Annotated in this window: 45 protein-coding genes, 4 tRNA genes and 1 pseudogene; 25 read left to right on the top strand and 25 right to left on the bottom strand. The window is 54.2% G+C overall.

Annotated features, from left to right (window positions below; translation table 11 throughout):
• Positions 1 to 118: 118 nt before the first annotated feature.
• A complete protein-coding gene (gtdA, locus tag J2T37_RS08640; protein ID WP_253355193.1) occupies positions 119 to 1,162 on the bottom strand; it encodes a gentisate 1,2-dioxygenase in 1,044 nt (347 codons plus the stop codon).
• A 128-nt stretch (positions 1,163 to 1,290) separates the two neighbouring features.
• Here gtdA and J2T37_RS08635 point away from each other — a divergent pair, with 128 nt between their 5' ends.
• Complete coding sequence (locus J2T37_RS08635) at positions 1,291 to 2,055, top strand: LysR family transcriptional regulator (RefSeq protein WP_253355192.1); 765 nt, start codon at positions 1,291 to 1,293, stop codon at positions 2,053 to 2,055.
• A gap of 339 nt (positions 2,056 to 2,394) precedes the next feature.
• Here J2T37_RS08635 and J2T37_RS08630 read toward each other — a convergent pair whose 3' ends face one another.
• From J2T37_RS08630 to tsaB, 3 genes are all read right to left on the bottom strand, one after another.
• Positions 2,395 to 3,201, bottom strand: a complete 807-nt coding sequence (locus tag J2T37_RS08630) for a uracil-DNA glycosylase family protein (RefSeq protein ID WP_253355191.1) — start codon at positions 3,199 to 3,201, stop codon at positions 2,395 to 2,397.
• A gap of 89 nt (positions 3,202 to 3,290) precedes the next feature.
• Entirely contained in the window at positions 3,291 to 3,734 is a 444-nt protein-coding gene (rimI, locus tag J2T37_RS08625; protein ID WP_253355190.1) for a ribosomal protein S18-alanine N-acetyltransferase, read from the bottom strand.
• Positions 3,731 to 4,408, bottom strand: a complete 678-nt coding sequence (tsaB, locus tag J2T37_RS08620; RefSeq protein ID WP_253355189.1) for a tRNA (adenosine(37)-N6)-threonylcarbamoyltransferase complex dimerization subunit type 1 TsaB — start codon at positions 4,406 to 4,408, stop codon at positions 3,731 to 3,733. Before tsaB ends, rimI begins: the two co-directional genes overlap by 4 nt.
• A gap of 109 nt (positions 4,409 to 4,517) precedes the next feature.
• On the opposite strand from tsaB, the gene gluQRS reads away from it, so the two are divergent.
• From gluQRS to J2T37_RS08595, 5 genes are all read left to right on the top strand, one after another.
• Positions 4,518 to 5,411 carry a tRNA glutamyl-Q(34) synthetase GluQRS gene (gene gluQRS / locus J2T37_RS08615; RefSeq protein WP_253355188.1) on the top strand — a complete coding sequence of 298 codons (894 nt, stop codon included), beginning with the start codon at positions 4,518 to 4,520 and terminating at the stop codon, positions 5,409 to 5,411.
• Positions 5,412 to 5,713: 302 nt separating this feature from the next.
• Positions 5,714 to 6,445 carry a LytR/AlgR family response regulator transcription factor gene (locus tag J2T37_RS08610; protein ID WP_253355187.1) on the top strand — a complete coding sequence of 244 codons (732 nt, stop codon included), beginning with the start codon at positions 5,714 to 5,716 and terminating at the stop codon, positions 6,443 to 6,445.
• 112 nt (positions 6,446 to 6,557) lie between these two features.
• The gene (locus tag J2T37_RS08605; protein WP_253355186.1) at positions 6,558 to 7,223 is read left to right on the top strand and encodes a histidine phosphatase family protein; all 666 of its coding nucleotides are present in this window, start codon (positions 6,558 to 6,560) and stop codon (positions 7,221 to 7,223) included.
• Positions 7,224 to 7,300: 77 nt separating this feature from the next.
• Positions 7,301 to 7,966: a histidine phosphatase family protein gene (locus J2T37_RS08600; RefSeq protein WP_253355185.1), complete on the top strand. Its 666-nt coding sequence runs from the start codon at positions 7,301 to 7,303 to the stop codon at positions 7,964 to 7,966.
• A gap of 109 nt (positions 7,967 to 8,075) precedes the next feature.
• Positions 8,076 to 8,151, top strand: a tRNA-Lys gene (locus tag J2T37_RS08595).
• A gap of 157 nt (positions 8,152 to 8,308) precedes the next feature.
• On the opposite strand, the gene apbC is transcribed toward J2T37_RS08595, so the two are convergent.
• Positions 8,309 to 9,388: an iron-sulfur cluster carrier protein ApbC gene (gene apbC / locus J2T37_RS08590; RefSeq protein WP_253355184.1), complete on the bottom strand. Its 1,080-nt coding sequence runs from the start codon at positions 9,386 to 9,388 to the stop codon at positions 8,309 to 8,311.
• Between the two features lie 442 nt (positions 9,389 to 9,830).
• Here apbC and J2T37_RS08585 point away from each other — a divergent pair, with 442 nt between their 5' ends.
• Positions 9,831 to 10,796 carry an L-lactate dehydrogenase gene (locus J2T37_RS08585; protein ID WP_253355183.1) on the top strand — a complete coding sequence of 322 codons (966 nt, stop codon included), beginning with the start codon at positions 9,831 to 9,833 and terminating at the stop codon, positions 10,794 to 10,796.
• 78 nt (positions 10,797 to 10,874) lie between these two features.
• On the opposite strand, the gene hpf is transcribed toward J2T37_RS08585, so the two are convergent.
• From hpf to J2T37_RS08550, 7 genes are all read right to left on the bottom strand, one after another.
• On the bottom strand, positions 10,875 to 11,192 hold the full coding sequence (gene hpf, locus J2T37_RS08580) for a ribosome hibernation-promoting factor, HPF/YfiA family (RefSeq protein WP_253355182.1): 318 nt from the start codon (positions 11,190 to 11,192) through the stop codon (positions 10,875 to 10,877).
• 155 nt (positions 11,193 to 11,347) lie between these two features.
• Positions 11,348 to 12,709 carry an RNA polymerase factor sigma-54 gene (gene rpoN / locus J2T37_RS08575; protein ID WP_253355181.1) on the bottom strand — a complete coding sequence of 454 codons (1,362 nt, stop codon included), beginning with the start codon at positions 12,707 to 12,709 and terminating at the stop codon, positions 11,348 to 11,350.
• 130 nt (positions 12,710 to 12,839) lie between these two features.
• Entirely contained in the window at positions 12,840 to 13,574 is a 735-nt protein-coding gene (lptB, locus tag J2T37_RS08570) for an LPS export ABC transporter ATP-binding protein (protein WP_253355180.1), read from the bottom strand.
• A 26-nt stretch (positions 13,575 to 13,600) separates the two neighbouring features.
• Positions 13,601 to 14,143: a lipopolysaccharide transport periplasmic protein LptA gene (lptA, locus tag J2T37_RS08565; RefSeq protein ID WP_253355179.1), complete on the bottom strand. Its 543-nt coding sequence runs from the start codon at positions 14,141 to 14,143 to the stop codon at positions 13,601 to 13,603.
• Positions 14,124 to 14,705, bottom strand: a complete 582-nt coding sequence (lptC, locus tag J2T37_RS08560) for an LPS export ABC transporter periplasmic protein LptC (protein ID WP_253355195.1) — start codon at positions 14,703 to 14,705, stop codon at positions 14,124 to 14,126. The genes lptA and lptC overlap by 20 nt, the downstream gene beginning before the upstream one ends.
• Before the next feature lie 2 nt (positions 14,706 to 14,707).
• Entirely contained in the window at positions 14,708 to 15,244 is a 537-nt protein-coding gene (locus J2T37_RS08555; RefSeq protein WP_253355178.1) for a KdsC family phosphatase, read from the bottom strand.
• A gap of 102 nt (positions 15,245 to 15,346) precedes the next feature.
• Positions 15,347 to 16,321 (bottom strand): KpsF/GutQ family sugar-phosphate isomerase, encoded by a 975-nt coding sequence (locus J2T37_RS08550; protein WP_253355177.1) that lies wholly within the window; start codon positions 16,319 to 16,321, stop codon positions 15,347 to 15,349.
• A gap of 109 nt (positions 16,322 to 16,430) precedes the next feature.
• On the opposite strand from J2T37_RS08550, the gene tal reads away from it, so the two are divergent.
• Positions 16,431 to 17,486 carry a transaldolase gene (gene tal, locus J2T37_RS08545; protein WP_253355176.1) on the top strand — a complete coding sequence of 352 codons (1,056 nt, stop codon included), beginning with the start codon at positions 16,431 to 16,433 and terminating at the stop codon, positions 17,484 to 17,486.
• 79 nt (positions 17,487 to 17,565) lie between these two features.
• Here tal and carB read toward each other — a convergent pair whose 3' ends face one another.
• The 6 genes from carB to carA all read right to left on the bottom strand — a co-directional run bounded on the left by carB (position 17,566) and on the right by carA (position 24,184).
• A complete protein-coding gene (carB, locus tag J2T37_RS08540; RefSeq protein ID WP_253355175.1) occupies positions 17,566 to 20,775 on the bottom strand; it encodes a carbamoyl-phosphate synthase large subunit in 3,210 nt (1,069 codons plus the stop codon).
• A gap of 315 nt (positions 20,776 to 21,090) precedes the next feature.
• Entirely contained in the window at positions 21,091 to 21,471 is a 381-nt protein-coding gene (locus J2T37_RS08535) for an endonuclease domain-containing protein (RefSeq protein ID WP_253355174.1), read from the bottom strand.
• Positions 21,472 to 21,483: 12 nt separating this feature from the next.
• The gene (locus tag J2T37_RS08530) at positions 21,484 to 21,750 is read right to left on the bottom strand and encodes an SWEET family sugar transporter (protein WP_253355173.1); all 267 of its coding nucleotides are present in this window, start codon (positions 21,748 to 21,750) and stop codon (positions 21,484 to 21,486) included.
• Positions 21,751 to 21,754: 4 nt separating this feature from the next.
• Positions 21,755 to 22,051 carry a DUF3861 domain-containing protein gene (locus J2T37_RS08525; RefSeq protein WP_253355172.1) on the bottom strand — a complete coding sequence of 99 codons (297 nt, stop codon included), beginning with the start codon at positions 22,049 to 22,051 and terminating at the stop codon, positions 21,755 to 21,757.
• A 69-nt stretch (positions 22,052 to 22,120) separates the two neighbouring features.
• Entirely contained in the window at positions 22,121 to 22,897 is a 777-nt protein-coding gene (locus tag J2T37_RS08520; protein ID WP_253355171.1) for an acetoin reductase, read from the bottom strand.
• A gap of 150 nt (positions 22,898 to 23,047) precedes the next feature.
• Entirely contained in the window at positions 23,048 to 24,184 is a 1,137-nt protein-coding gene (gene carA, locus J2T37_RS08515) for a glutamine-hydrolyzing carbamoyl-phosphate synthase small subunit (protein WP_253355170.1), read from the bottom strand.
• A gap of 383 nt (positions 24,185 to 24,567) precedes the next feature.
• On the opposite strand from carA, the gene pilC reads away from it, so the two are divergent.
• Positions 24,568 to 27,699, top strand: coding sequence for a PilC family type IV pilus tip adhesin (gene pilC, locus J2T37_RS08510; protein ID WP_253355169.1), 3,132 nt, complete (start codon positions 24,568 to 24,570; stop codon positions 27,697 to 27,699).
• Positions 27,700 to 27,911: 212 nt separating this feature from the next.
• Here the strand turns inward: pilC and folD are convergent, their stop codons facing one another.
• Positions 27,912 to 28,763, bottom strand: a complete 852-nt coding sequence (folD, locus tag J2T37_RS08505; protein WP_253355168.1) for a bifunctional methylenetetrahydrofolate dehydrogenase/methenyltetrahydrofolate cyclohydrolase FolD — start codon at positions 28,761 to 28,763, stop codon at positions 27,912 to 27,914.
• 336 nt (positions 28,764 to 29,099) lie between these two features.
• Here folD and J2T37_RS08500 point away from each other — a divergent pair.
• The 7 genes from J2T37_RS08500 (at position 29,100) to tldD (ending at position 34,709) form a co-directional block, all read left to right on the top strand.
• A tRNA-Pro gene (locus J2T37_RS08500) sits at positions 29,100 to 29,177 on the top strand.
• 31 nt (positions 29,178 to 29,208) lie between these two features.
• Positions 29,209 to 29,285 (top strand) — tRNA-Arg (locus J2T37_RS08495).
• 10 nt (positions 29,286 to 29,295) lie between these two features.
• A tRNA-His gene (locus J2T37_RS08490) sits at positions 29,296 to 29,371 on the top strand.
• A gap of 181 nt (positions 29,372 to 29,552) precedes the next feature.
• On the top strand, positions 29,553 to 30,056 hold the full coding sequence (locus J2T37_RS08485; RefSeq protein ID WP_253355167.1) for an adenylyltransferase/cytidyltransferase family protein: 504 nt from the start codon (positions 29,553 to 29,555) through the stop codon (positions 30,054 to 30,056).
• Positions 30,053 to 31,837 (top strand): bifunctional biotin--[acetyl-CoA-carboxylase] ligase/type III pantothenate kinase, encoded by a 1,785-nt coding sequence (locus tag J2T37_RS08480; RefSeq protein WP_253355166.1) that lies wholly within the window; start codon positions 30,053 to 30,055, stop codon positions 31,835 to 31,837. Before J2T37_RS08485 ends, J2T37_RS08480 begins: the two co-directional genes overlap by 4 nt.
• Positions 31,838 to 31,857: 20 nt before the next feature.
• Positions 31,858 to 32,772: a cell division protein gene (locus J2T37_RS08475; protein ID WP_253355165.1), complete on the top strand. Its 915-nt coding sequence runs from the start codon at positions 31,858 to 31,860 to the stop codon at positions 32,770 to 32,772.
• 497 nt (positions 32,773 to 33,269) lie between these two features.
• Positions 33,270 to 34,709: a metalloprotease TldD gene (gene tldD, locus J2T37_RS08470; protein ID WP_253355164.1), complete on the top strand. Its 1,440-nt coding sequence runs from the start codon at positions 33,270 to 33,272 to the stop codon at positions 34,707 to 34,709.
• Positions 34,710 to 34,830: 121 nt separating this feature from the next.
• Here tldD and J2T37_RS08465 read toward each other — a convergent pair whose 3' ends face one another.
• On the bottom strand, positions 34,831 to 35,874 hold the full coding sequence (locus J2T37_RS08465; protein WP_253355163.1) for a hypothetical protein: 1,044 nt from the start codon (positions 35,872 to 35,874) through the stop codon (positions 34,831 to 34,833).
• A 552-nt stretch (positions 35,875 to 36,426) separates the two neighbouring features.
• Here J2T37_RS08465 and prmC point away from each other — a divergent pair.
• The 4 genes from prmC to J2T37_RS08445 all read left to right on the top strand — a co-directional run bounded on the left by prmC (position 36,427) and on the right by J2T37_RS08445 (position 39,879).
• Positions 36,427 to 37,251 (top strand): peptide chain release factor N(5)-glutamine methyltransferase, encoded by an 825-nt coding sequence (prmC, locus tag J2T37_RS08460; RefSeq protein ID WP_253355162.1) that lies wholly within the window; start codon positions 36,427 to 36,429, stop codon positions 37,249 to 37,251.
• Between the two features lie 174 nt (positions 37,252 to 37,425).
• Complete coding sequence (locus J2T37_RS08455) at positions 37,426 to 37,962, top strand: phenolic acid decarboxylase (protein ID WP_253355161.1); 537 nt, start codon at positions 37,426 to 37,428, stop codon at positions 37,960 to 37,962.
• Between the two features lie 325 nt (positions 37,963 to 38,287).
• The gene (locus tag J2T37_RS08450) at positions 38,288 to 39,661 is read left to right on the top strand and encodes a Na+/H+ antiporter family protein (RefSeq protein ID WP_253355160.1); all 1,374 of its coding nucleotides are present in this window, start codon (positions 38,288 to 38,290) and stop codon (positions 39,659 to 39,661) included.
• The gene (locus tag J2T37_RS08445; RefSeq protein WP_253355159.1) at positions 39,661 to 39,879 is read left to right on the top strand and encodes a SlyX family protein; all 219 of its coding nucleotides are present in this window, start codon (positions 39,661 to 39,663) and stop codon (positions 39,877 to 39,879) included. The genes J2T37_RS08450 and J2T37_RS08445 overlap by 1 nt, the downstream gene beginning before the upstream one ends.
• Positions 39,880 to 40,148: 269 nt before the next feature.
• On the opposite strand, the pseudogene J2T37_RS08440 reads toward J2T37_RS08445, so the two are convergent.
• The 3 genes and pseudogenes from J2T37_RS08440 to lptM form a co-directional block, all read right to left on the bottom strand.
• A pseudogene (locus J2T37_RS08440) lies at positions 40,149 to 41,435 on the bottom strand (MFS transporter).
• Positions 41,436 to 41,687: 252 nt separating this feature from the next.
• Positions 41,688 to 42,908, bottom strand: coding sequence for a diaminopimelate decarboxylase (lysA, locus tag J2T37_RS08435; RefSeq protein WP_253355158.1), 1,221 nt, complete (start codon positions 42,906 to 42,908; stop codon positions 41,688 to 41,690).
• A 5-nt stretch (positions 42,909 to 42,913) separates the two neighbouring features.
• A complete protein-coding gene (gene lptM, locus J2T37_RS08430) occupies positions 42,914 to 43,084 on the bottom strand; it encodes an LPS translocon maturation chaperone LptM (RefSeq protein ID WP_253355157.1) in 171 nt (56 codons plus the stop codon).
• A 70-nt stretch (positions 43,085 to 43,154) separates the two neighbouring features.
• Here lptM and cyaY point away from each other — a divergent pair, with 70 nt between their 5' ends.
• From cyaY to J2T37_RS08415, 3 genes are all read left to right on the top strand, one after another.
• Positions 43,155 to 43,478 carry an iron donor protein CyaY gene (gene cyaY, locus J2T37_RS08425; RefSeq protein WP_253355156.1) on the top strand — a complete coding sequence of 108 codons (324 nt, stop codon included), beginning with the start codon at positions 43,155 to 43,157 and terminating at the stop codon, positions 43,476 to 43,478.
• Between the two features lie 282 nt (positions 43,479 to 43,760).
• Positions 43,761 to 44,267 carry an S-ribosylhomocysteine lyase gene (gene luxS / locus J2T37_RS08420; protein ID WP_253355155.1) on the top strand — a complete coding sequence of 169 codons (507 nt, stop codon included), beginning with the start codon at positions 43,761 to 43,763 and terminating at the stop codon, positions 44,265 to 44,267.
• A gap of 372 nt (positions 44,268 to 44,639) precedes the next feature.
• Positions 44,640 to 45,719, top strand: coding sequence for a YkvI family membrane protein (locus J2T37_RS08415; RefSeq protein WP_253355154.1), 1,080 nt, complete (start codon positions 44,640 to 44,642; stop codon positions 45,717 to 45,719).
• A gap of 102 nt (positions 45,720 to 45,821) precedes the next feature.
• On the opposite strand, the gene J2T37_RS08410 is transcribed toward J2T37_RS08415, so the two are convergent.
• Both J2T37_RS08410 and J2T37_RS08405 read right to left on the bottom strand, forming a co-directional pair.
• Entirely contained in the window at positions 45,822 to 46,568 is a 747-nt protein-coding gene (locus J2T37_RS08410) for an MFS transporter (RefSeq protein ID WP_253355194.1), read from the bottom strand.
• The gene (locus J2T37_RS08405) at positions 46,483 to 47,100 is read right to left on the bottom strand and encodes an MFS transporter (protein WP_253355153.1); all 618 of its coding nucleotides are present in this window, start codon (positions 47,098 to 47,100) and stop codon (positions 46,483 to 46,485) included. Before J2T37_RS08405 ends, J2T37_RS08410 begins: the two co-directional genes overlap by 86 nt.
• A gap of 202 nt (positions 47,101 to 47,302) precedes the next feature.
• Between J2T37_RS08405 and J2T37_RS08400 the strand changes: the two genes are divergently transcribed.
• Positions 47,303 to 47,539 (top strand): AbrB/MazE/SpoVT family DNA-binding domain-containing protein, encoded by a 237-nt coding sequence (locus tag J2T37_RS08400; protein ID WP_253355152.1) that lies wholly within the window; start codon positions 47,303 to 47,305, stop codon positions 47,537 to 47,539.
• A complete protein-coding gene (locus J2T37_RS08395) occupies positions 47,527 to 47,850 on the top strand; it encodes a type II toxin-antitoxin system PemK/MazF family toxin (protein ID WP_253355151.1) in 324 nt (107 codons plus the stop codon). Before J2T37_RS08400 ends, J2T37_RS08395 begins: the two co-directional genes overlap by 13 nt.
• The last annotated feature ends 499 nt before the right edge of the window (positions 47,851 to 48,349 follow it).

The raw sequence follows: 48,349 nt of genomic DNA, 5'->3' as shown, positions 1-48,349 counted from the left end.
TAAGGGATTACCTGAAGTCAGACGGCCTGCAATGTGCATAATTAACCGTGTTTGATGTTACTGACCGACGGGTTGGCAACACAGTTGCTACATTAAAATAAAATTTTTCAGACGGCCTTTATTCGCGTGATTCGCGCAGCAGCCCCAGCGCTTCCAATACAGGACGGTCAGAGTAGCTGAACAGCACCACGTCTTCGCCGTTGTCCGCTTCCAAACGTACCGGATACCAAGACGGGGCGACGAAGATGTCGCGTGGTGAGAATTTGAACACCGAATCGCCGATATAGGCGGTGCCGTGGCCTTCGACGGCGGTGTAAACGGTGGAGTCGGAGCTGCGGTAGGTTTTGCCCTTGAAACCGGCTGGCAGGTATTGCAGGAAAGTGCCGATGGTCGGCATCGCCCAGCCGCCGGTGGTCGGGTTGACGTAGCGCATTTTCACGCCGTCGTATTCGTCCAAACGCTCGAAACGGTAGAGTTTGTCGAGCGCTTCGCGGTAGCGGTCATACGGGTAGCAGAAAATCGGCGAAGTCGGGTTGGTTGCTTTGTGGCGCACCGGCGTCATGTTGTAGCCGAAACGGGCAAAACTTTCGCCTTCGTGTTTGAAGATTTCCTGCTCTTTTTCCGCGTGTTTTTCCGCAAAACCGGCATCCAAAGCCACCAAAAGCGGAATATCCAAGCCGTCGAGCCAAACCACCGGTTCGCCGCCGTCGGCCACGGTCGGGTTGCCGTGGTCGTGCCAGTTCCAAGACGGGGTGATGATGAAGTCGCCCGGGTGCATGGTGGTGCGCTCGCCGTTAACCGCCGTCCATGCGCCTTTGCCTTCCAATACGAAGCGCAGCGCCGATTGGGTGTGGCGGTGGCTCGGGGCGATTTCGCCCGGCAGAATCAGCTGGATACCGGCATACAGCGATTGGGTCACGCTGGATTTGCCCGGCAGCGACGGATTTTCCAACACCAACACGCGGCGCACCGCTTCTTCGGCGGTAATCAGCGTACCCGCTTCCATCACATACGGGCGCAGCTCGTCGTATTTCCAAATGGCGGGGATGATGGTCGGTTTTGGGTGTTCCACCACCAAGTTGTGCAGCGACAGCCACAGCGGGGACAAGTGGTTGGCGGCGAGGTGTTGATAATATTCTTGACGTTGTGTTTCCAAAGACATGGCATCTCTCCTTAAATCGGTCTAATTTTCAAATAACTACATCCGACTACATTGCTGTAATATGCCAAAGTGACTATGATATGAAAAATAATAATTTTTTATGAAGCATACCAAAAAGGATATAACTGGTGAGTGATTGGACACGGCGCGTGCGTTTGCGCCATTTGGAGATTGTGTTGGCACTGGCGGAAAACGGCAATATCAGCCAAACCGCTGCTGATTTAAACATGACCCAGCCGGGCATTTCGCGCTGGTTGAAAGAATTGGAAGACGACATCGGTCTGCCGCTGTTTGAGCGCCACGCGCGCGGCCTGAAGCCGACTGCGCACGGCGAAGTGTTGGTCAAACACGCCCGCGAGCTGTTGAATTACTTGGATTTGACCCGAGACGACATGAAGGCGCGTAAGCAGCACGGCAGCGGCCTAGTGCGTATCGGCTGCTCCGGCGCGACGACCACCAATACCGCGCCGGAAGTCGTGGCCGAGCTGACCGATTGTCAGATTCTCTTGCTGGAAAGCACCATGGACGAGCTGCTGGCGAAGCTGCAAAACGGCAGTTTGGACATGATTATCGGCCGTTCCACCCACCGCCTGCTGCCCGAAAATATCGGTCACGAAACCGTTTACATCGAGCCGCTGCACTTTATCGCCGGCACACATCATCCGCTGGCGAAGGAAGCAAAAGTCAGCTGGAAGCAGCTCTACCAATACCGTTGGCTGGTGTGGCCGCCGAATACCCCCATCCGGCAGGAGCTGGAAGCCTCGCTGCTGCACGCCCGCAAAAGCCTGCCGCCCGACCACATCGAAAGCAATTCCGCCAACTTCAATGTCAACCTGCTGGAACAGACCGACTTTATCAGCATTGCCTCCGCACGCACGGCGCAGCGCTGGTAGCATTTCGGGCTGGCGGCGATTCTGAATATCCAACTGTCGGCGCTCGGCTCGGTGTCGGTGTTTTGGCGCAAAGACAGCCTGAAACGCCCGACTGTGGCGCAGACATTGGAAATTGTGCGCAGCAAGGGCTGGAAGGAAGGATAAATGTATTGCACGCAAAAGGCCGCCTGAAAACGAATTTCAGACGGCCTTTGACATTTGCTTTGCGTAACTCAAGAGCCATCGGTTACAGCCATGAGGATTGGGTTAGAAACCCTGTATCGGCCTGAGTTTCTGTTGGGATTTCATCCCAACCTACGCGGTTGGCTGTTGCTGCGCTTGAGCACCACGCCAATTTTTTCAGACGGCCTGACTTGCCAGCAGCCGTTTTAATTTCTTCAATTCCGCCCACGCCTGCGCTTTGAGCTGCGGTTGGCGCAGCAGGCGGGCGGGGTGGGGGATGACGAAATACGGCAGGCCGCCGCACAGTTGCGCCATCAAATCCGCCTGCGCCTCCTGCTCGAAAATCTGTCCCAAAAACAATACCGCTTTGGCGGCGGATTGTTCGCGTTCGGCCAGCAGCTGCGGCAGCGCGGCCTGCATTTGCGCCGCGTCGGGCGTGTTTTTGAACACGGGCGGGGTTTTCACCCAGCAGGTCTTGTGCGCCTGCTGCGGGGTCAGACCGACGGAGGCCAGTATATTGTCGAGCAATACGCCGACACTGCCGCAGAAAAGCTGCCCGTTCAGGCTGTCTTCGGTGGCGGGGCAAATGCTGATGACCATGATTTCAGAAGGCATAACGACGCTGTGCAAAGGAGCGGCAAGGCCGTCTGAAAAATCGGCGGGAACGGCGGCGGCATGAGGTTCGGCAGCAGTACGCGCCTGCGGCGCAGTATCGGGCGCGCGATTGTCCGGCACGGTACGGGCTGCCGCTGCTTTCGGCGTTTTCAAGGCGTTGATGGCGGCCAAACGCGCGGCAGAGGGCTGTGCGGCGGCCTGCACCGCTTGCGCCACGGGTTTGACGGCGGCAGTCGGCGCGGCGGGTGTGGCCGATACTTGCGGCGCAACGGCAGATTTTTCAGACGGCCTGAACACGGCTTCGCGGTTCAGCCACATCGGGCCCAGCCCCAAGGCTTCGTGCAGGTGCAGATAGCGGCTGCTTAACATGGCTTCTCCGTGTCGGGTATCGTAACGTAGGGTGGGTGTTAACCCACCGAAATGAGTGAAATCGATAAAATGGTGGGTCAAGACCCACCCTACAAAACGCGCTCCATCAACACCGCATCTTCCCTTGCGCCTTCCGGCAGCGGGTAATAGCCCTTGCGCCGTCCGCATTCTTGAAAACCGTAGCGGCGGTATAGTGTTTGTGCGGCGGTATTGTTGTCGCGCACTTCTAAAAACAGGCGCGTGCAGCCGACTTCCAAGGCCGTCTGAAACCATTGCGCCATGAGCTGCGCGGCGATTCCTTGGCGGCGTTGCGCGGGCGCGGTGGCAATCAGGTGCAGCTCGGATTCGCCGCACACCGTCTGCCACACAATCAAACCGGCCAAGCCACCGTCGCGTTCGGCCAGTAAAACGGTGTCGAAACGGCCGTCAAGCGCGGCGGCAAATTGTGTGGCCGACCACGGCGAGGGGTTGCATTGCGCATCCAGCGCGGCAAGGGCGGCGCAGTCGGCGGCGGTGGCGGCGCGGATATTCATCGCGGTGCTTTCCGTTCGGCCTGCTCTTTGGCGGTCAGGGCGACTTTGTCGCGTACATACAGCAATTCGGCATGTGCCGCGTCGGTGGAGGGATAGCGGCCGCTTGCGGCCAAGTTCAGATAATCCGCCGCCGTCGGCATGGCGGGGCTGCCGTCAAACGGCGGCTTGTCGGCGAGGGCAAAGGCGTTGCCGATGCCGTCTGAAAAAACGGCGTGTTCGGGCAAGGCAATTTCCGCTGCTTTGCCGACTTGGTACGCGCTCAAGCGGCGGTGGGCGGCGGTGTCGAACCAAGCGTAAAACACTTCGCCCATGCGCGCGTCGGTGGCGGCCAATACGCAATGTCGGTCGGGACAAAGATAGGCTGCCGCAACCAGACAGGGAATGCCGATTAAGGGCGTGTCAAACGGCGTGGCCAAGCCCTGCGCCACACCCGTGCCGATACGCAGTCCGGTAAACGCGCCCGGGCCTTGCGCATAAACGATGGCGGCAAGGTCGGCGGCGCCGATACCGGCTTCGGCCAACAGCTCGCGGATGGTCGGCAGAATTAGATCGGATTGTTTGGTGCCGGCTTCTTGGTGGCGCAACAGCGTCTCGCCGCCCGCACGCAAGGCGAGCGAGAGGTAGGAGGTGCTGGTGTCGATGGCTAAAACGGGGCGGGTAAAATCAACGGGCATGGTGGGGCGGATAATAAGATTTTCAGACGGCCATTATAGCATTGCTTGCGGCGGTTTTTATGGTTGATAATGGCGGTTTTCAGACGGCCTTTTATCCCCGATACACACCATGACACAATACACTGGACGTTTTGCCCCCAGCCCCACGGGGCTTTTGCATATCGGCTCGCTGCTGACCGCCGTGGCCTCTTATGCCGACGCACGTGCCCACGGCGGGCGCTGGCTGGTGCGCATGGAAGACCTTGACCCGCCGCGCGAAATGGCGGGGGCGGCGGACGATATTTTGCGCACGCTGGAGGCGTTCGGCTTTGAGTGGGACGGCGAAGTGGCGTATCAGAGCCGCCGCCATGAGCTTTACGCCGAAGCCTTAGGCCGTCTGAAAAAACAAGATTTGGTCTATCCCTGCTATTGCAGCCGCAAAGACTGGCAGGCCACCGCCGCGCTGGGCGCGGACGGTTTTGTGTATAACGGCCGCTGCCGCATTCCCGCCGACAGGCCGTCGGAAAACGGCAAAGCCCCGGCTTGGCGCGTGCGCGTGCCGGATAAAACCATTGCTTTTGAGGATGAAATCGTCGGGCATTACGCGCAAAATCTGGCGCACGACATCGGCGATTTTGTGCTGCTGCGTGCCGACGGCTATTGGGCTTATCAGCTGGCGGTGGTGGCGGACGACGCGGAGCAGGGCATTACGCATATCGTGCGCGGGCAGGATTTGTTGGTTTCCACACCGCGCCAGATTTACCTGCAAGAATGTTTGGGGGCGGCTACACCGCATTACGCCCATTTGCCTTTGTTAACGAACCGAGTCGGACAAAAATGGTCTAAACAAACGCTGGCGCCTGCATTAGAATTAGGCCGTCGTGCGGATTTGCTGCGGCAGGTCATGGCTTATCTGAATCTGCCGAGTGCGCCGCCGACCGACAAGCCGCAGGCGCTGCTGGCGTGGGCGGTGCAAAATTGGGACATCAGCCGAGTGCCCAAGCAGGCCATCGCCACGGAGTAGTGGCGGGATGGGCAATCATGTTGCAATTTATTCAATCGGGGAGGCAGATTTTATTAAACTTTGTCATTGAAGGTTAGATTTCTATTTTTTTGAACCAAAAGATAAGAAATTAATGTATATTTTCGAACGCTATCATTGAATGTGGCGCAAGCGGACAAGCAAGCGGGTCAAGCGGGGAAGCAGGCCTGTGGTGCGGCAGTATGTCGGCGGCGCAACGGCCGCAGCGTAAGGTTGCAGCCGTATTCAGACGGCCGGGGATAATCCGGTTACGATTAACCATAAAAATAAAGAAAAGCAAAAATATGCCAAGTGCCATTATTGTTGAAGATGAAGTGCTAGCAGCAGAGCGCTTACGGGTTTTACTGGAAGACTGCAATGTCGTGTTGTTGAAAACGTTTCACCATGCCCAGCCCGCGTTGGATTGGTTGAGCATGCACGAAGCCGATATTGTCTTCGTGGACATCGGTCTGCCGGAAATTACCGGTTTGGAGCTGGTTGACCGCATCAAACGTGTGGCCAAACGCCAGCCGGAGATTATTTTTACCACCGCATATGAAGAGTATGCGCTTAAAGCGTTTGAACTGGCGGCGGTGGATTATCTGCTCAAACCGATTAAAATTACCCGCTTGCAGGCGGCTTTGGATCGGGTCAGCGAAAAATTCCATGAAAAAGCGGACGATTTTACCCACTTTAAGGTGTTCAACCGCAACCGCATGGTTGAAATTCCTTGGCAGCAAGTGCGCTATTTGTTGGCAGAGCATAAAACCGTATTGTTATTTACTGGCGATGGGCAAAGCTATGAATTACCGAAAACGCTGGTGTATTGGGAAGAGATTTTGGGCGATAAGGTTATCCGTATCCACCGCAATGCCTTGGTTTTCCGCCATACTTTAGATTGCTTGATTCGCTTGGATACCGAAGAAGACGAAAGCAATGCCACTTGGGGCGCTAAAGTCTTGGATGTGGAGCAGCCTTTGGTGGTCAGCCGCCGTCAGTTGGCCGCCATCCGTAAAATCCTGAAAAACGGCGGCTAAATAATATTGCCATCTTTTCAAGAAAACCCTGCTTACCGCAGGGTTTTCTTGTTTTCAACAGATGAACAGGTTATATTTAGGCCATCTGAAAACGACAAAATAGGAAAGCGAAATGGCCTTAGAGGTCTATTTAGTACGCCACGGCAAAACCGTGTTCAATACCACCGGCCGCCTGCAAGGTTGGAGCGATTCGCCGCTGACGGCAGAAGGCAAGGCCGTGGCGGAAAATTTGGGCAAGGCTTTAAACGGCAATATCCGTTTTGACGCTGCCTTTTGCAGCGTCAGTCCACGCGCTTACCAAACGGCGCAACTGATTTTGCAACATCAGGGGCAGAATGACTTACTCCTGCAAGTAGTGGAAGAAGTGCGCGAATACTGTTTCGGCGGATTTGAAGGCGAACGGGTGAAAAACCTGCACAGCCTGATTGCCCAAGAGCGCGGTTATCCCGACGCCGCCGCTTGGCTGGAAGCCTACCGCCACGCCGACCGGCATTTGCTGGCCGAAAGCGTCAGCCGCTTGGATACGCTCGGTTTGGCGGAAAACGAATCGCAGTTTATCGGCCGTCTGAAAAAAGGCATGGCTGCCATCGCCGAACACTCGCCTGCCGAAGGCCGCGTGTTGCTGGTGTCGCACGGCATGTCGATTACCGGTATCTTGAAAAGCATAGACCCGCAATCTACCCTGTATCAGAGCGTGCCCAACGCCAGCGTTTCACGTTTGCAATACGACAACGGCGCTTGGCGGATTTTAAGCGTGGGCGAACAATACGGAAAATAACGGCCGGATAGAAAATTTATCCGATGATTCACTCAGATGGCCGTCTGAAAATCTTTCAAACAACAAGGAGCAAACGCATGGCTTTAGAAATCTATCTGGTGCGCCACGGCAAAACTGTTTTCAACATTACCGGCCGCACCCAAGGCTGGAGCGATTCGCCGCTGCTGCCCGAAGGCATTGCCGCTGCGGAAAATTTGGGCAAAGTATTGAACGGCAAAATCCGTTTCGACGCCGCCTTTTGCAGCGGCAGCCCGCGCGCTTACCAAACCGCCAAGCTGATTTTGAACAACCAAGGGCAGGGCGCAGATTTGCCCTTGCAAGTGGTGGAAGACGTGCGCGAATACAATTTCGGCGGTTTGGAAGGCGCGAATCAGGCCAAGTTATACGAGCAAATTGCCGAAAAACGCGGCTATGCCGATGTTCCCGCGCTGATGGCCGCCTACCGCGATGTCGACCATCATCTGATTGCCGAGAGTATCCACGAGCTTGACCCTTACAGCTGGGCGGAGAGTGAAGCGCAGTTTGTCGGCCGTCTGAAAAAAGGTTTCCAAACTGTGGCCGACTTGTCGCCTGCCGACGGCCGCGTGCTGCTGGTGTCGCACGGCATGGTCGTCACCACCATTCTGAAAACCATCGCGCCGCAGGATACGCTGTATCAAAGCGTGGAAAACGTCAGCGTGACTCGTCTGCAGTATGAAAACGGCAAGTGGACGATTTTAAGCATAGGCGAAAAGTTGGCATAAACGGTGCGGAATCAGAATCAGGCCGTCTGAAATTGATTTTCAGACGGCAAGAAAATTGCGCTCAAGTATTGACAGCCCATAAAGTGTCGCCTATAATACGCAGCTTATCGGGTCGTTAGCTCAGCTGGTAGAGCAGCGGACTTTTAATTCGTTGGTCGAGCGTTCGAATCGCTCACGACCCACCAGATAACCGGAAACGCCGTTGACGAAAGTCAACGGCGTTTTTGTTTGGCTTGGTGTCGTATGCGGTCTTTAAGAAGTGGGCGCAAACAGTAAATTCTTTATCAAAAATGCCGTCTGAAAATCTGATGATTTTCAGACGGCATTGCGTTTATTCGGCGTTTACTCCACCACGATTTTCGGGAAGCGGCTGCTAAAGTCTTTGCCTTTGTCCGCGACCGCCAGCGCCACTTGGAACGCGGCTTGGGTGTAGATGTCCGCGATGGCGGGGTTGGTGTCGAACAGTTGCAGCGCAGTGCCGTTGTCCATCGCCTCGCGCACGGGCAGCGACAGCGGCAGTTGACCCAAGAGCGGTACGTTGAGGCGTTCGGCCAAATGTTTGCCGCCTTCCGTGCCGAAAATCGCTTCGGCGTGGCCGCAATTTGAGCAGATGTGTACCGACATGTTTTCCAATACGCCGAAAATCGGGATGTTCACTTTTTGGAACATGTCCACGGCTTTACGCGCGTCAATCAGGGCGATGTCTTGCGGCGTGGTGACGACTACTGAGCCGGTAACGGGGATTTTTTGCGACAGGGTCAGCTGGATGTCGCCCGTGCCCGGCGGCAGGTCGATGAAGAGGTAATCCACGTCGTTCCATTCGCTTTGGAACAGTAATTGTTGCAGCGCCTGGCTCAACATCGGGCCGCGCCAAACCACGGCTTGGTCGGTGTCCACCAAAAAGCCGATAGACATCACCTGAATGCCGCTGTCGGCTTGAACCGGTACCAATTTATGGTCTTTTTGGTCGGGCTTGCCGTCGGCCACGCCCAGCATGGTCGGCTGGCTCGGGCCGTAGAGGTCGGCATCGAGTACGCCCACGCGTGCGCCCATACGCGCCATCGCGGTGGCGAGATTGGCGGTGGTGGTGGATTTGCCCACGCCGCCTTTGCCTGAGGCAACGGCGATGATGTTTTTCACGCCTTTGATGGTGGCGACGCCGGGTTGCACTTTATGCGTGCCAATCACGGTATCAATGCTCAAGTGAATCGGTGTGTCGCCGGTTTGCGCGATGACGGCTTCCTGAATGCGGTTGGCCAATTCTGCGCCGATATGGTGAACGGGGAAAGCAAATTGCAGTTTGATGTGCAGGCCGTCTGAAAGCTCTTCAAGCGCTTGCACGGCTTTTTCGCTGCCGACTGTGCGGCGGGTCAGGGGGATTTCAACCGCTTCGAGCGCGGTTTGAATGGCGGAAAGGTTCATTGTTGTTCTCGATAAAGATGGTGTGGTTGGATGATTTGATGGCTACATCGGGCTGACAGGCAGAAAAATCAAGCATGCGCTGCTAATACAGCGCCTATTCTAACAGAGATGCTCGCTTTTTTCAGACGGCATTAACTTAGAACCTGTATTCACAATCTTGATAGCGGCTTTTTATTGCCTAATCATACGCCTACTGCGTTGGACTTTTATGTCAATAGTCCACTATTGGTATAAAAGTCCGCCTTGTATTCGTATGATTATTCAACAAAAATCCATCTATCAATCTTATGAATACAGGTTCTTATCTTTATGCGTCGGCGACCGACGGTAGGCAGAGGGTTAAAAAAGATTAATGGCCAAATTGCGTCTGACGGTATCCGCTACATTCTTCTATAATGAAGAAAGAAAATTTTTTTATTCAAATAGGAAAGGATGAGAAGAAATGTCTAGGAAAGTCGGTAATAAAGTCGTGTTAATCGGGGTCGGCGCGGTCGGTATCAGCTATGCCTATTCCATGCTCAACCAAGGCCATTGCGACGAGCTGGTTTTGATTGATTTGAACCGAAAACGGGCGGAAGGGGAAGCGCGTGATTTGCGCCACGGTATGCCGTATGCGCCAACGCCTGCGCAGATTTATGTCGGCGATTACACCGATTGCGCCGATGCGGATATTGTCTGCATTTGCGCTGGCGTGCCGCAGCGTTCGGGCGAAACGCGCTTGGATTTGATTGACAACAATCTGCGAGTATTCCATTCCATCGTTACGGCGGTGATGAATTCGGGCTTTGACGGCATTTTCTTGGTGGCAACCAATCCGGTGGATGTGTTGTCGTATGCCACTTGGCGTTTCTCCGGTCTGCCCAAAGAGCGCGTTATCGGCTCGGGTACAATTTTGGATTCCGCCCGTTTCTGCGTGTGCTTGGGCAATGAGTTTGACGTCGCTTCGTGGAGTGTGGACGCGATGATGATGGGCGAACACGGCGACAGTGTGATTGCGGTGTGGAGTTCGGCCACCATTGCGGGCGTGCCGCTAAAAGAGATTTTGGAGCAGAATGAGCAGGGCAAGGCGCGGATGGAAAAAATCTACAATACCGTGCGCAATGCCGCCTATGAAATCATCGAAGCCAAAGGCTCGACCAGCTACGGTATCGGCATGGCCTTAAGCCGTATTTCCAAAGCGATTTTGCACAACCAGAGCGTGGTGTTGCCGGTATCGGCCTTGCTCAATGGTGAATTCGGGCAGGAAAACGTGTATATCGGCGTGCCGGCGGTGATTAACCGCCAAGGCGCGGTGCGCGTGATTAACAAACGCTTGGACGAGGAAGAAGCGGCGCAGTTTGAGGCCTCGGCCAAACTGTTGAAAAGCTATCAGCAGAAAGTGGATGATTTTTTAGGCGCATTGGATTGAGCGGGATGTGAAAGCAAAGGCCGTCTGAAAACTGATTTTCAGACGGCCTTTGTTTGTTATACTCATGAATCGAGCAGATTATTCTTCGGTTACGCCCGGTTTCGCACCGCGCACATCGCCGGATTTTTCTTTGTGTTTCACAATCGCGCGATCCAGTTTGTCCATCAATACGTCAATGGCGGCGTACATGTCCTGCTCGACGGCTTCGACGTGCAAATCCTTACCGGCCAAATGCGCGTCGGCTTCGGCTTTCTGATTGACTTTTTCCACCGAAAGGGTCACGGTGACCGAAATCAGATTGTCGGCATGACGGTTGATCCGCTCCAATTTTTTATTGATGTAGTCTTTGATGGCTTCGGTAACGTCAAAATTCAGACCGGTAATTTTCAGGTTCATGATACAGCTCCTTCGGTTGAGTAAATCCGTTGGGAACGGACGAAAATTCAGGCCGGTCGGAGAAATTAATTTCTGCTACGGCGTTGGCTCGCCTTGTCGTACTACCTGTACTGTCTGCGGCTTGCCGCCTTGTATCAGAATTTACTTTCTCCGACCTATCCGCCCCGTTTGCGTTGGTGGGCGGGCGGAAGGCCGAGCGATTCGCGGTATTTGGCAACGGTGCGGCGGGCGATTTCAACGCCCTGCTGCTGCAAGAGCCGCACCAATGCTTCGTCGGAATAGGGTTTGCTGCTGTTCTCGTGTTCAATCAGTTGGCCGAGCATGGCTTTGACTGCGCTTTGGCTGATGCCTTCATTATCGGCGTCGGCACTGACTGCCTGTGTGAAGAAATAGCGTAACGCAAATAATCCGCGCGGGCAAGCTAAATATTTTTGGTTGGCGGCTCTTGAAATTGTGCTTTCTGCCACGTCTAGAGCGGCGGCGGCGTCTTTGAGCAGCATGGGGGTCAGGCCGATTTCGCCGAAAGTGAAAAAATCGGCTTGGTGTTCAACGATGTATTCGGCCAAGCGGATTACTGTGTGCTTGCGCAGCGCCAAACTGTCGATTTTCTGACGCGCTTCGGCCAGTTTGGTTTTCCATTCGGGGGAAACGTCGTCGGTTTCTTTGAATAAATCGCAGTATTCCTGATTGAGTCGGATATGCGGCCAGGCCGCTTTGTTGCTGCTGACTGCCCAGCCGTGGGCGGTTTCTTTGACCCACACATCGGGCTGCACATAGGCGGTCGGCTCGGCGGCGGCAAAGCCGTTGGCGGGATAAGGATTGAGCGCGGCCACCATTTCCAAGGCCGTCTGAACGGCGTCCTCGCCGTATTGCGGATACTGCTTATGAAAATGGCGCACGTTTTGAGCGCGGTTTTTGCCTAATTCGGGTAAGGCGTCGCTTACCAACCGCGCCGCCAGCTGCCGAGCGGGAGAGGTGGGCAGGCGCATAAGTTGCAGCAGCAGCGATTCGGTCAAATCCGTTGCCGCCACGCCCGCCGGATCGAAGGCTTGCAGCGCGTCGATGGCTTGGCGGACGTCTTCTTCGTCTAACATCCAAGCCAAGGGCGTGTGTTCGAGAATATCGGCAGGGCTGTCGGTCAGGTAGCCCTGCTCGTCCAAACAATCAATAAGCAAGTGTACCAGCTCGGCTTCGCGTGATGAGAGGGGATGTTCGCACACTTGGGCATGCAGGTATTGGTAAAAATCCTGCTCTTCGGCCAGATTCAGCCAAGCCTCTTCGGTTTCGCTACCGCTGATTTGATGTGTTTGCGACGGCGCGGCGGAAAGGTGGGACTCGGCCAGCGGTTCGGCAAACTCGTCACTTTCGGGACGCTCGAGCAGGGGATTTTCTTGCAGCCAGTCTTCCACTTCGCGTTCCAACTCGATACCCGACAGCTGCAACACGCGTAGGGATTGCTGCAAGCGCTGGTTGAGCTGCTGGGTTTGTTTGAGTTTTAAACCGAAGTTTGGGGTCATGGGGCAAGGATAATCGGAAGTGAAATTAGGGAACGGGAAACGGCAATCAGGCCGTCTGAAAATAAACTTACCACAAAATACTGCGGATGACTATTTCAGACAGCCTGAATCAAACGGATTTTAAGCAAAATCAATATTTGAAGTGTTCGCCCAAATACACTTGGCGCACTTTTTCGTTTTCCACTAGCTCGGCCGGTTTGCCCGAGGCCAAGACTTCGCCGTCGTTGATGATGTAGGCGTGGTCGCAAATGCTGAGGGTTTCGCGCACGTTGTGGTCGGTAATCAATACGCCGATACCGCGTGATTTGAGGAACTCGATGATTTTCTGAATATCAATCACGGCAATCGGATCGACGCCGGCAAACGGCTCGTCCAGCAGGATAAAACGCGGTTTGACGGCCAATACGCGGGCGATTTCCACGCGGCGGCGTTCGCCCCCCGATAACGACGGCGCGGGATTGTGGCGCAGGCGTTCGATGTTCAAATCGGCCAGCAGTTTTTCCACTTCGCTGTCAATCTGCGCCTTGTCTTTGAGGCGGATTTCCAGAATGGCGCGGATGTTTTGCTCTACCGTCATTTTGCGGAAAATCGAGGCTTCCTGCGGCAGGTAGCCGATACCGAGGCGGGCGCGTTCGTGTATCGGCTGGTGGCGCAGCTCTTGCCCGTCGAGCAGAATGCTGCCCGCGTCGGCGGCAATCAGGCCGACAATCATGTAGAAACTGGTGGTTTTGCCCGCGCCGTTGGGCCCCAACAGGCCGACCACTTCGCCGCTTTGGATTTCCAAAGAGAAATTTTTGACGACTTGGCGTTTTTTGAAGCTCTTTTGCAGGGCGTTGACGACAAGGCGGCTGGTTTGTTCAGTCATAAGAGATGGCTTTGCGCTAAGGTTATTTATTTGGATTTGCTGCCGGATTTGGTGGTGCTCGGCTGAATCACCACGCTGACGCGGCCGGATTTGGCGGCGGACTTGGTGCCGCCGGTTTTGCTGCTGCCGGCGATGGTGTAGATTTCGGTACGGGTGTTGTAGGTAATCACCGCACCCTCGGCGACATCGCCGCCGCGCTCTACGCGGGCGTTGCCGGTAAGGATGATGGTATTGGTGGCGGAGGCGTAATCCACTTGGTTGCCGTGTCCTTTCACAATGCCTTTGTTGTCGTCCAGCGTTTGGCTGAAGCGCACGGGCGAGCCGTTGGCGCGCATAGTCTGCTCGCCTTTGTCGTTGCGGGTAACGGTTACGGTGTTGGCATTGATATGAATCGTACCCTGCTTGATGATGACGTTGCCGCTGAACGTGGTGGTTTGGTTGGCCTGATCGAGCGAGCCTTGGTCGGCTTCAATCTGAATCGGCTGGCTGTTGTCGCTTTGCAGGGCAAAGGCAGGCGCGGCGGCAAAGGCCAGCACGAGGGCGGAAATTTTAAAGGTTTTTGACATCATAAATGGTGGCTTTCACGCGGGAAGGGAGGTTGAGCAGGCCTTTTTCGTGGTCGTAAGTCATGCCCACGGACGAGCCGTGCGACTGGCCGTATTGAAAGGTAACGGGCGCGTCGGTTTGGGCATAGCGCGTTTCAGTATCGACATGCAGCTTGTCGGTGCGGACAACCCCCTCGGGACGGTCGGCTTCGGCGGCTTTGGTCATGACGACTTTTTCTTCAAATAATACCTGCTTGTTGTCGGTGTTGTAAGTGGCTTCTTTGCTGTTGACCTGGTAGAGCTGCTTGCTTTCCTGATACACTTTCAGCTCGGGCGTCGCCAAATGCACGTCTTTGCTGTCGGGCAGCTGCCACGCGCGCACGGCGGTCAGGTGTTCCTTCAAAAAGCCGGTGGTATCGAAATGGCGGCCGTCGATACCCTCCATCGAATATTGCGGCTCATAAGGATTGAGCTTGACTTCTTCGGTTTGGATTTCGCTGATACGCCCCAGCCACGAGGCCAGGCCGCCCAGCGCCACCGCCAGAATCAGCGGGAACACCAAGCCTTGTCGCAAATGCAGTTGCAGTTTCATTTGACATACTCTTGCAGGGCAGCCTCAAGCGTACCTTGAGCCTGCATAATCACATCGCACACCTCGCGCACAGCGCCTTTGCCCGCCGAGCGTTGCGTAATATACACCGCATGCTGCCGCGTAAACCAATGCGCCTCGGGCACGGCCACGGGCAGGCCGCAGCGCACCATCACGGGCAAATCGACCACATCGTCGCCGACAAAGGCGCATTCGTGTTCTTCGACACCGGCTTGCGCACGCAGTTCGGCATAAGCGGCACGTTTGTCGTGTATGCCTTTGAAATAATAGTTGATTCCGAGCTGCTTCACGCGCAGCCCGACCGAGGGTGCGTCGCGGCCGGTAATGATGGCCGTCTGAACGCCGCTTTGTTGCAGCATTTTCAAGCCGTGGCCGTCGAGCGTATGGAAGGATTTGACCTCCTCGCCGTTGTCGCGGATAAAAATGCGGCCGTCGGTCAAAACGCCGTCCACATCGAGAACCAGCAGCTTGATTTTGGCGGCTTTCGCCTGTAATTCGGGGGATAGGGCTTGCATAGGGCATCCTTTTTTCAGACGGCATTTTAACACGGGCGCGGGAAAAGGCCGTCTGAAAATGTAAAATTTGATACGGTGTAACTTGGGTTGCAAACCCAACAATTAAACAATCCTTGCCATCAGCAAATCATGCATATTCAGCGCGCCGATGACGAGGCCGTCTGAATCCGTAACCAGCAGGCCGTTGACATGGTTTTCCTGCATGTGTTTGAGCGCTTCGGTGGCGAGCTTGTTGGCGGCGATGGTTTTCGGCTCGAGGTGCATGATGTCGTCGACGGTCAGGCCGGTAAAGCTGTCACGTTGTTGAAAGAGGCGGCGCAAATCGCCGTCGGTGAACACGCCTTTCAGACGGCCTTTATGATCGGTGACGGCCAACATGCCCAAGCCTTTTTCGCTCATCAAGACAATCGCTTCTTTCAATAAAGTGCCGCTGACCACGGTGGGCAGCGCGTCGCCGCTGTGCATAATATCGGCCACGCGCAGCAAAAGGCGTTTGCCCAGGCTGCCGGCGGGATGGCTGAGGGCGAAATCGTCGGGGGTAAACTGGCGCGCGCGCAGCAAGACCACCGCCAGCGCGTCGCCCAACGCCATTACCGCCGTGGTGCTGGAGGTCGGCGCGAGACCGAGCGGACAGGCTTCGTGCGACACCGAAGCGGTGATGTGGATGTCGGCATGTTGCGCCATGCTGGAATCGGGGCGGGCGGTAATGCAAATCAGGGTAATGTTTTTGCGTTTGAGCGCGGGGATAATCGCCAAAATTTCATCGCTCTCGCCCGAATTGGAAATGGCCATCACCACGTCGCCGTCAACAATCATGCCCAAATCACCGTGGGCAGCTTCGGCGGGGTGCACGAAAAACGCCGGTGTGCCGGTGGAGGCCATGGTTGCCGCGATTTTGCGGCCGATGTGCCCCGATTTGCCCATGCCGGTAATTACCACGCGGCCTTGGCAATATAACAGCGTTTCGGCGGCGCGGACAAAATCGCCGTCCAGTTCGGCGGCCACTTCGCGCAGCGCGTCGGCCTCGGTGTGCAGCACCTCGCGTGCCCAGTTCAGATAAGATGCGGTATCGCTCATAAGGGTTCCGTTTCGGCAAGATAGCTATGCGTATGATAGCTGTTCAAACACAGCGTTTCGGGGTAGTATTAACTTCCATCAAACACGAACATCACAAGGATCGACAGAGATGACTATTTTATCGGACGTTAAAGCATTAGGACAACAAATCTGGCTGGATAATTTGTCGCGCTCGCTGGTGCAGAGCGGCGAATTGGCCGATATGCTCAAGCAGGGCGTGTGCGGCGTGACCTCCAACCCCGCCATTTTCCAAAAAGCCTTTGCCGGCGACGCGCTGTACGCCGATGAAGTGGCTGCTTTGAAACAGCAAGATCTGACCCCGAAACAACGCTACGAAACCATGGCCATTGCCGACGTACAGGCCGCCTGCGACGTTTGCTTGGGCGAACACGAAGCCAGCGGCGGCAAAACCGGTTTCGTCAGCCTCGAAGTGTCCCCCGAGTTATCCAAAGACGCCGCCGGTACGGTTGCCGAAGCCAAACGCCTGCGCGAAGCCATCGGCCGTAAAAACGTGATGATTAAAGTGCCGACCACCGATGCCGGCATAGAAGCGCTGGAGCAATTGGTTTCAGACGGCCTCTCCATCAACCTGACCCTGCTGTTTTCCCGTACCCAAACCCTGAAAGCCTATGCTGCCTACCAGCGCGGCATTGCCAAACGCGTGGCCGCCGGTTTGCCGGTGGATAATATCCACGTAGTGGCCAGCTTCTTTATTTCCCGCATTGACGCCGCGTTGGACGCGACTCTGCCGGAACAGCTTAAAGGCAAAATCGCCATCGCGCTGGCCAAAGCCGCCTACCAAGACTGGCAGGAATTTTTCGATAACGCCGGATTCAAAGAGCTGGCCGCCAAAGGCGCCAACCGCGTGCAACTCCTATGGGCCTCTACCGGCGTGAAAAATCCGGCCTACCCCGATACCTTGTATGTGGACAGCCTGATTGGTGCCGATACCGTCAACACCGTACCCGACGCCACCTTGAAAGCCTTTATCGACCACGGTACCGCCAAAACCACCCTGACCGAAGGCATTGACGAAGCCTTGGCGCAGCTGGCCGAAGCCGCCAAACTGGGCGTGGACTTGGAAGCCTTGGCCACCCGTTTGCAGGAAGACGGTTTGAAACAGTTTGAAGAAGCGTTTGAGAAACTGCTTGCGCCGTTGGCTTGATTTTAATTGTTTGATTTGAAATAAAAAGGCCGTCTGAAAATCATTCGATTTTCAGACGGCCTTTTTTTACATCACAATCTTACTTTTTCAGACGGCCATGTAATTCCTGCACGCTGTACACGCCCAGGTGGTCGCGGCTTTTCGCGCCTTCGCTCATGGCTTCGCCGCCGGCGATGGTGGTGTATTGCGGCACGCGCTGGGTCAGCGAGGTGCGGCGGATACTGTGGCTGTCGGCCACGGATTGCGCGTCGCTGCCGACGGTATTGATGACAATCGCGATTTCGTCGTTTTTAATCATATCGACGATATGCGGGCGGCCTTCCAATACTTTGTTGACTGCTTGGGCGGTAATGCCGTGTTCTTCCAAATAGGCCGCCGTGCCGCGCGTGGCGCACAGGCCGTAGCCTAAGGCTTGGAAGTTTTTCGCGGTTTTCAAGACCAGCGGTTTATCTTCATCGCGCACGGCGAGGAAGACTTTGCCGGTAGCCGGCAGGCGTTCGCCCGCGCCCAGTTGCGATTTCAGGTAGGCTTCGCCGAAGGTCGCGCCCACGCCCATCACTTCGCCGGTGGAGCGCATTTCCGGACCGAGGATGGTATCGACGCCCGGGAATTTGATAAACGGGAACACGGCTTCTTTGACGGCGTAGAAATCAGGTACGACTTCTTTTTCAATGCCTTGCTCTTTGAGCGAAATGCCCGCCATCGCGCGCGCGCCGACTTTGGCCAGCGAGACGCTGGTGGCTTTGGAGACAAACGGTACGGTACGCGAGGCGCGCGGGTTGACTTCCAATACAAACACCACGCCGTCTTGTACGGCAAATTGTACGTTCATCAGGCCGACCACGCCCAGCGCGTAGGCCATGGCTTTGGTTTGGCGGCGGATTTCGTCTTGAATGTCCTGCGGCAGCGAGTAGGGCGGCAGCGAGCAGCCGGAGTCGCCGGAGTGGATGCCGGCCTGTTCGACGTGCTGCATAATGCCGCCAATAACGACATCGGTGCCGTCTGAAACGCAGTCCACATCGACTTCAATGGCGTTGTTCAAGAAGAAATCGAGCAAGACGGGGCTGTCTTCGGACACTTGCACCGCTTCGCGCATGTATTTTTGCAGCTGCTCTTGGTTGTGCACCACCTGCATGGCGCGGCCGCCCAATACGTAAGACGGGCGCACCACCAGCGGATAGCCGATTTCTTCGGCTTTCACCAGCGCTTCGGCTTCGTTGTGGGCAATGCGGTTGGGCGGTTGGCGCAGGCCGAGATCGTTCAATACTTTTTGGAAGCGTTCGCGGTCTTCGGCGGCGTCAATCGAATCGGCGGACGTGCCGATGATGTTCACGCCGTTTTCCACCAGCGCATTGGCCAGTTTCAGCGGGGTTTGGCCGCCGTAGTGCACAATCACGCCCCATGGGTTTTCTTTTTTGACGATTTCCAACACGTCTTCCAAGGTCAGCGGCTCGAAATACAGGCGGTCGCTGGTGTCGAAGTCCGTGGAGACGGTTTCCGGGTTGCAGTTGACCATGATGGTTTCAAAGCCGGATTCGCGCAGCGACAGGGCGGCGTGGACGCAGCAGTAGTCAAACTCGATACCTTGGCCGATACGGTTGGGGCCGCCGCCGAGAATCATCACTTTTTTGCGGTCGCTCGGTCGCGCTTCGCATTCTTCTTCGTAAGTGGAATACAGATAAGCGGTATCGGTGGCAAACTCGGCCGCGCAGGTATCGACGCGTTTGTAAACCGGATGCAGGTTCAGAGCGTAGCGGTGTTCGCGCACTGCTTTTTCAGAGATATTCAGAAGCTGCGACAGGCGTTTGTCGGAGAAGCCTTTGCGTTTCAGACGGCGTAAGGCGGCGTAGTCCAAATCGGCCAAAGTGCCGTCTGAAACTTTTTGCTCTTCTTTGACCAAGTCTTCGATTTGCGCCAAGAACCAAGGGTCGATGGCGCAGATGTCGAAAATTTCCTGAATGCTGAATCCGGCGCGGAAAGCGTCGGCGACAAACAGCATGCGTTCCGGGCCGGGGTTGGCCAGCTCGCGGCGGATTTCCGATTTGTCGGATGTGCGCGGATTGAAGCCGCACAAGCCGGTTTCCAAACCGCGCAGGGCTTTTTGGAACGATTCCTGCATGGTGCGGCCGACCGCCATCACTTCGCCCACGGATTTCATCTGCGTGGTCAGACGGTCGTCGGCTGCCGGGAATTTTTCAAAGGCAAAGCGCGGGATTTTGGTAATCACATAATCGATAGAAGGCTCAAACGAAGCGGGGGTACGGCCGCCGGTAATGTCGTTTTTCAGCTCGTCTAAGGTGAAGCCGACCGCCAGTTTCGCCGCCACTTTCGCAATCGGGAAACCGGTGGCTTTGGAAGCCAAGGCGGATGAGCGCGATACGCGCGGGTTCATCTCGATGACAATCATTTCGCCGTTGGCCGGATTGATGGCGAATTGTACATTGGAGCCGCCGGTATCCACGCCGATTTCGCGCAACACAGCCAATGAGGCGTTACGCATGATTTGATATTCTTTGTCGGTCAGCGTTTGCGCAGGGGCGACGGTGATGGAGTCGCCGGTGTGCACGCCCATCGGGTCGAAGTTTTCAATCGAGCAGATGATGATACAGTTGTCGTTTTTGTCGCGCACCACTTCCATTTCGTACTCTTTCCAGCCGAGTACGGATTGCTCGATCAGCAATTCATGGGTCGGCGACGCGTCGAAACCGCGTTCGCAAATCGCCAAAAACTCATCTTTATTGTAGGCAATGCCGCCGCCCGATCCGCCCATGGTGAAAGAAGGACGAATCAGCGTCGGGAAACCGACCTGCTCCTGCGCCGCCAGCGCTTCGTTCATGGTGTGGCAGACAAAGGATTTCGGGCAGGACAGGCCGATTTTCGCCATCGCCTCTTTAAAGCGGCCGCGGTCTTCGGCTTTGTCAATCGCGTCTTCGGTAGCGCCGATTAATTCGACATTGTATTTGGCCAATACGCCGTTGCGCGCTAAATCCAGCGCGCAGTTGAGCGCGGTTTGGCCGCCCATGGTCGGCAAAATCGCGTCGGGGCGCTCTTTGGCGATGATTTTTTCCACGGTCTGCCACATAATTGGCTCGATGTAGGTCACATCGGCCATTTCCGGATCGGTCATGATGGTGGCAGGGTTGGAGTTGACCAAAATGACTTTGTAACCTTCCTCGCGCAAGGCTTTGCACGCCTGCGCGCCGGAATAGTCAAACTCGCACGCTTGGCCGATAACAATCGGGCCGGCGCCGATGATGAGGATGGATTTTAGGTCGGTACGTTTAGGCATGGTGTTTTACTCGCTAATAGATACTGCTGGATATGTGTTAATAATGGATTGGTTTGTTCTTAAATTTGCCGCATGAGCGTTTTCGGTGCGGCGGTTAAATAGGGTGGTTATTAGGGGTAAGCGTTGAGGCAAACCTTTGGTTTGCTGCCCTCTCCCTAACCCTCCCCCACGGGGGAGGGGACTGGGCGGTTGCAATGTCTATTTTCTTTGTAGTGATTGCTTCTTGGTAACCTGCTCCCTCCCCCGTGGGGGAGGGTTAGGGAGAGGGCAAAACGGTTAATTTTAATGTTGCACTTATCTTTCAGACGGCATTGCTTAACTTTCTTTTTTGGATAATGCCTGTAAAGTCTGAAAAATTTGCTCCAAAACCGCAGCCGTCTGCTGCAAAATTTCATGATTCCAAAACCGCAACACGGTAAACCCTTGCGCTTCAAACCATTTGCTGCGCGTGTTGTCGTAAGCCGTTTGCTCGGTATGCTGCCCGCTATCGGCCTCTATGATCAGCTTGGGGCGGGTACAGACAAAATCGGCAATATAAGCGCCTAAAGGTTGTTGGCGGCGAAATTTGTAACCGCCCAACCGGTTCGCCCGCAAATGAAACCACAAGACACGCTCTGCTTCGGTCATTTCCCGCCGCATATTTTTGGCGGGTTGCAATAGCAAAGGGTTATCGTGGGCAAACAGTTTGTCTGCCATTTCAGACGGCCTTTAAAAACTGGTAATACAGGTAATCAAACCCAAAATAATCCCTGGGGCATTCGCCAGAGCCACGGGAATATCGCGGTTTTTCTTGCCCAGCGCATAGACCACCCACAGCGTGCAGTTGACGGCGGCGGCAAGGGGTTGCAGCCAAGTACCTTTTTGTCCCGACAGGTTCATCTGAATTTGCGGGATATAGGATACATACATGCACACGGCGGCGGTGGTGGCGATAACCGAGAGAATGCGGACTTGTGTGTCGGTGAGCGTAAGCATTTTATTATTCGCCTTTTTTGTTTTTGATGATTTTCATGATTTCCATAAAATGGGGCGACAGCTCGCTGAAAAACGGTTCGCTTTTATGCTCCAAAATCACTTCGCTAAACAATTTCAAACCGACGGCAAAGCGCACGGCGTCGGCTTCGTCGCTGAAACGGCCGCTGTCTTTCATAAAGCTGACAATACGGAAAATATCGTCGTGGTTGGCGGCCTCGAATTGCAGCGGTTCGCGCTCGACAGGATTGCCTTCTTTGTCGGCGATGTGTTCGACGCTGATGCGGTATTGGTGTTTTTTCATGATGTTCTTCTTTTTACGGGTATTTTTCAGACGGCCTAAACCGCTTTAGGCCGTCTGAAAATCAGGCGGTTAACGGAAGATCATGCCGCCGTCGGTCAGGATGGTCTGGCCGGTAATGTAGTCGGAATCTTCGGAAGCGAGGAAGGAAACCAGATTGGCCACATCTTCCGGCTCTTGCGGACGGCCGGCCAAAATGCCGGAGGTAAATTCGTTCCAAGCCTGTTTGGGCGCGTAGCCTTTGTGTTTCACGAAAGCGGCGTCAATGCGCTCCCACATCGGCGTATCGGCCACGCCCGGGCAGTAGGCGTTGACGCGGATGCCGTAGGGCGCGAGCTCTTTGGCGGTGGAGTGGGTAAACGAGCGCACGGCATGTTTGGTGGCGCAATACAGGCTCAACATTTCGTAAGATTCGTGACCGGCAATGCTGCAGGCGTTGATGATTTTGGCAATGCCGTCTTGCTTTTTCATCTGCTCGGCGGCAGCCTGCGTACCGAAAATCACGCCTTTGATGTTGATGCCGAGTACGCGGTCGATTTCTTCTTCGCGGATGTCGAGGAAGGCTTCCACGGATTCGACACCGGCGTTGTTGACGAATACGTCCACGCGGCCGAAGGCTTTAACAGCTTCATCGACGAGGCGGAATTGGTCGGCGCAGTTGGCGGAATTGCCTTCCACCGCGATATTGGCGTATCCCGCCGCATCAAATTCGGCTTTGGTTTTGGCCAGATTGGCGGCATTGATGTCGTGTAATACCACGGCAAATCCGTCTTTCGCCAAACGCGTGGCGATGGCTTTGCCCAAACCTGCGGCAGAGCCGGTAACAACAGCTACTTTTTGATTACTCATTTCAAATACCTCCTTAGTGGGTTTGGTGGGTAGGAAACCGAATCAATCCGATGGGATATATGCATTTGGATATATTCATGCGGAAAGCCGTTTTTCAGACGGCCTCGGTATGGGCAGGCCGTCTGAAAAATGAGGTTTACACAATCTATTTTACGCCTGTTTTGCCGCTTTCATCGCGTCGATGAATTTATCAAACAGATAAGCGACATCGTGTGGGCCGGGGCTGGCTTCGGGGTGGCCTTGGAAGCTGAACGCCACTTGGTCGGTCAGGGCAATGCCTTGCAGCGAGCCGTCAAACAGCGAACGGTGGGTCACTTTGACATTGGCGGGCAGGGTGTCGGCATCCACTTCAAAACCGTGGTTTTGGCTGGTAATCATCACTTTGCCGCTGTCCAAATCCTGCACCGGGTGGTTGGCACCGTGGTGGCCGAAGGCCATTTTGCGGGTTTTGCCGCCCAAGGCCAAGCCTAAGAGCTGGTGTCCCAAGCAAATGCCGAACAGCGGTTTTTTGCTGGCCAATACTTCCTGCACGGCCTTAATCGCGTAGTCGCAAGGCTCGGGGTCGCCCGGGCCGTTGGAGAGGAAAACGCCGTCGGGGTTCATCGCCAACACATCGGCGGCGGAGGTTTGCGCTGGTACGACGGTCAGGCGGCAGCCGCGTTCGGCCAGCATGCGCAGGATGTTGGTTTTGACGCCGAAATCATAAGCAACCACGTGATACGGCTGGCTTTCGGGCGTTGCAAAACCTTTACCCAGTTTCCATTCGCCTTCCGTCCACTCGTAAGATTCGCCGCAGGTCACTTCTTTGGCCAAATCTTTGCCCACCATGCTGCCGAAAGCGGCAATCAGCTCTTGCGCTTTTTCTTCGGTAGCGTCCGCACCGGTCAGAATCGCGCCCGCCTGCGCCCCTTTGTCGCGCAGGATACGGGTAAGGCGGCGGGTGTCGATGTCGGCGATGGCAACCGTTTGATTGCGCACCAAATATTCCTGCAGGCTTTCGGTGGCGCGGAAATTGCTGTGCAGCAAAGGCAGGTCGCGGATAATCAAACCGGCGGCAAACACTTGACCGCGGCCTTCTTCGTCTTCGGGATTGGTACCGGTATTGCCGATGTGCGGGTAGGTCAGGGTGACGATTTGTTTGCAGTAAGACGGGTCAGTCAGGATTTCCTGATAGCCGGTCATGGCGGTGTTGAACACGACTTCGCCCGAGGTTGAGCCGTTGTAGCCGATGGAGGTGCCGTGGAATACGCTGCCGTCTGCGAGGACGAGAAGGGCGGGTGTGGTCATGATGGGTTTCCTGTCTTGCCTTGGATGATGTATGAAATATCGGGGTCTGAGGCCGTCTGAAAAAGCGTGGCAGCACGTTTCAGACGGCCTGAAAGCATTGGTTAAAAAAAAGCACGCGGCGCGGCTTGGCGGGAAGCGGCGTTACGTGCTTTTTCGGCATAACGGGTATGCCGCAGAAGCAACGTATTTTAAGCGAAAACGCGATTGCGTTCAAGTGCAATCAGGCTATGGCTTGGCGGGGAAGTTGTTTCATTTTCGTCATATTTTTGGGCTTGGTAGCGAAAAAACGGTAAAACGCTGTTACCCAAGAGGGGGTAAATGATAGAATCTCCACGCTTTTCACAATAACAATAAAACCATTGTCCTGCTTGAGATTATTTCTGATGAAAAAATTGCACATTACAAAATTACTGAGCCGTTTTGGACTTGCCAAAACGGTTGCTGTCACCTTGGGTCTGACGGCGGTAACGTCGGCATGGGCGACTGTTGCCTATGATTTTGCCGCGACGCCGCTTTATTTGCAAAGTACAACCACCACCAGCAGTACGCTTGATGTAAAACCGAATGTGATGTTGTTTGTGGATGACTCGGGCAGTATGACATCAAAAGTATCGGGTACAAGCAGTACACGCACGCAGGTGGTACAAAGCGTGTTGACCTCGATTCTGAATACTTACCAAGATCAGTTTAATTGGGGATTGCGCACCTTACATAATAACAATAGCGCCAATTTAAGCGGTTTTACAGACGGAACCTCCGGTAACAATTATGAAACTGTGATTACCCAAGTGGGAAAATTGGGCGCCAGTGGCGTAACACCGACGACTTCGCGCTATTATTCTGTTGTTGAGAATATTGTTAAACCTGCTATTGAATACCGTTGCCAAAAAAGTTATGTGGTATTGATGTCGGATGGCGATGCCAACAGTAGTTGCTCGACAGTAAGCGGACAGCGTGTTGTGAGCTGGTTTACTAACACCGATTATTACGGTACGCAAACTTCAGGTACCTGTGTTGATTATAAATCGTATGTTGGTTCGTCATTAGGGTATTACACCAACTATGTGATATCTGGCTATTACTATGGCAATAACTTCCATACCTTTTGGGATGTGAATACTGGCTTGTCTTTCCTGAGCGATACCTTGGCTTCCAAGGATATCAAGAGTTACGCTTCAGACGGCACTGATGCCGCAGGTAAAAGCTGGGACGGCGATGCCGGCGATCCGGGTGGTGCGAGTACATACAGTAATCAGTTGATTGATACGTTTACCGTTGGTTTTGGTAGCGATATCAGTGATGATGGTGCTTCTTATCTGAAACAAGGTGCCAGCAGCGATGATTATTATTTCAGCGCCACCTCATCAGATGATTTGCTGTCTGCATTTGAGTCAATTTTTAGCAGCATTTCGGCTGCAACGACTTCGACAAATGTGGAAACAACCGGCTCGACCTCGCCTGCCACCGCCAGTACAGGCTTATCCGACTTGGCGGCAACGGTTTACGTAGATACCGGCTCATGGAGCAGCCAGCTGCGGTTTTATAGTGTAAATTCAGACGGTACTTACAATACGACATCCTATACTCAACCGTATTTTGACAACCGCAAAACGCTGATTAATACCGGCAACGGTGTGTATTGGGCGGATGATGTGACCGATGAAAATGTGGACAACAGTTTCTTTGGCATTACCACTGCTAGCAATGAAAATGAATGGAAAAACGCCCTGCTGCCGTGGACGGTGCGCAGTACTTCGGTTTCTGATTCGACGATTGCGGCGCAAACCGGCAACAGTCAAACCTACCGCGTGCGAGAGAGCGGCGAGCGGGATTTGGGTGATATTTTGGACGGTTCGGTGGCGGCTATCGGTGATGAAACGGCTTACGGCAATGCTGAATTTTTGGCTGCCGCTTCCAATGACGGCATGGTACATCTGTTCCAAAGTACCTCCAGCAGCTATCCGTATGAGTTACGATTAAGCTATCTGCCTGCGGCAATGGATCGGGAAGATGTGGATGGCAGCGATTCTACTTCGGGCAAAATGCTTAAATATATGGCTAATGAAAACTATGGCAGCAGCATTGCCCACCGTTACGGCGTCAATGGAGGCTTTGTGTTGCGCCGCACATCTGGCGACAGCGACGGTGACCGCAAGACCTTTATGTTTGGCTCAATGGGGCAAGGCGGGCGCGGGGCGTATGCTTTGAATGTCGGTGCCTTGGCCGATAGCAGCGAAAGCGATTGGAATGATGATGTGCCCATGTTTGAAACCGCCAAAGGTGACGACAATGCTTTGGGTTATACCATTGGCTCGCCGCAAATCGGCCGTGTTTCTATTTCGCGCAATTCGGATCAAACGGCCAGTATTGAATCTAATGTGCGCTATGCCGGTTTTTTAGGCAGCGGTTACCGTGTCCAGGCAGTCAGCGATTCCAGCAATGAAACGGCGTTGTATGTGTATGAAATGCTAGGCTTGGAGATGGGTAGTGGCTCGGCCTATGGCACGTCTGCTGGTACAGTTGGTGAAGTGTTAGCGAAGATTACCGTTTCAGACGGCGTGGGTGGCTTGTCGCAGCCGACGCTGGTGGATGCCGATTTCGACGGTTTGATTGATGTGGCTTATGCGGGTGACCGGGGCGGCAATATGTACCGCTTTGATTTGCGTGGCACTTCGCCGAGTAAGTGGACGGTCAACCGTATTTATCAAGGTTCTACCAGTCAGCCGATTACTTCAGCGCCCGCCGTGTCGCGCCGTAGTGCCAATAAGTATGTAGTCATTTTCGGTACGGGTAGCGATGTTTATCAAGATGATTTGGAAAATACTGATCAGCAGGCAGTATATGGTATTTATGATGATTTGACTGCCGATGCATCTGACGCGACTGCCGATGATTTGTTGGAGCAAACCATGACTGTTTCAGACGGTTATGTGTACCTGACCAATGATACCGTTGGCAGCAGTCAAAAAGGTTGGATGTTCAATCTGACCTCAGGTACAGGGGAGCGCGTAGTGGTGAAACCGACCATGATTTTGCGCACAGCGGTGATTACCACGCGTACTTACACCACGACGGAAACCAGTACGACTGCCAGCAGTACCGATAAATGTCTTCCTGCCAGTACGACAACGGCAACTACCGGTACCACTTCAATTATCGGCGTGAATGCGCTCAATGGCGGCGCGTTGAGTTCAAGCAGCGCACGGTTTACCACCTATACATATACGCTGAACGGCGCGACTTATTATGCCAACGGGTATGCCAACCTGAGCGGTATCGTCAGCTTCACGTATGTGAGCAGTGCTAAAACCAGCGACTCCGCTGTAACCGCAGACGGTGACAGCGGTGGTAGTGGTACGGACAGCGATTTGACGACATCGGGCAGCGCAGCAAGCAATCAGTGCTTTGTATCCGGTAGTACCAATACCATGCTGTTGAATACCTTGGGTAACTACACCGTAACCGGCCGTACCTGCGGTTTGCGCCGGATCAGTTGGCGCGAGATTTTCTCTTAGGTCGGGTAAGTCAATGACACAGGCCGTCTGAAATGGATAAAATTTCAGACGGCCTTTGGTTTTGGCTGGCTTAGAGAGAATAAACTGCTAGCGCGTGTTAAAGTTTGTATAAGGCAGAAATAAAATAGGATAAACCGTGTGGATTGCAGAAACAGAAAAAAGGCCGTCTGAAACCCAATCGGTTTTCAGACGGCCTTGTATTATCCGCTCAATCAATCATGCAGCGTCGCCGCATACAATGTGTTTTCCAATAGCGTGGCAATCGTCATCGGGCCGACACCGCCGGGGACGGGGGTAATCATGGAAGCGCGCTCTTTGGCGGTGTCGAAATCCACATCACCGCACAAACTGCCGTCCGGCAGGCGATTGATACCGACGTCGATGACAACGGTACCCGGTTTAATCCATTCGCCTTTGATGAGTTTCGGCACGCCCACGGCAACGACCAAAATATCCGCCTCGCCGACTTCTTTTTCCAGATTCTGCGTTGCGTCGTGGCAGATAGTTACGGTGGCGCAAGCCAGCAGCAATTCCAGCGCCTGCGGACGGCCGACAATATTGGAAGCGCCGACCACCACGGCTTTTTTGCCGCGCGGATCAACGCCGTAAGTTTCCAGCAGCGTCATCACGCCTTTCGGGGTACACGGGCGGAATAAGGGTTTTTGTACAGCCAAGCGGCCGACGTTGTAAGGATGGAAACCGTCCACGTCTTTATTCGGGCTGATGTTTTCCAAAACTGCGTCGCTGTTGAGGTGTTTGGGCAGGGGTAGTTGCACCAGAATACCGTCCACTTCGGGATTATTGTTCAGCTCGTCCAAGAGTTTCATCAGCTCGTCTTGCGTGGTGGAGGCGGGCAGCTCGTAAGAGAGCGATTTCACGCCGCTTTTTTCGCAGGCGCGTTTTTTATTGCGCACATAAACCGCGCTGGCCGGATCGTCGCCGACCAAAACCACCGCCAAACAAGGAACACGCAGACCGGCTGCGGCGCGTTTTTTCACTTCCTCGGCCACCATCGCCAAGCGTTGTTGGGAAACTTCTTTACCGTTAATCAATTGTGCAGACATGTCGTTTCTCTCTTTTCGCGAACGTTAATCATCCCGGGTAGCCCGAGCCGCCCGAAGCAAGCGCGGCATGTGCTACGCGCAAAAAGGCTTCGCTGGGCGGGGCAAGTCCGGCGGACAGTAAAATCAAAACAAATATGTGCAATTGGAAACTATATTCTAGCATTTTTGCGCATAGGCTTCATCTTCTCTTTCTTTTATCCGTTTTCAGACGGCCTGTTTTGAGGTTTTTAAACTAAATTTATATTAAAAATAATCAGATAGTGATGAAAGCCGAATATTGTGCGTAGCGGGTATTGACGGCTGTATGAAGCCTCCCTATAATTCGGTTCTTCAAGTCGGGGCGTAGCGCAGCCCGGTTAGCGCATCTGCTTTGGGAGCAGAGGGTCGTGAGTTCGAATCCCACCGCCCCGACCAAGAAAATCGTATTCAGCACGTAACGGCATGAGCGCCCGTAGCTCAACCGGATAGAGCACCGACCTTCTAAGTCGGGGGTTACAGGTTCGATTCCTGTCGGGCGTGCCAAAAGTTTACGGTGGCTATAGCTCAGTTGGTAGAGCCCCGGATTGTGATTCCGGTTGTCGTGGGTTCGAGCCCCATTAGCCACCCCAAGATAAAGCCCTCATAGCAATATGCGGGCTTTTTCCTTTTGCGTAAAACCGTGCGGTACAAAGGTCTCAGGCCGTCTGAAAACGCGCTGCACAAGCCATCTTTTCAGACGGCCTCGCCCTTTTGCCGCGCAGCGCAGCGGATATGTTAAAATCTGCCAAATCATTTTTTGGAACCGCCCTTATGTCCGCCTGGCCTTTACCCGATTTTGAGCAAAAAATCTGTCCGCCCGAGCAGTTGGCCGAACGCTTGGCCACGCTGCCGCGCCCGCTGGTGTTTACCAACGGCTGCTTCGATATTCTGCACCGGGGGCATGTGACCTATCTGGCGCAGGCGCGGGCAACCGGAGCGGCGCTGGTGTTGGCTTTAAATACCGACGCTTCCGTGCGCCGGCAGGGAAAGGGCGACGACCGTCCGATTAACCCGCTGGGAAACCGCGCAGCAGTGGCGGCAGCTTTGGCCAGCGTGGATTTGGTAACGTGGTTTGACGATGATACCCCCGCCGCGCTGATTGAATTAGTGAAGCCCGATATTCTGATTAAAGGCGGCGATTGGCCGGTGGATAAAATTGTCGGTGCGACTGAAACGCTGGCACGCGGCGGCAAAGTGTATTCCATTCCGTTTTTGCACCAAACCTCCACCACGCAAACCTTAGCCAAAATCCGTGCGGCAGAGGCGGACAAATGACGGCGATATCGGCGCAGCATTGGCAGGTGTTGGCGGCGCTGGCCGACGGCTTGCCGCAGCATGTCTCGCAACTGGCGCGGCTGGCGGGCGTCAAGCCGCAGCAGCTCAACGGCTTTTGGCAGCAAATGCCGCCGCACATCCGCGGCCTGTTGCGCCAGCATGACGGCCAGTGGCGGCTGGTGCGCCCGCTGGCGGTGTTCTCCCGCGAAGAGGCAGAAAACATCGGTGCGGCGCACGGTTTTCAGACGGCCTTGCAGCATGAATGCGTGTCCAGCAACGATGAAATCTTGGCTTTGGCGCGTGAGTCAGCGGATAAGGCGCACAAAGCCTTGTGTATCGCCCATGTCCAAAGCAAAGGGCGCGGGCGGCAGGGACGGGCGTGGCAGCACCGCTTGGGCGAATGCCTGATGTTCAGCTTCGGCTGGACGTTTGCCAAAGCGCAGCATGAATTGGGCGCACTCGCGCTGGCGGCGGCATTGGCCTGTCATCGCGCTTTGGGCAAATTGGGTTTGAACACGCAAATCAAGTGGCCCAACGATTTGGTGGTCGGCCGCGACAAACTTGGCGGCATTTTGATTGAAACCGTGCGCCAGGGCGGGCAAACCGTTGCCGTGGTAGGCATAGGCGTGAATTTTGTCTTGCCTAAAGAAGTGGAAAACGCCGCTTCGGTACAGGCCTTGTTTCAGACGGCCTCGCAGCGCGGCGCTTGCGCCAACCGTTTATTAGATACCTTATTGGGCGAACTGGATACCCTGTTTGCGCAATTTTCCGACGGCGGTTTTGCGCCGCTTTTGGCCGAATACCAAGCCGCCCACCGCGACCACGGCTGCCCTGTTTTGTTGCTGCAAGAGGGTAAGGTGATACACGAAGGCACGGTCAGCCGCGTGGATGAACAGGGCGCTTTGCATTTACTCACAGCGGATGGCGAGCAAACCATCGTCAGCGGCGAAATCAGCCTGCGCCCCAATGACAATCCCATGCCGCAAAAAATCGTGCGCAACCGACGCTGTCTGCTGCTGGACGGCGGCAACAGCCAGCTCAAATGGGCATGGCTGGAAAACGGCAGTTTCGGCGAAGTCAGCCGCGCCCCCTACCGCGATTTGAGCCGCTTGGGAGAAGAATGGGCAGCGCGTTCAGACGGTCTGATTCAGGTCGTCGGCTGCGCCGTGTGCGGCGAGGTCAAAAAAGGCTTGGTAGAAGCGCAAATCGGGCGGAAAGTCGAATGGCTGCCGTCGATGGAGCAGGCTTTGGGCGTGCGCAACCATTACCGCAATCCCGCCGAACACGGTTCCGACCGCTGGTTTAACGCGCTCGGCAGCCGCCGTTTTACACAAAACGCCTGCGTGGTGGTCAGCTGCGGCACTGCCGTCACCACCGACGCGCTGACTGACGACAACCATTATCTCGGCGGCACGATTATGCCCGGTTTCCACTTAATGAAAGAAGCGATGGCGCTGAAAACCGCCAATCTCAACCGCCCCGTGGGCAAGGTGTATCCATTTCCGACCACCACCTCCAACGCGCTGGCCAGCGGCATGATGGACGCCGTTTGCGGCGCATTGATGATGATGTACGGCCGTCTGAAAAACCGCGTCGGCGCGGACAAACCCGTCGATGTCATCATTACCGGTGGCGGCGCGGCCAAAGTGGTGCAGGCGCTGCCGGAAGCGTTTGTGGCGGCCAATCATGTGAAAATCGTGGATAATCTGGTGATTTACGGCCTGCTTAACTGGATTGAGCATCAAGATATGCGCGGGCAGGCCGACGGCATGCCGCATTGATGGGAAGGGGAAATATCCGTATGAAACGACGTTCTGCCTCGCAAGGCAAGGGTTTGAACAAAAACGCAAAAGTCATGAAATGGCTGTTTGCCGTATTGGTGGCGCTGAATGTGGCCGTGTTTGGCGGCGTTTTGGCGCATGCGACCACGGCGAAAAAAGCCCGCGCCGCCAATGCGCCGTTGGAAGGCGGTACTTATGAGCTGGCGCGTCCGGAATCGTTGGGCGGTCAGGCGCAGCCGGAAAACGCCGCGCCCGACTGGGTAACCGATTTGATGGAAAACAACGTCAATATTCCCGAGCCGGAATCGGAAGAAGCCAAAGCTGCACGCGAGAAAAAAGAGCGTGAGAAATTGGCGAAAGAGAAAAAAGCCCGCGAAGAAAAAGCCAAACGCGAAAAAGAGGCCAAAGAGAAAGAGCAGGCGGCGGCCGAACAGGAAGAGTGGGTACCTGTGCCCAAGCAGTGTACGCCGAGCGCCAGCGTGGTGATGGATGAAGACGATTACCACCGCATTAAAGGTTTGTTGCGCAAATGGCCGCATGCCGCCAGCCGTACGGTGGAAAAACGCGCCGCGAAAAAAGGCGAGCCGAAAGTTTCTAAAACCTTCCGCGTGTTGGTGCCGACGGAGGGGGATGCGATGGCGAAATTGGATACTTTGAGCAGCAAAGGTTTTGCCGGCGTGATTCACAACGGCGAAATCAGCATGGGCGTGACCCGCAGCCGTTCTGCCGCACAAATCCTGATTTCGCGCTTGTCCGGCGCGGGCGTGGGCGGTGCGCGGATTCAGGAGGAAGACGACAAAAATGCCGTGCCGGACGGTACGCTCAGCGTGTCGCGCATGCATGTCACTTTTATGGCGGTGGACGAGCGTGAATTGCAAGATATCCGCAATGTGGTTGGCCGTTACGGGCAGTTGAACGTGAAAGGCTGCAAATAAGCCGAAGATGTGAGATGAAGGCCGTCTGAAAAACCGTTTGCCGGTATTTTCAGACGGCCTTTTTGCTGTTGCAAAGGTTTTGGTTTGCTTGGATGGCTGCGGGTTTGCCCCCTAAAACACCAAACCCGCCGATGAGGGCGGGTTTGGTGTTTTTCGGTTTTGAGTATCTGATATAAAGGGAACAGGTTTCTCGTATACGCGCACTCCGGATAACAGGATATAAAGGGGAAGAGGGAATTGTCGTTTAATGGCTCGGCGCTTAGGACGGCTACCGAGTGAAGATAATTATACGCTAACAATAATTATTATCAATAGCAAATTCATAGAAAAACACTTGAGATTGTTTAAGCATTTGAAAAATATTGTGATTGAATTGTATTAAGGCGTTTTGCTCCGGCAAAAATCCGCATAGTCTCAGGCAATCAACATATCAAAGCAGGTATAAATGCCGTATAATCCGAAACAATTTATTCATTTTAAAGCAAGGCCGTCTGAATATGCCCATTTATGCCGCTGTCCGAAACGATTTACTCGAAGCGAACCGACTGACCCCGGAAATGTTGGCGCAAAGCCTGTCGATTATCGGCAGCCGCAATGTGGATTATGTCGACATCTACTGCCAGCGCACCGCTTACGAGAGCTGGCATTTGGAAGAAGGCATGGTCAAATCGGGCAGTTTCCAAATTGATCAGGGCGTGGGCGTGCGCGCCGTGTCCGGCGACAAAACCGCGTTTGCCTATGCCGACAGCCTGAATATTGATTCGATTAACCGCTCCGCCCACGCCGTGCGCGTGATTGGTGCGGCGGGGCAGGCGCGGCAGGTCAATGTAGGCGAGGTCAAACACAACAAGCCGGTTCACGCCACATTTGATCCGATTCACAGCTTGGATTCCGCCGCCAAAGTCGCCTTGCTCAATAAAGTTGAAGCATTGGCCAAAGTCGCCGACCCGCGCATTGTGCAGGTAATGGCCGGGTTGACTTGCGAATACGACATGATTTACATCGCCCGTTTGGACGGCCGCCACGCCGCCGATATCCGCCCGATGGTGCGCCTGAACGTGAGCGTGATTGCCAAACAGGGCGATCGCCGCGAACAAGGCAGTGCTGGCGGCGGCGGACGCTACGATTTGGCCTATTTTGACGAGCATTTGGTCAACAAATTTGTCGATACGGCGGTGAAACAAGCTTTAATCAATCTGGAATCGCGCCCCGCGCCGGCAGGCGAAATGACCGTGGTGCTGGGCAACGGCTGGCCGGGCGTATTGCTGCACGAAGCGGTGGGGCACGGTTTGGAAGGCGATTTCAACCGCAAGGAAACCAGCGTGTTTTCCGGCAGAATCGGCGAGCGCGTGGCTGCCAAAGGCGTGACCGTGGTCGATCAGGGCGATATTCCCAACCGTCGCGGTTCGCTCAATATCGATGACGAGGGCAACGAAACCCGCCGCACGGTGTTGATTGAAGACGGCATTTTGGTCGGCTATATGCAGGACGAAACCAACGCCCGCCTGATGGGTACGCAATCCACCGGCAACGGCCGCCGCGAGAGCTACGCCTCCGCGCCCATGCCGCGCATGACCAATACCTTTATGGAAAACGGCGGCTACGAGCCGGAAGAAATCATCGCCTCCATCGACAAAGGCATTTACGCCGTCAACTTCGGCGGCGGGCAGGTGGACATTACCAGCGGCAAATTCGTTTTCTCTGCCTCCGAAGCGTGGTGGGTGGAAGGCGGCAAGCTGCAATATCCGGTCAAAGGCGCAACGCTGATTGGCAGCGGCTCGGAAGTGTTGAAACATGTTTCCATGGCAGGCAACAACAGCGAACTCGACAGCGGCGTGGGCGTATGCGGCAAAGACGGCCAGAGTGTGCCGGTGGGTGTCGGCATGCCGACGATTCGCGTGGACGCGGGGCTGACCGTGGGCGGCAGCGAAGTGTAAGTCGAGAGAAAAGGTTGGTTTGTGCGGCTTAATCCGGGCAAACCATTACAAGAGAGGCCGTCTGAACGCTTATGCGTTCAGACGGCCTCTTGACACATCAATCTATCAGATAAACAGGCACTTAGTTACCACTTTGACCGCTGACAACACGGCCGATGTTTTGCAGGGCTTGGCTGACGCTGTTGCTGCGGTTGCCGACCATATCAGATGAGTTGGAATGGCCGTAAGCAGATGAATTCGATTGCGGCATGCCGTTGTTGCCCATAGAGGTATCACGGCCTTGTTGGTTACCGAATGTCGGGCGTTGTTGCGAGGTTTCGCTGCTGCCTGAGGTAAAACGCTGACCTTGTTGGTTACCAAAAGTCGGGCGTTGGTTTGAGCTGTTCTCACCCATTGCCGGTTGTTGGTTTTGATTACCGCCAAACTCGGGGCGTTGTTGGTTCATACCGTTGTTACCCGCCATCGGCTGCTGATTTTGATTGCCGCCAAATTCAGGGCGTTGCTGGTTTATGCCGTTGTTGCCCATCATAGGTTGTCGGCCTTGTTGACTGCCAAATTCAGGGCGTTGCTGGTTCATGCCGTTGTTGCCCATCATGGGTTGCTGGCCTTGTTGATTGCCGAACTCAGGGCGTTGCTGGTTCATGCCGTTATTGCCCATCATGGGTTGTTGCCCTTGCTGACCCATTTGTGAACGCTGACCGAAAATACCGCCGCGTTGTTGTCCCATTTGTTGGCCGTTTTCTGCACGTTGGCCGAAGATACCGCCCATTTGACCACGTTGCTGACCCATTTGGTTGCTACCGCGTTGGCCAAAGATACCGCCCATGCCGCCGCGCTGTTGCCCTATTTGGCTGTTGCCGTTGCGCTGGCCGAAGATACCACCCATACCGCCGCGCTGTTGACCCATTTGGTTACCGCTGCGTTGTCCGAAAATATTGCCGATGGCATTGCCCACGGATGATTCGCGGCCGCCCGCGCCCATTTGGTTGCCGGACGCACGGCCTAAAGTGCCACCCAAGCCTGAACCGCCGTTGCCGCCCATACGGTGCATGGCGTTGCCGCCACCGCCTTGGCGCTGAATCATATCGAAAATGCCTGCTGCTTGAACGCTACCGGCCAAGCCTGTACCCAATACCAGCAGGCTAATCAGTAATTTTTTCTTCATGGTCGTAATCCTTTATTTTAGAGGGGAAGCCGTCTTGATAAGCGGCTTGTTGCTGCTTATATCTGTGACTTTAAATTTCAGTATCCGCTTGTATTTTATTCCCCGTGTATTCAGGTGCTGCATTTTTTACTGAATTTCGCATACATCTGTGGCTGTATGTTGGTTATGGGAACGGATGTAGTGCTTTGTAATGCCTGCTGGTTGGGCATTAGGGCATATTTATCCGAAGTAGCAGTATGAAAAAACGACCGCAGACAGTTCATGACAAATACGCGAAAACGCCCGAAACATGGCCGGTTTCGCGCAGGCGGTTTGGGGTGGATGATTTTTCAACTGCCTAGATCAGGCCGGGGCGTTTGGACAACCGTTCAGACGGCCTCGGGGCGAGGGCGCAAAAGCCACACTTTTATCCGCACAACATTTCTTAACGCACAAATAGGGATACGCAGGCAAAATGCATTGGCAAACCCGATACGGCAGGCCGTCTGAAACGCATTCAGACGGCCTGTTATAATGCCGCTGTTTCCATTTATTGTTAAAAGGCCGTCTGAAATGACTTTAGACCAATGGTTGCGGCAGTCGCCGCTGCCCAAATCCGAAGCGCGCATGTTGCTGCAATTTGCCGGCGGCTGGTCGCGCGTGCAACTGATTACCGGCGGCGGCAATGCGTTGGCGGACGATGTAGCGGCGGCGTTGGCGGCGTTGCAGGCGCGGCGTTTGGCGGGTGAACCGATGGCGTATATTTTGGGCGAACGCGAGTTTTACGGGCGCCGTTTTGCCGTTAACCCGAATGTATTGATCCCGCGCCCAGAAACCGAGCATTTGGTGGAAGCGGTCATCGAGCGCTTGCCGCCGCAAGGACGAGTGTGGGATTTGGGCACAGGCAGCGGCGCGGTGGCGGTTACTGTGGCCTTGGAGCGCCCCGATGCTCGGGTGTTTGCTTCCGACATCAGTACGGGGGCGTTGCAGACGGCGCGGCAGAACGCGGCGGACTTGGGCGCGGCGGTTGCGTTTGCGCAGGGCTCGTGGTTTGAGGTGGACGAGAAAACGGCACATGCTGAAAAGCATAGCTACGACATTATCGTTTCCAATCCGCCGTATATCGAATCGGGCGATACGCATTTGACGCAAGGCGATTTGCGCTTTGAGCCGCAAAACGCGCTGACGGATTTTTCAGACGGCCTCAGCTGTATCCGCGAGCTGGCGGCGGGTGCGCCGGATTATCTGAAAAACGGCGGCTGGCTGCTGCTGGAACACGGCTACAATCAGGGCGCAGCGGCGCAGGCGATTTTGACGGCAAACGGGTTTAACCAAGTGGCGACCCTGCCCGATTTGGCGGGGCTGGACAGAATCACGCTGGGGCAGTATCGCTCTTGAAACATGTTCAGACGACCTGTATGTCATTAAGTTATATAAGGAAAATTTCCGTATGATGATGAGGCGCGCTTGATTCTGGGGAAACGGGAGGCGTAAAATGAGGACAGTCAGCAAGTCGCTGATGGGATATAGTCGTTCCACTTTCGTTTGATACAGCGTTCAAGGAGTGTTCAAATGGCCAAACAATTTAAAGACCTCAAAGATTTTATCGGTACGCATTTCATCTACACCTACGACAACGGTTGGGAATACGAGTGGTATGCGAAAAACGAGCATACCGTCGATTACCGTATCCACGGCGGCATGGTGGCGGGGCGCTGGGTAAAAGACCAGGAAGTGTTTATGGACAAAATCACCGACGGCATTTTCAAAATTACCTGGACAGAGCCGACCGGCACCGATGTTTCGCTGGATTTTATGCCCAATAACAACTTAATGCACGGCACGATTTTCTTCCCCAAATGGGTGCACGAACACCCTGAAATTACTGTCTGCTTCCAAAACGAGCATATTCCGACTATGCTTGAAGCGGCGAAAACCCGCGAAACCTATCCGAAATATCTGGTGTCTGAATTTGCCAAAATTACCTATATCGGCGAAGCGGGGGAAAATAACGAAGATGTCATCAGCGAAGCGCCGTATCCGAGCTTGCCCGACGACATCCGCGCCGGACGTTATTTCGACGCCGATTACCGCCGCGTGAGCAAATAAAATAGGCGCAACGGAATATCGCTAAAATAAAAACGAATGCCGTCTGAGCAGGGTTTCAGACGGCATTCGTTTGGGTTGGAGCATAAGCTGTATGAAATCGGAGAAATACAGCGTTTGGTTTTGATGTATGGATAATATTTTGTTTTATATGAATTTTATCCATCAATATGCGATACACGCCCGTAGGCCGTATGAAAATTTCAGACGGCCTGACTTTTGTAGTGGCATGTAAAATCATGTTAGGTTAAGATGTCGTCTGATTTTTTTTTATCTTGATTCATCCTGCGGCCGTCTGAACGCGGCGCAAGAAACGGAGAGCAGGCAGATGAATGCCGTAGTGATTGCAGTAGTGGTAATGCTGGCCTTGTCGCTGGCGCGGGTACATGTGGTACTCAGTTTGGTCATCGGCGCCTTTGTCGGCGGGTTGGTGGCCGGTATGCCTTTGGCGGATGTGGCCGCGTCGGGCGGACAAGCCGCGCAGGAGGGCATTATTACCGTGTTCCAAAACGGTTTGGCCGGCGGCGCGAAAATCGCCTTGTCGTATGCTATGTTGGGCGCGTTTGCGATGGCGATTACCCATTCGGGTCTGCCGCAGCAGCTGGCTGGGGCGGTGGTGCGCAAAATCAATGCCGACGGCCATGCCGAACAAAGCAGCAAAAAAGTGAAATGGTTGCTGCTGCTGGTGATTTTGGCGATGGGCATTATGAGTCAAAACGTGGTGCCGATTCACATCGCGTTTATTCCGATGATTATTCCGCCGCTGTTGCTGGTGTTTAACCGTTTGAAAGTTGACCGCCGCCTGATTGCCTGCGTGATTACCTTCGGCTTGGTCACAACGTATATGTATCTGCCGTATGGTTTCGGCTCGATTTTCTTAAACGAAATCCTGTTGGGCAATATCAAATCCGCCGGAATGGATATTGCTGGTATCAATGTGATGGAAGCAATGGCGATTCCTGCCTTGGGCATGTTGGTTGGTTTGGTGTTAGCGTTTTTCCATTACCGCAAACCGCGTGAATATGCCGACAGCCAAATCGACACCGACATCAATGAATCGGCGGAAAAACAGCCCGAGCCTTCCCGCTACCGCAGCATTGTGGCTGCCGTGGCGATTGCGGTCTGCTTTGCCATCCAACTGATTTATGATGACGCGCTGCTGTTGGGCGCTATGCTGGGTTTTGCCGTGTTTATGGCGCTGGGCGTGGTCAAGCGCAGCGACGCCGACGATGTATTCGGCGCCGGTATCCGAATGATGGCGATGATCGGTTTCATCATGATTGCCGCACAAGGCTTTGCTGCTGTGATGAAGGCTACCGGCGACATCCAGCCGCTGGTTGAGGGCAGTATGGCGATGTTTGGCGGCAGCAAAGGCATGGCCGCGTTTGCCATGTTGTTTGTCGGCTTGCTGGTGACAATGGGTATCGGCTCGTCTTTCTCCACGCTGCCGATTATTACGGCGATTTATGTGCCGCTGTGTATCAGTTTGGGTTTTTCGCCGCTGGCGACCGTGTCGATTATTGGCACAGCCGGCGCATTGGGTGACGCCGGTTCGCCCGCTTCCGACTCCACGCTCGGCCCGACCATGGGCTTGAACGCCGACGGTCAGCACGACCACATTTACGATTCGGTTGTGCCGACCTTTATCCATTACAACATTCCGCTGCTGGTGTTCGGCTGGATTGCCGCCATGGTGCTGTAATGGACGAATTGGAAAACCGCATTACCGAGCTGGAAATTCAGACGGCCTTGCAAGCCGATTTGATGGAAAGCCTCAACGACACCATCGCCAAAATGCAGCAGACGCTGGATTTGCAGCAGGCGCAGCTGCGCTTGCTGTATCAGCGTATGCAGGATAAAGGCGCTAACGGCGAGCGCGAGGCGTACAGCCTGCGTGATGAAATTCCGCCGCATTATTAACGACTAGTCTTCCACTTTAGTTTGATACAGCGTTGCTGCGCCTTGCCGTACTATCTGTACTGTCTTCGGCTTGCTGCCTTGTCTCAAACTAAATTGAAACGACTACTATATATTAATGAAACAACGCAAGGCCGTCTGAAAATCATGTATTTTCAGACGGCCTTGCGCTGCCGGTATGATTAAATGAAAGAAAAAACACCCGTCCGAAATATGCTTTTCGGACGGGTGTTTGGATGTTTGAAACGGCAATGCGTGAAACAGGGCTGCCCTTATTCTTTCACATCCACATCTTTGGTTTCCGGCATCATAAACATCGCAATCAGCGACAGAATGCTGGTAATGACCACATAATAGGCAGGCGCGACTGCGCCGAAGCGGTCAATCAGCCAAGTGAGGATAAATTGCGTAGTGCCGCCAAAGAGCGTGGCGCCGATGGCGTAAATCAGCGAAACGCCGGTGGCGCGCAGCTTAATCGGCATCATCTCCGGAATCGCCACCAAGCTGGCGGCGCCGCTCATGCCGGTCAGCATGGTGACAACAACGGTCACAATCATCAGCACCATCACGCTGCCCGATTCGGCCAGCCAGTAAAACAACGGAATGATGGCAATCATCAGCAAAAAGCGCGGCCAAATCATGGTAATGCGGCGGCCGTATTTATCCGCCAGATAGCCGGCCACCAGAGCGAAGATAAACATCATCAGCCCGCCCAGCGTGGTGGCGACTTGGGCGACCGTGCCCGGCAGATGCAGCGTTTTGAGCGCGTAAGTCGTCATGTAGTTACCCACTTGCGTGGACACGGTGGAAGCCATCATCACCAAAATGCCGAGTACCAGCAAACGGGTATGGCGGGTAAATACCGAGCCGACGATTTGCGCACCGCTGTCTTCGGTCGGTTTTTCCAAGGTTTCCGGCAGTGAGTGGCGGATATACAGTGCAATCGGAATCAAGGCCAAGCTGACCAAGAAAGGCACGCGCCAGCCTCAAGAGACCAATTCTTCATGGGTCAGGTTGGCCGCCACCACGAAGCCGACAATCCCGCCGACCAACACCGCCGCGCCTTGGCTGGCGACCTGCTAGCTGGCGTAAAACGCGCGTTTGTCTTTGGGTGCGGTTTCAATCAGCATGGCCGAGGCCGAGCCGACTTCGCCGCCCAGCGCCAAGCCTTGCAGTAGGCGGGCAATCAAGACAATAATCGGCGCGGCAATGCCGATGGTGTCGTAACCCGGCGTGGCGGCCAAGCCCAGCGTGCCGATGGTAATCAGGGTCACGGTCAGAATCATCGCCGCCCGCCGTCCGGCTTTATCGGCAAACGTGCCGATTAACACGCCGCCCAGCGGACGGGTGAAAAAGCCGACACCAAACACGGCCACGGAAGCCAGCAGGCTGGTGGTGTCGTCGCCGGTAGGGAAGAAGGTGTGACCGATATAGACCGCGAAGAAAGAGTAGATAATAAAATCATAAAATTCCAGCGCATTGCCCACTACCGCCGCAGCAATGGCTTTGACGGGCGGTTTTTCAGCAACTTGCGCTTGCTGTAAGGTATTTTCGTTCATGTTTGTCCTCTTATTCGGGCTGCGCTTGGCGCGTAACCTGTTTTCTTGCGTGCTTCACGCTGGAGCGTGAGACTTTGTTGAAAAAGTCATCCATCTTGTTTTAACCTTTTTTATGTATTTTGTCCAGTAGATTACAAAATCATGTATTGATTTAACTCAGAAAACGGCGTGCATGAAAAAAGGCCGTCTGAAAACAACATGCTGTTTTCAGACGGCCTTTTAAATCTCTATAATGACAACGGCAATAACGGCTTACAAACAATCCAATTCATTCGCCATCTGCTGCTCCAGCGTTTCGCGCTGGCGGATGAGTTTCGCTTCGCTGCCGTTGACCAACACTTCCGCCGCCCGGTTGCGGGCGTTGTAGTTGCTGGCCATGCTTGCGCCGTAAGCGCCCGCGCTGCGGATAAGCAGCAAATCGCCCGCTTCGCAGGCCAATTCGCGGTCTTTGCCGAGGAAGTCGCCGGTTTCGCAAATCGGGCCGACCACGTCGGCGGTAAACGGCGCGGTGTTTTTCTGCTCTACCGCTTCGATATGGTGGTAGGCAGCATACAGGGCGGGGCGCATGAGGTCGTTCATGGCGGCATCGACCATCACAAAATTTTTCTCTTCGCCTTTTTTGACAAACTCGACTTTAGTCAGTAGCGTACCGGCGTTACCGACCAAGCTGCGACCGGGTTCGAGCACCAGTTTCAGATTGCGGCTGCCGATGAGTTTCTGCACCGCGTCGGCGTAAGATTTCAAATCGGGTACGTTTTCATCGCGGTAAACAATGCCCACGCCGCCGCCCAAGTCGAGGTGTTGCAGGAAAATGCCTTCGGCGGCAAGGTGGTCAACCAGAATCAAAATGCGTTCGCACGCTTCCACTAACGGGCTCAAATCGGTCAGTTGCGAACCGATGTGGCAGTCGATACCGACGATTTTCAGGTTGGGCTGCTGCGCGGCGTAGCGGTAGGCGGCCAGCGCGTCGGCATAGGCAATGCCGAATTTGTTGGCTTTCAGACCGGTAGAAATGTAGGGGTGGGTTTTCGGATCGACATCGGGATTGACGCGCAGCGACACGGGCGCGGTTTTGTCCAAACGCGCGGCGATTGCTTGGATACGGTCGATTTCGGGCAGGCTTTCCATATTGAAGCATTTGACGCCCGCATTCAGCGCGAACTCGATTTCCGCTTCGCTTTTGCCCACGCCGGAGAAAATGGTTTTCGCTGCGTCGCCGCCGGCGGCCAATACGCGCGCCAGCTCGCCGCCGGAGACGATGTCAAAGCCGCTGCCCAGTGCGGCAAAGTGTTTGATAATGCTCAGATTGCCGTTGGCTTTGACGGCGTAGCAGATTAAGGGATTCAGCGCGGCAAAGGCTTGGGTGTAGCCGTCAAACGCTTCATTGAGCGCGGCTTGGCTGTACGCATACAGCGGCGTGCCGAACTCTTCGGCGAGATGGGAATAGGGGATGTTTTCGCAATAAAGGGTCATGGGTATCAGTCGGAAGTTTGGGTGGTCGGTTCTTTGGAAGAATTCAGTTGCAGGCCGGTTTGGATGACGCCGAATTTGGCTTTGTCGCCTTCTTTAGGCAGGTACAAATCGCCTTTGAAGCCGCAGGCGGCCAGCAGAAGGGCGGACGCGGCGGCGAAAAATGCAGCGGTTTTCATGGTTAAACTTTCTTCATCAGCGCGAATGTGGCAAGATGGGGTATCTTAAACAAAAACGATGCAAAAAGCCATGATGACCGAAAGCGAATTTATCCGCCACACCGAAGAATTGTTTGAACACATCGAAGATGAAATTGATGAAAACGGCTGGGATTTCGACTGCCAACCCGCCGGAAATGTACTCACCATCGAAGCGGACGACGGCACGCAGATTATCGTCAACCGCCACACGCCCAATCAGGAATTGTGGATTGCCGCCAAAAGCGGCGGCTACCATTTTGCCGAAAAAGACGGCCGCTGGCTGGCCACGCGCGACGGCAGCGAGTTTTTCGAGGTATTGAACCAGGCCTTGAGCGCGGCGGCAGGCGAAGAAGTGGTGATTCGCCCTTTGTAAATCGGGTAGAATAACGGTGTGTTTAGGGTCTGTTAACATTTCATCACGCGGCAATATTTGTGCGTAAAAACGCGGCTGCTGCGTTAAAAATGCTCGCAAGGTGTCCAACCTTGCTGTGCTTTTTGCCTTGCATCCGCGCTTTTCCACACCAAATCTTGCTTCGCGGATGAATTGTCAACAGACCCTAGCGTGTAGGGTGGGTTTTAACCCACCATTGCCGTTTATATCATTATCAAGTGGTGGGTTAAAACCCCCACCCTACATTCATTAAGGATGAATCCCATGCCCTTATTAGACAGTTTCAAAGTCGATCACACCCGTATGCATGCCCCGGCCGTGCGCGTGGCGAAAACCATGACCACCCCCAAAGGCGACACGATTACCGTGTTTGACCTGCGCTTTTGCATTCCCAATCAGGAAATTCTGCCGGAAAAAGGTATTCACACGCTGGAGCACCTGTTTGCCGGCTTTATGCGCGACCACCTCAACGGCAACGGCGTGGAAATCATCGACATTTCGCCGATGGGCTGCCGCACCGGTTTTTACATGAGCCTGATTGGTACGCCGGATGAAACGCAGGTATCCAAAGCATGGCTGGCGGCGATGGAAGACGTATTGAATGTCAAAGACCAAAGCAAAATCCCCGAGCTGAACGAATACCAATGCGGCACTTACCTCATGCATTCGCTGGAAGAAGCGCAGCAAATCGCCAAAAACGTGTTGGCGCGCGGCGTGCAGGTAAATAAAAACGAAGATTTGACGCTGGATGAGGCATTGTTGAACGCTTAACGGTTTGGTTAAATCAGCAAGGCCGTCTGAAAACAGAGTATTTCTGTTTTCAGACGGCCTTTTGTATTTTGTTGGGGTAAAGGTTTATTCCGCCGTAGGGTGGGCACTTGCTGCCCACACGTTTGGTCGGCAGCTTGCGATGTACTGATAACCGCGTGGGCAACAAGTTGCCCGCCCTACGGCTGTTTCAGACGGTCTTACGGTTTAGGGAATACGCATATGTGGCTGTGCCGCGCACCTAATCATGCCGTCTGAAAATTTACACAAAATCACATTTCCCCTTTTCCTGTTCCTGAAATTCTGTTAAAAAGACAAACTGTTGACAATTTCAATCTGAATCGCACGAAAAAACAAGACAGGAAGGGAAAAAAGATGAGTGGACACACCAAACATTCCGTGTCGGCATTCGGTATTGCCAGCACGCTAATCGGCACGATTATCGGCGCCGGTTTCGCCTCGGGCAATGAGATTTTGCAGTATTTCGTGTCGCAGGGCTGGTGGGGCTTGGGCGCGATTGCGCTGTCTTGTTTGGGCTTTTACTGGTTCGGCAGGGTGTCGCTGCGCCTCGGGCAGCACCTGCGCACCAAAGAATATTCCCACGCCGTCAGCCCGTCGGACAATCCGTGGCCGCGCCGCTATTGTGACTTGATGATTACCGTGACCCTGTTTGGTACGTTTGTGATTATGGTGGCGGGCGCGGGCGGGCTGCTGACCAATCTTTTCGGCCTACCGGCGGTGTACGGCTCGGTCGGTATCGGCATTTTGGTGGTCATCAACCTGATTTGGGGCATGAACGGGCTGGTGCGCATTCAGGAATTGATGGTGCCCGCGCTGATTGCCGGTTGCGTTTTGGTCGGCCTGTATTTTACCCTCGACCCGATTCCCGGCGTGGATACGCCGTCTGAAATCATTACTTCGCCGTTTTTGGTGCACTGGATTCCCAACGGCATTTTGTATATCGCGTTTAATTTCCAACTGGCGATTGCCGTGTTGGTGCCGCTGGGCGCTTCGACTGCGGATAAGGCCACGCTGGATAAAGGCGCGTTGGGCGGCGCGTTGGGGCTGTTTGCCGGTTCTGCCATGATTTTTACCGCCTTAATGCTCAATCAGGGCGCGGTGGGCAGCAATCCTTATCCGATGGTGGAGTTGGCGGGGCGGATTCAGCCGCTGTTGAGCTATGTGTATGCGGTGATTTTGGTGTTCGGCCTGTATTCCACTGCGGTGAGCTGCTTTTACGCCACCATCTTGCGCGTGCGCGAGATCAAGCCGTTTGCCCATTTGAACTATATTTGGGTGATGGTGATGATGTCGGCGGTCGGCGTGGTGTTGAGCCGCTTCGGGTTCTCCGATTTGATTGGCCGCATTTATCCGGTATTGGGTTTCGGCGGACTGCTGGTAATGGTGTTTATGGTAATGGTGGCGCGGCGTAAATTGCCGGAATATCAGCGTTAACAGGTTGTAGAAACACCTCCTGCAATCTATGCGAAACAACGATGCCGTCTGAAATCCTATGATTTTCAGACGGCATTCGTTTATTGCAACGCTTTTAAGCCATTATTTGTCATAAATATTCTGACCGTGGGTTTCTTTGATAAAGAACGCCGCAGCCGCGCTAATCGCCATGATGACAATCAGCACCAGGAAGGCAGAAGGGTAACCCGCCGCGCCGCCGTAGCTGTCGATGATTTTACCCATTACTACCGGAATAATCGCCGTACCCAAGTAGCCGAAGCAGTTGACTACGCCGGTCACCATACCCGCATAACGGCGGTCATTGGATTCGTTGCCCACTGTCCAACACAGGGTAAAGCAGCTCATGGTAAAGCCCCGCGCAAACAAGAGCGCCACCAGCAATACCGGAGTCAGTTTGACATACACAAACACCAGCCACAACGCCACGGTAACCCAAGACAAGAGCAGCAGGATGGTTTTACGGTTTTTCAGCTTGTCAGACAGATAGCCGATAACCAGGCCGCTGACGGTAGTACCCATGCCCGCAGCCAGCAGATAGTTGGCCGCCACCACTTTTTCCAAACCGTATTGCTGCATGATATACGATACGCCGTAAGTACCCAGCAGCACGATGTAGCCGGTATAAATACCGATATACACGATGGAAATAAACCAAGTGTATTTGTTGGTAAAAATGGATTTGAGCGCCGGCAACACTTTCACCTGACCGGATACCGGCGGACGGTTTTCCAATTCCGCCACATCAGGCAAGCCCATGTCGCTCGGTTTGTCTTTGACAAACAGCGCCACCAAAATCGCGCAAACCAACATCAAACCGGCGACATACATAAAGGTTGTGCGCCAGCCGACCGCGCCTACCGCCAGTACCAGCGGCGATTGCGCCCCGACCACGCCGATATTGGCGACAATTGCCGGAGAAACCGATCATCAGCGCGAAGTTGCGCGAATAAAACCAGTTGGTCTGCAATTTAATCAAACAGATAAAAATCACCGACAGGCCGACACCGATTAAAAAGCGCGCCAGATACACCATTTCCAAGTTGGGCGCCATGCTGAACAATACCGTGCCGATAATCGAAATCAGGGTAAAGCCCATCACGGTTTTTTTCGGGCCGAACTTGTCCGCCAAAATCCCCGATGGAATCTGCATCAGGAAATAGGCGTAGAAAAACATCGCGCTGATGTTGGCAAACTCCATCGTGCCGATGTTAAAGGTTTGCTGCAAATCGTTTTTAATCACACCCGCCGACATGCGGTGGAAAGATACGAAGATATACAAAATGCCGAGAATCCACCACACTACCCAACGATAGCGCTCCAGTTTTTTGACGGCTTTTTCTTGAGATAGATCGTTACTCATGATTTCATCCTGTCTTTTTGTTGTGATATTACCGTTTAGTTGATAACGCAGACAGACAACTTTTGCATGGATTTAAGTCAAAAAGCGTAAAGAAAAGTTGAAGAAAACAACCATGCCGTCTGAAAAATGCGGATTTTCAGACGGCATTGCCTTTTAAAATCAAATGTAATAACATTGTATAAACAAATAAGGAGCAAGCAACATGAACATCACCATCCGCAAAATGGGCAATTCGCACGGCGTGATTCTGCCTAAAGCCATCCTGACCCAACTGGGTTTGGCCGATACCGTCGATATGCAAATCAGCGACGGTAAAATCATTTTGAGCAAACCGCAAACCGTGCGCCAAGGCTGGGCGGCGGCAGCGGCGGCATTGGCCGATGAAGAGGCCGTATGGCCGGAGTTTGCCAACGAGGATGACGAACAATGGCAATGGTAGTGCGTGGCGAAATCTGGCTGATTTGCCTGGATCCTACTGTCGGCAGCGAAATCCAAAAAACACGCCCCTGTGTGATTATTTCGCCGCCCGAAATCCACGATTACATGAAAACCGTATTGGTCGCCCCCATGACCTCCGGCGGTCGTCCCGCACCGTTCCGAGTCGGGGTGTCCTTTCAAGGTAAAGAAGGGCTGATACTGCCCGACCAAATCCGTGCGGTGGATAAGCAGCGTCTGGTCAAGCGTTTGGGCAAATTGGAAGAAGCCACGCAAGAGCAGCTGTTGGCAGTGTTGCGGGAAATGTTTGTTTAATGAAATAAAAATGCCGTCTGAAAATCCAGACTTTTCAGACGGCATGGGGTTAATCAGGCGGGCAGAAAATGCCCGCCTTTGCCTTTATAGTCGCCCCAATTTAATTTGATACAGCGTTGCTTCGCCTAGCTCGAAGAGGGGAATGAGCTAAACTGCTGAAGCAATAAGTTCATTCGACCCGTACTACCTGTACTGTCTGCGGTTTGCTGCCTTGTTTCAATCTAAGAACCTGTATTCACCATCTTGATAGCGGCTTTTTATTGCCTAATCACACGCCTACTGCGTTGGACTTTTACGCCAATCGTCCAGATTTGCATAAATATCGCCTTGTATTCGTATGATTATCCAACAAAAGTCCATCTATCAATCTTATGAATACAGGTTCTAAATTACAACGACTATATTTTAGGGGCTGTACTAGATAATTAGAGCAAATTACCTTTTACTAACTGTTTCAAAATAGAAATTTGAGATTTTATTTCACTGTTGTTAAAACGCC

The organism is Neisseria perflava (genome assembly GCF_024170405.1).
Lineage (GTDB): Bacteria > Pseudomonadota > Gammaproteobacteria > Burkholderiales > Neisseriaceae > Neisseria > Neisseria perflava_B.
This window is presented reverse-complemented; position numbering and strand designations above follow the sequence as displayed.

Coding starts and splice junctions, on each gene's coding strand:
- gtdA (WP_253355193.1), bottom strand. CDS start 1,162: ATGTCTTTGGAAACACAACGTCAAGAATATTATCAACACCTCGCCGCC.
- J2T37_RS08630 (WP_253355191.1), bottom strand. CDS start 3,201: ATGTTAAGCAGCCGCTATCTGCACCTGCACGAAGCCTTGGGGCTGGGC.
- rimI (WP_253355190.1), bottom strand. CDS start 3,734: ATGAATATCCGCGCCGCCACCGCCGCCGACTGCGCCGCCCTTGCCGCG.
- tsaB (WP_253355189.1), bottom strand. CDS start 4,408: ATGCCCGTTGATTTTACCCGCCCCGTTTTAGCCATCGACACCAGCACC.
- gluQRS (WP_253355188.1), top strand. CDS start 4,518: ATGACACAATACACTGGACGTTTTGCCCCCAGCCCCACGGGGCTTTTG.
- J2T37_RS08610 (WP_253355187.1), top strand. CDS start 5,714: ATGCCAAGTGCCATTATTGTTGAAGATGAAGTGCTAGCAGCAGAGCGC.
- J2T37_RS08605 (WP_253355186.1), top strand. CDS start 6,558: ATGGCCTTAGAGGTCTATTTAGTACGCCACGGCAAAACCGTGTTCAAT.
- J2T37_RS08600 (WP_253355185.1), top strand. CDS start 7,301: ATGGCTTTAGAAATCTATCTGGTGCGCCACGGCAAAACTGTTTTCAAC.
- apbC (WP_253355184.1), bottom strand. CDS start 9,388: ATGAACCTTTCCGCCATTCAAACCGCGCTCGAAGCGGTTGAAATCCCC.
- J2T37_RS08585 (WP_253355183.1), top strand. CDS start 9,831: ATGTCTAGGAAAGTCGGTAATAAAGTCGTGTTAATCGGGGTCGGCGCG.
- hpf (WP_253355182.1), bottom strand. CDS start 11,192: ATGAACCTGAAAATTACCGGTCTGAATTTTGACGTTACCGAAGCCATC.
- rpoN (WP_253355181.1), bottom strand. CDS start 12,709: ATGACCCCAAACTTCGGTTTAAAACTCAAACAAACCCAGCAGCTCAAC.
- lptB (WP_253355180.1), bottom strand. CDS start 13,574: ATGACTGAACAAACCAGCCGCCTTGTCGTCAACGCCCTGCAAAAGAGC.
- lptA (WP_253355179.1), bottom strand. CDS start 14,143: ATGATGTCAAAAACCTTTAAAATTTCCGCCCTCGTGCTGGCCTTTGCC.
- J2T37_RS08555 (WP_253355178.1), bottom strand. CDS start 15,244: ATGCAAGCCCTATCCCCCGAATTACAGGCGAAAGCCGCCAAAATCAAG.
- J2T37_RS08550 (WP_253355177.1), bottom strand. CDS start 16,321: ATGAGCGATACCGCATCTTATCTGAACTGGGCACGCGAGGTGCTGCAC.
- tal (WP_253355176.1), top strand. CDS start 16,431: ATGACTATTTTATCGGACGTTAAAGCATTAGGACAACAAATCTGGCTG.
- carB (WP_253355175.1), bottom strand. CDS start 20,775: ATGCCTAAACGTACCGACCTAAAATCCATCCTCATCATCGGCGCCGGC.
- J2T37_RS08535 (WP_253355174.1), bottom strand. CDS start 21,471: ATGGCAGACAAACTGTTTGCCCACGATAACCCTTTGCTATTGCAACCC.
- J2T37_RS08530 (WP_253355173.1), bottom strand. CDS start 21,750: ATGCTTACGCTCACCGACACACAAGTCCGCATTCTCTCGGTTATCGCC.
- J2T37_RS08525 (WP_253355172.1), bottom strand. CDS start 22,051: ATGAAAAAACACCAATACCGCATCAGCGTCGAACACATCGCCGACAAA.
- J2T37_RS08520 (WP_253355171.1), bottom strand. CDS start 22,897: ATGAGTAATCAAAAAGTAGCTGTTGTTACCGGCTCTGCCGCAGGTTTG.
- carA (WP_253355170.1), bottom strand. CDS start 24,184: ATGACCACACCCGCCCTTCTCGTCCTCGCAGACGGCAGCGTATTCCAC.
- pilC (WP_253355169.1), top strand. CDS start 24,568: ATGAAAAAATTGCACATTACAAAATTACTGAGCCGTTTTGGACTTGCC.
- folD (WP_253355168.1), bottom strand. CDS start 28,763: ATGTCTGCACAATTGATTAACGGTAAAGAAGTTTCCCAACAACGCTTG.
- J2T37_RS08485 (WP_253355167.1), top strand. CDS start 29,553: ATGTCCGCCTGGCCTTTACCCGATTTTGAGCAAAAAATCTGTCCGCCC.
- J2T37_RS08480 (WP_253355166.1), top strand. CDS start 30,053: ATGACGGCGATATCGGCGCAGCATTGGCAGGTGTTGGCGGCGCTGGCC.
- J2T37_RS08475 (WP_253355165.1), top strand. CDS start 31,858: ATGAAACGACGTTCTGCCTCGCAAGGCAAGGGTTTGAACAAAAACGCA.
- tldD (WP_253355164.1), top strand. CDS start 33,270: ATGCCCATTTATGCCGCTGTCCGAAACGATTTACTCGAAGCGAACCGA.
- J2T37_RS08465 (WP_253355163.1), bottom strand. CDS start 35,874: ATGAAGAAAAAATTACTGATTAGCCTGCTGGTATTGGGTACAGGCTTG.
- prmC (WP_253355162.1), top strand. CDS start 36,427: ATGACTTTAGACCAATGGTTGCGGCAGTCGCCGCTGCCCAAATCCGAA.
- J2T37_RS08455 (WP_253355161.1), top strand. CDS start 37,426: ATGGCCAAACAATTTAAAGACCTCAAAGATTTTATCGGTACGCATTTC.
- J2T37_RS08450 (WP_253355160.1), top strand. CDS start 38,288: ATGAATGCCGTAGTGATTGCAGTAGTGGTAATGCTGGCCTTGTCGCTG.
- J2T37_RS08445 (WP_253355159.1), top strand. CDS start 39,661: ATGGACGAATTGGAAAACCGCATTACCGAGCTGGAAATTCAGACGGCC.
- lysA (WP_253355158.1), bottom strand. CDS start 42,908: ATGACCCTTTATTGCGAAAACATCCCCTATTCCCATCTCGCCGAAGAG.
- lptM (WP_253355157.1), bottom strand. CDS start 43,084: ATGAAAACCGCTGCATTTTTCGCCGCCGCGTCCGCCCTTCTGCTGGCC.
- cyaY (WP_253355156.1), top strand. CDS start 43,155: ATGATGACCGAAAGCGAATTTATCCGCCACACCGAAGAATTGTTTGAA.
- luxS (WP_253355155.1), top strand. CDS start 43,761: ATGCCCTTATTAGACAGTTTCAAAGTCGATCACACCCGTATGCATGCC.
- J2T37_RS08415 (WP_253355154.1), top strand. CDS start 44,640: ATGAGTGGACACACCAAACATTCCGTGTCGGCATTCGGTATTGCCAGC.
- J2T37_RS08410 (WP_253355194.1), bottom strand. CDS start 46,568: ATGTATGTCGCCGGTTTGATGTTGGTTTGCGCGATTTTGGTGGCGCTG.
- J2T37_RS08405 (WP_253355153.1), bottom strand. CDS start 47,100: ATGAGTAACGATCTATCTCAAGAAAAAGCCGTCAAAAAACTGGAGCGC.
- J2T37_RS08400 (WP_253355152.1), top strand. CDS start 47,303: ATGAACATCACCATCCGCAAAATGGGCAATTCGCACGGCGTGATTCTG.
- J2T37_RS08395 (WP_253355151.1), top strand. CDS start 47,527: ATGGCAATGGTAGTGCGTGGCGAAATCTGGCTGATTTGCCTGGATCCT.